The organism is Tepidimonas charontis, from assembly GCF_007556685.1.
Lineage (GTDB): Bacteria > Pseudomonadota > Gammaproteobacteria > Burkholderiales > Burkholderiaceae_C > Tepidimonas > Tepidimonas charontis.
The window spans coordinates 56,479-111,961 of the sequence record NZ_VJON01000002.1 but is presented as its reverse complement, the minus strand read 5'-3'; the positions used below and the strand labels follow the sequence as shown (position 1 = coordinate 111,961).

The 55,483-nt window shown below is 67.2% G+C and carries 52 protein-coding genes, 1 tRNA gene and 1 pseudogene (2 of these 54 running past the window's edge); 31 read left to right on the top strand and 23 right to left on the bottom strand.

The genetic code is table 11. The features are described 5' to 3' along the window. The 3 genes in view from Tchar_RS01315 to Tchar_RS01305 are tightly spaced (at most 48 nt apart) and all read right to left on the bottom strand, a layout consistent with a single transcriptional unit that may run on beyond the window. Positions 1–1,814 carry the 5' portion of a tetratricopeptide repeat protein gene (locus tag Tchar_RS01315; protein ID WP_161595425.1) on the bottom strand. Its footprint begins 190 nt before the window's first position, so 1,814 of the gene's 2,004 nt are visible here — the first part of the coding sequence; its start codon is at positions 1,812–1,814; its stop codon lies beyond the left edge, outside the window. A 48-nt stretch (positions 1,815–1,862) separates the two neighbouring features. Continuing rightward, on the bottom strand, positions 1,863–2,558 hold the full coding sequence (locus tag Tchar_RS01310; protein ID WP_144327289.1) for a glycosyltransferase: 696 nt from the start codon (positions 2,556–2,558) through the stop codon (positions 1,863–1,865). A 16-nt stretch (positions 2,559–2,574) separates the two neighbouring features. Further along, positions 2,575–3,102, bottom strand: coding sequence for a methyltransferase domain-containing protein (locus tag Tchar_RS01305; RefSeq protein WP_144327288.1), 528 nt, complete (start codon positions 3,100–3,102; stop codon positions 2,575–2,577). Between the two features lie 1,162 nt (positions 3,103–4,264). Here Tchar_RS01305 and Tchar_RS01300 point away from each other — a divergent pair. From Tchar_RS01300 to Tchar_RS01275, 6 genes are all read left to right on the top strand, one after another. Next, positions 4,265–5,545 carry an HD-GYP domain-containing protein gene (locus tag Tchar_RS01300; protein WP_144327287.1) on the top strand — a complete coding sequence of 427 codons (1,281 nt, stop codon included), beginning with the start codon at positions 4,265–4,267 and terminating at the stop codon, positions 5,543–5,545. Then, positions 5,542–6,018, top strand: coding sequence for a dihydroneopterin triphosphate diphosphatase (gene nudB / locus Tchar_RS01295; protein ID WP_144327286.1), 477 nt, complete (start codon positions 5,542–5,544; stop codon positions 6,016–6,018). Before Tchar_RS01300 ends, nudB begins: the two co-directional genes overlap by 4 nt. Next, positions 6,015–6,761: an endonuclease/exonuclease/phosphatase family protein gene (locus tag Tchar_RS01290; RefSeq protein ID WP_144327285.1), complete on the top strand. Its 747-nt coding sequence runs from the start codon at positions 6,015–6,017 to the stop codon at positions 6,759–6,761. Before nudB ends, Tchar_RS01290 begins: the two co-directional genes overlap by 4 nt. After that, positions 6,749–8,065 (top strand): cardiolipin synthase ClsB, encoded by a 1,317-nt coding sequence (clsB, locus tag Tchar_RS01285; protein WP_328592023.1) that lies wholly within the window; start codon positions 6,749–6,751, stop codon positions 8,063–8,065. Before Tchar_RS01290 ends, clsB begins: the two co-directional genes overlap by 13 nt. A gap of 100 nt (positions 8,066–8,165) precedes the next feature. After that, positions 8,166–8,873: a GTP cyclohydrolase I gene (folE, locus tag Tchar_RS01280; RefSeq protein ID WP_144327284.1), complete on the top strand. Its 708-nt coding sequence runs from the start codon at positions 8,166–8,168 to the stop codon at positions 8,871–8,873. A 12-nt stretch (positions 8,874–8,885) separates the two neighbouring features. After that, positions 8,886–9,311 carry a BLUF domain-containing protein gene (locus Tchar_RS01275; protein WP_144327283.1) on the top strand — a complete coding sequence of 142 codons (426 nt, stop codon included), beginning with the start codon at positions 8,886–8,888 and terminating at the stop codon, positions 9,309–9,311. On the opposite strand, the gene Tchar_RS01270 is transcribed toward Tchar_RS01275, so the two are convergent. The 3 genes from Tchar_RS01270 to gpmA all read right to left on the bottom strand — a co-directional run bounded on the left by Tchar_RS01270 (position 9,255) and on the right by gpmA (position 12,362). Further along, complete coding sequence (locus Tchar_RS01270) at positions 9,255–10,058, bottom strand: HesA/MoeB/ThiF family protein (RefSeq protein WP_144327282.1); 804 nt, start codon at positions 10,056–10,058, stop codon at positions 9,255–9,257. The two genes, Tchar_RS01275 and Tchar_RS01270, sit on opposite strands and share 57 nt — an antisense overlap. A gap of 19 nt (positions 10,059–10,077) precedes the next feature. After that, entirely contained in the window at positions 10,078–11,544 is a 1,467-nt protein-coding gene (locus Tchar_RS01265) for a S41 family peptidase (RefSeq protein WP_144327281.1), read from the bottom strand. A gap of 74 nt (positions 11,545–11,618) precedes the next feature. Further along, positions 11,619–12,362 carry a 2,3-diphosphoglycerate-dependent phosphoglycerate mutase gene (gene gpmA / locus Tchar_RS01260; protein WP_144327280.1) on the bottom strand — a complete coding sequence of 248 codons (744 nt, stop codon included), beginning with the start codon at positions 12,360–12,362 and terminating at the stop codon, positions 11,619–11,621. A gap of 160 nt (positions 12,363–12,522) precedes the next feature. On the opposite strand from gpmA, the gene Tchar_RS01255 reads away from it, so the two are divergent. From Tchar_RS01255 to Tchar_RS01240, 4 genes are all read left to right on the top strand, one after another. After that, a complete protein-coding gene (locus tag Tchar_RS01255; protein ID WP_144327279.1) occupies positions 12,523–12,933 on the top strand; it encodes a rhodanese-like domain-containing protein in 411 nt (136 codons plus the stop codon). 4 nt (positions 12,934–12,937) lie between these two features. Next, positions 12,938–13,198, top strand: a complete 261-nt coding sequence (grxC, locus tag Tchar_RS01250; RefSeq protein ID WP_144327278.1) for a glutaredoxin 3 — start codon at positions 12,938–12,940, stop codon at positions 13,196–13,198. Between the two features lie 253 nt (positions 13,199–13,451). Beyond that, positions 13,452–13,922: a protein-export chaperone SecB gene (gene secB, locus Tchar_RS01245; protein ID WP_144327277.1), complete on the top strand. Its 471-nt coding sequence runs from the start codon at positions 13,452–13,454 to the stop codon at positions 13,920–13,922. Between the two features lie 41 nt (positions 13,923–13,963). After that, on the top strand, positions 13,964–14,995 hold the full coding sequence (locus tag Tchar_RS01240) for an NAD(P)H-dependent glycerol-3-phosphate dehydrogenase (protein WP_144327276.1): 1,032 nt from the start codon (positions 13,964–13,966) through the stop codon (positions 14,993–14,995). 108 nt (positions 14,996–15,103) lie between these two features. Here Tchar_RS01240 and panC read toward each other — a convergent pair whose 3' ends face one another. Continuing rightward, the gene (gene panC / locus Tchar_RS01235; protein WP_144327275.1) at positions 15,104–15,955 is read right to left on the bottom strand and encodes a pantoate--beta-alanine ligase; all 852 of its coding nucleotides are present in this window, start codon (positions 15,953–15,955) and stop codon (positions 15,104–15,106) included. Between the two features lie 225 nt (positions 15,956–16,180). Further along, positions 16,181–17,056, bottom strand: a complete 876-nt coding sequence (panB, locus tag Tchar_RS01225) for a 3-methyl-2-oxobutanoate hydroxymethyltransferase (protein ID WP_144327273.1) — start codon at positions 17,054–17,056, stop codon at positions 16,181–16,183. Positions 17,057–17,247: 191 nt separating this feature from the next. On the opposite strand from panB, the gene nadC reads away from it, so the two are divergent. From nadC to aceA, 5 genes are all read left to right on the top strand, one after another. Further along, entirely contained in the window at positions 17,248–18,135 is an 888-nt protein-coding gene (nadC, locus tag Tchar_RS01220) for a carboxylating nicotinate-nucleotide diphosphorylase (RefSeq protein WP_144327338.1), read from the top strand. Positions 18,136–18,297: 162 nt separating this feature from the next. Beyond that, complete coding sequence (gene nadA, locus Tchar_RS01215; protein WP_144327272.1) at positions 18,298–19,395, top strand: quinolinate synthase NadA; 1,098 nt, start codon at positions 18,298–18,300, stop codon at positions 19,393–19,395. Between the two features lie 375 nt (positions 19,396–19,770). Next, positions 19,771–20,409: a hypothetical protein gene (locus Tchar_RS01210; protein WP_144327271.1), complete on the top strand. Its 639-nt coding sequence runs from the start codon at positions 19,771–19,773 to the stop codon at positions 20,407–20,409. Positions 20,410–20,566: 157 nt separating this feature from the next. Then, on the top strand, positions 20,567–20,764 hold the full coding sequence (locus Tchar_RS01205) for a hypothetical protein (protein ID WP_144327270.1): 198 nt from the start codon (positions 20,567–20,569) through the stop codon (positions 20,762–20,764). A gap of 202 nt (positions 20,765–20,966) precedes the next feature. Further along, complete coding sequence (aceA, locus tag Tchar_RS01200) at positions 20,967–22,286, top strand: isocitrate lyase (protein ID WP_144327269.1); 1,320 nt, start codon at positions 20,967–20,969, stop codon at positions 22,284–22,286. Between the two features lie 181 nt (positions 22,287–22,467). Here the strand turns inward: aceA and Tchar_RS01195 are convergent, their stop codons facing one another. Beyond that, positions 22,468–23,046, bottom strand: coding sequence for a malonic semialdehyde reductase (locus tag Tchar_RS01195; RefSeq protein ID WP_144327268.1), 579 nt, complete (start codon positions 23,044–23,046; stop codon positions 22,468–22,470). A 576-nt stretch (positions 23,047–23,622) separates the two neighbouring features. Between Tchar_RS01195 and thrS the strand changes: the two genes are divergently transcribed. From thrS to Tchar_RS01160, 7 genes are all read left to right on the top strand, one after another. Further along, a complete protein-coding gene (thrS, locus tag Tchar_RS01190) occupies positions 23,623–25,548 on the top strand; it encodes a threonine--tRNA ligase (protein ID WP_144327267.1) in 1,926 nt (641 codons plus the stop codon). A 15-nt stretch (positions 25,549–25,563) separates the two neighbouring features. After that, entirely contained in the window at positions 25,564–26,175 is a 612-nt protein-coding gene (gene infC / locus Tchar_RS01185; RefSeq protein WP_144327266.1) for a translation initiation factor IF-3, read from the top strand. Positions 26,176–26,495: 320 nt separating this feature from the next. Further along, positions 26,496–26,699, top strand: a complete 204-nt coding sequence (gene rpmI / locus Tchar_RS01180) for a 50S ribosomal protein L35 (RefSeq protein WP_043700569.1) — start codon at positions 26,496–26,498, stop codon at positions 26,697–26,699. A gap of 32 nt (positions 26,700–26,731) precedes the next feature. Then, a complete protein-coding gene (gene rplT, locus Tchar_RS01175) occupies positions 26,732–27,109 on the top strand; it encodes a 50S ribosomal protein L20 (RefSeq protein ID WP_144327265.1) in 378 nt (125 codons plus the stop codon). A 127-nt stretch (positions 27,110–27,236) separates the two neighbouring features. Beyond that, on the top strand, positions 27,237–28,307 hold the full coding sequence (pheS, locus tag Tchar_RS01170; protein ID WP_144327264.1) for a phenylalanine--tRNA ligase subunit alpha: 1,071 nt from the start codon (positions 27,237–27,239) through the stop codon (positions 28,305–28,307). Between the two features lie 101 nt (positions 28,308–28,408). Continuing rightward, a complete protein-coding gene (pheT, locus tag Tchar_RS01165) occupies positions 28,409–30,829 on the top strand; it encodes a phenylalanine--tRNA ligase subunit beta (protein WP_144327263.1) in 2,421 nt (806 codons plus the stop codon). Positions 30,830–30,863: 34 nt separating this feature from the next. Beyond that, positions 30,864–31,223, top strand: a complete 360-nt coding sequence (locus Tchar_RS01160; RefSeq protein ID WP_144327262.1) for an integration host factor subunit alpha — start codon at positions 30,864–30,866, stop codon at positions 31,221–31,223. On the opposite strand, the gene Tchar_RS01155 is transcribed toward Tchar_RS01160, so the two are convergent. Continuing rightward, entirely contained in the window at positions 31,150–32,073 is a 924-nt protein-coding gene (locus Tchar_RS01155; protein ID WP_144327261.1) for a DMT family transporter, read from the bottom strand. The two genes, Tchar_RS01160 and Tchar_RS01155, sit on opposite strands and share 74 nt — an antisense overlap. A 150-nt stretch (positions 32,074–32,223) precedes the next feature. Here Tchar_RS01155 and Tchar_RS01150 point away from each other — a divergent pair, with 150 nt between their 5' ends. The 3 genes from Tchar_RS01150 to Tchar_RS01140 are packed head-to-tail and all read left to right on the top strand — an operon-like array spanning position 32,224 to position 36,205. Then, entirely contained in the window at positions 32,224–33,636 is a 1,413-nt protein-coding gene (locus tag Tchar_RS01150; protein ID WP_144327260.1) for a phosphomannomutase/phosphoglucomutase, read from the top strand. Then, entirely contained in the window at positions 33,636–34,781 is a 1,146-nt protein-coding gene (locus Tchar_RS01145) for a glycosyltransferase family 4 protein (protein ID WP_144327259.1), read from the top strand. Before Tchar_RS01150 ends, Tchar_RS01145 begins: the two co-directional genes overlap by 1 nt. Positions 34,782–34,786: 5 nt before the next feature. After that, positions 34,787–36,205, top strand: coding sequence for a 3-deoxy-D-manno-octulosonic acid transferase (locus tag Tchar_RS01140; protein ID WP_236640081.1), 1,419 nt, complete (start codon positions 34,787–34,789; stop codon positions 36,203–36,205). On the opposite strand, the gene Tchar_RS01135 is transcribed toward Tchar_RS01140, so the two are convergent. From Tchar_RS01135 to Tchar_RS01115, 5 genes are all read right to left on the bottom strand, one after another. Beyond that, the gene (locus Tchar_RS01135) at positions 36,180–37,451 is read right to left on the bottom strand and encodes a TolC family outer membrane protein (RefSeq protein ID WP_144327258.1); all 1,272 of its coding nucleotides are present in this window, start codon (positions 37,449–37,451) and stop codon (positions 36,180–36,182) included. The two genes, Tchar_RS01140 and Tchar_RS01135, sit on opposite strands and share 26 nt — an antisense overlap. A 177-nt stretch (positions 37,452–37,628) precedes the next feature. Continuing rightward, entirely contained in the window at positions 37,629–37,979 is a 351-nt protein-coding gene (locus Tchar_RS01130) for a rhodanese-like domain-containing protein (RefSeq protein ID WP_144327257.1), read from the bottom strand. 18 nt (positions 37,980–37,997) lie between these two features. Beyond that, positions 37,998–38,690, bottom strand: a complete 693-nt coding sequence (locus tag Tchar_RS01125) for a protein-L-isoaspartate O-methyltransferase family protein (protein WP_144327256.1) — start codon at positions 38,688–38,690, stop codon at positions 37,998–38,000. Between the two features lie 63 nt (positions 38,691–38,753). Further along, on the bottom strand, positions 38,754–41,420 hold the full coding sequence (mutS, locus tag Tchar_RS01120) for a DNA mismatch repair protein MutS (RefSeq protein WP_236640080.1): 2,667 nt from the start codon (positions 41,418–41,420) through the stop codon (positions 38,754–38,756). A gap of 37 nt (positions 41,421–41,457) precedes the next feature. Next, complete coding sequence (locus Tchar_RS01115; protein WP_144327255.1) at positions 41,458–42,402, bottom strand: inositol monophosphatase family protein; 945 nt, start codon at positions 42,400–42,402, stop codon at positions 41,458–41,460. Between the two features lie 71 nt (positions 42,403–42,473). Here Tchar_RS01115 and Tchar_RS01110 point away from each other — a divergent pair, with 71 nt between their 5' ends. Both Tchar_RS01110 and cysE read left to right on the top strand, forming a co-directional pair. Next, positions 42,474–43,304 carry an RNA methyltransferase gene (locus tag Tchar_RS01110; RefSeq protein WP_144327254.1) on the top strand — a complete coding sequence of 277 codons (831 nt, stop codon included), beginning with the start codon at positions 42,474–42,476 and terminating at the stop codon, positions 43,302–43,304. A 138-nt stretch (positions 43,305–43,442) separates the two neighbouring features. Next, entirely contained in the window at positions 43,443–44,213 is a 771-nt protein-coding gene (gene cysE, locus Tchar_RS01105) for a serine O-acetyltransferase (protein ID WP_144327253.1), read from the top strand. A gap of 143 nt (positions 44,214–44,356) precedes the next feature. On the opposite strand, the gene mog is transcribed toward cysE, so the two are convergent. Together mog and yjgA are read right to left on the bottom strand one after the other, a co-directional pair. Next, positions 44,357–44,971 carry a molybdopterin adenylyltransferase gene (gene mog, locus Tchar_RS01100; RefSeq protein WP_144327252.1) on the bottom strand — a complete coding sequence of 205 codons (615 nt, stop codon included), beginning with the start codon at positions 44,969–44,971 and terminating at the stop codon, positions 44,357–44,359. A gap of 13 nt (positions 44,972–44,984) precedes the next feature. Continuing rightward, positions 44,985–45,659: a ribosome biogenesis factor YjgA gene (gene yjgA / locus Tchar_RS01095; protein ID WP_144327251.1), complete on the bottom strand. Its 675-nt coding sequence runs from the start codon at positions 45,657–45,659 to the stop codon at positions 44,985–44,987. A gap of 22 nt (positions 45,660–45,681) precedes the next feature. Between yjgA and pmbA the strand changes: the two genes are divergently transcribed. After that, positions 45,682–47,097 carry a metalloprotease PmbA gene (gene pmbA / locus Tchar_RS01090; protein ID WP_236640088.1) on the top strand — a complete coding sequence of 472 codons (1,416 nt, stop codon included), beginning with the start codon at positions 45,682–45,684 and terminating at the stop codon, positions 47,095–47,097. A gap of 78 nt (positions 47,098–47,175) precedes the next feature. Continuing rightward, positions 47,176–49,953, top strand: a complete 2,778-nt coding sequence (acnA, locus tag Tchar_RS01085) for an aconitate hydratase AcnA (protein ID WP_144327249.1) — start codon at positions 47,176–47,178, stop codon at positions 49,951–49,953. 219 nt (positions 49,954–50,172) lie between these two features. On the opposite strand, the gene Tchar_RS01080 is transcribed toward acnA, so the two are convergent. The 5 genes from Tchar_RS01080 to aroE form a co-directional block, all read right to left on the bottom strand. Further along, positions 50,173–50,249 (bottom strand) — tRNA-Pro (locus Tchar_RS01080). 91 nt (positions 50,250–50,340) lie between these two features. After that, complete coding sequence (locus tag Tchar_RS01075; protein ID WP_144327248.1) at positions 50,341–50,847, bottom strand: MerR family transcriptional regulator; 507 nt, start codon at positions 50,845–50,847, stop codon at positions 50,341–50,343. A 128-nt stretch (positions 50,848–50,975) separates the two neighbouring features. Further along, positions 50,976–51,683: a glutathione S-transferase family protein gene (locus Tchar_RS01070; RefSeq protein ID WP_144327247.1), complete on the bottom strand. Its 708-nt coding sequence runs from the start codon at positions 51,681–51,683 to the stop codon at positions 50,976–50,978. A 108-nt stretch (positions 51,684–51,791) separates the two neighbouring features. Beyond that, positions 51,792–52,748 carry a transaldolase gene (gene tal, locus Tchar_RS01065; RefSeq protein WP_144327246.1) on the bottom strand — a complete coding sequence of 319 codons (957 nt, stop codon included), beginning with the start codon at positions 52,746–52,748 and terminating at the stop codon, positions 51,792–51,794. Between the two features lie 32 nt (positions 52,749–52,780). Further along, entirely contained in the window at positions 52,781–53,617 is an 837-nt protein-coding gene (gene aroE, locus Tchar_RS01060) for a shikimate dehydrogenase (protein WP_144327245.1), read from the bottom strand. A gap of 187 nt (positions 53,618–53,804) precedes the next feature. Between aroE and Tchar_RS01055 the strand changes: the two are divergent. After that, positions 53,805–54,570 (top strand): annotated as a pseudogene (locus Tchar_RS01055) (DODA-type extradiol aromatic ring-opening family dioxygenase). A gap of 28 nt (positions 54,571–54,598) precedes the next feature. On the opposite strand, the gene Tchar_RS01050 reads toward Tchar_RS01055, so the two are convergent. Next, complete coding sequence (locus tag Tchar_RS01050) at positions 54,599–54,901, bottom strand: hypothetical protein (protein WP_144327244.1); 303 nt, start codon at positions 54,899–54,901, stop codon at positions 54,599–54,601. Between the two features lie 134 nt (positions 54,902–55,035). Between Tchar_RS01050 and Tchar_RS01045 the strand changes: the two genes are divergently transcribed. After that, positions 55,036–55,483: the 5' portion of a trimeric intracellular cation channel family protein gene (locus Tchar_RS01045; protein ID WP_144327243.1), read on the top strand. Its footprint extends 188 nt past the window's final position; the window shows 448 of its 636 coding nt (coding positions 1–448); its start codon is at positions 55,036–55,038; its stop codon lies beyond the right edge, outside the window.

Below are 55,483 nucleotides of genomic sequence, written 5' to 3'. Positions count from 1 at the left end.
ACATTCGCATTGCTGACCGCATAGTAGTGATCGAGCTGCGCCAACAAGCCCAGCATGGCCTCCAGATCGTCGTTGAAACAGGCAGCGTCCAAAACCCGCCGTCCGACGGCGGCCGCCAGGCGTTCGATTTCACCGGGGAGCGGGTTGCGTTGCAGCGAGACAACCGTGGCCCCCTCAGGTATCCAGCGCGCGAGCGCCTCGATCGGTATGATTTTATTTAGGGTGCGTACGCGCTGAAACTCTGCACTGCGCAACAAACTGGTTCCGCCATGCCAGGTCACGCCCACGTAGGGGGGCGGCCCGAACGCCGCCAAGATGAGGTGGGCCGCGTCGCGATGACGCGGCAACGCTTCGATCGGAACCGGGTCCTCCGGGCCCTGCGCTTGAAGTAAAAACGGCAAGTCACCGATGTTGATGGCGGCGTCGAACAGCGTGGGCGGCGGCCAGTCGGTCCAGACTTTTTCAAACCATCCGATTCGCTGCATCAAGGGCGCGATTTTGCTGGTGGTGGCGTAATGCAAATGTGCACCTCTCTGTGCCAGCTGCGGGACGAAGCGCAAAAAAAACCATTCATCGCCGATGCCTTGATCCTGGGTGACCAATATCGTATCCCCGTACATCTGATCGGGCAGGCGCGTGGCATAGGCCAAGCAGTTGGGGGCAGCGGTTACATCGACCCGTGACGGGCGCTGCTGATAGAGTTGAAAGCCTTCGCGCCAGTTGGCGCTGCCAAGAAGGACGAACGCCGCGTTGAATAAAGTCTGTGGGTGGACTTTGGGTTTCTGTAGCAGTTCGAGGAGCAGCGTCAAGAAACGGTCGATGTCTCCCAACTCGGCGCTGACGCTGCCCAGCCAGAGGAAAGCGTGTTGATCTTCGGGTGCGCGCTGCGCCGCTTCCAGCAGCAAGCGCTGCGCGGTATCAAGATCCCCTGTGTCATAATGCCAGATCGCCCAATTGATGCGAATGTCTGCGCTCTCAGGATCGAGGTCAAGGGCGCGCCGATAGGAGGTATGTGCCTGCTCCCATTTTTTTTGCCGGTGCTGGATTTGGGCAACGACGTGCCAATAGACAGAAGGCAAAGACGCTGCGCCCTCAAAGCGCTGCAACAGGCGCGCGCTGCGTTGTAATTCATCTTGGTCCCCATCCATTAAGAGGGCGGCCAAATTGATGTTCGCTTCCAGATGGTCGGGAACATCTCGAATGAGCGCTTCCCACTCGGTGCGTGCCCGCTCGACCTGGCCGAGTCGTTTGTAAACGAGTGCCAGATTGTTGCGTGCATTGGCATGCCGAGGATCCACCTGTAAACACTTCTGCAAGGGCGCCAAGGCGTCCGACCAGCGCTTCAGATAGATGTACGCCACCGCGAGCGCGAACTGCCAGGCAGCGTCTCGTTCAGACTCGGGTACGTGTTGCAAGTGATCGAGCGTCCGCGCGGGATCATTGTGGGCAAGCGCCAATTCGGCTGCCGCTAAATGGCCGAGCGCGTTTTGGGGATCACACTGCAGCGCCCGCTCGGCGCAGGCGTGTGCCTGCGCCGCATCGCCAAGTTTACGCCAAAGCTGGCTGGCCCGTGCCCACGCCGGCGCGCTGCCGCGTGCCGACAAGAGCGGCATCGCTTTCTGCGCATACGTATGCGCGCGCGCAAAATCCCCTTGCTCAGATGCCACCAGGCCTAAGCCGATGTAGGGCAGCGGGTGGCGAGGAGACCTCTGTGTACTGACGGTCAACCAACGTCGTGCATCGCTCCATCGTTGTTCGGCGAGGGCGCGTAAACCCTGCTGGAGCGGATCGTTCAACGTGCTTTGCTTTCGCATACCCTTCGAATCTGCGGCAGGTTGGCCCCGGTGTTTCATCGCTGGTGCTCATTTTTTTTGATTGTGGCGCTGCTCGACATGATTGGCGCGAGCGTGCTCCTCGCGCCACTCGTCGGCGAATTCGCAATCGCGATACTCATGAAAGTAGGGGCCGCCGATGGTGAAATGGACATTGCGCGCCTGCGGATTGGGGGGATCGTAGCCAACCAGGTGATTCCAGTCGGCCGGGAGCGAGCCGATCAGACTGTCGTTGCCAAGCCAGCGGAATTGATGCAAATCGAGTCCGGACGCCGTATTGACGTACTCGGGCGTCAAGGCGCGACACATTGGGTTGTTGAACAGCATCACGCTGCTCCAGTTTTTCTTTGCATACCGGGTTTGCGTGGCGCCGAGAAATTTCACCGTCTCGCGTGGGTGGTGATCGTGCTGAACGCACATGACGGCGTATCTGTCATCGCGCAACGCCCATAACTGGGTTATATCGTCGCGTACCAGCATGTCGCAGTCCATGAATAATGACCAGCCCTGATATTCGCTTAGGTACGGTACGAGAAATCGAGAAAACGAGAAATCGGTGCTCTGCAGGGGGTCGCGTGGCCGCCAATAGATGTGGGTCAAATTTGGCAGGGCGAGTGGGGTGATCTGCAGCGGTGTGGTGGCATGCCGCATGATGCTGTGCACCAGTGTGTGCCAAGCCACGGACTCGCGTGGATCAAAGCCGATGAAAATGCGGATTGGCTCCATTTAGGTATTCCTTCAGTTACTTTAGCAGGGGCGTGACGATGACCCAGAAGCCGCTGTCCGTGCGTTGAAAACGTTGAAGTTCGAATCTTTCCATCAGTTGGGATAGCCACCACCTGGGAGGCATTTGTATCAAATGGGCATTGCGCCCGTCGGGTAATGTTTTCGCCGCAGGTCCAGTATGTATCGTGAAAAAGCCAACGCGCAGTACAAGGCTTTTCAAGTGATTTAGGACACTATCCAGGCGATCGGGTTCTATATGCTCTAAAACGTCAATGCATGCAACCATCTCGTCCGGTGGGGGCAAATGTGACCACTCTGGGATGGCGGGGTCGTAAAAGGTATATCTGATTGGATGTTTTGGATTGATATGCTGCGCCAAGCGTCCCTTGCCCGCGCCATAGTCGAGTAATGATTTGACCGATAAGGTGTTAATGATTTCGGTGACCAGTGGAGCAAAGGCGACCGACGCAACGCCGTAGTTTGGATTTTGGTGAAGCAGTTGTTGCTGTTGCCGATATTCATCGGAAATCAGTGCGTTTTCCATAGCCGTCCTTGGTCGCGATCGCGCTGGGTTGGGGCCATTGTAACGTAGTTGGCAGATGTGTAAGACCGAAAGAGCCTGGCGTTATGGCCGTTGATCGATCTCTTGCTCGCGGGCGTGTGCGCTCGCGCTGCCGTTCATCGTTGCGAGCGGCAACAGAAGGTGCGCAGCAGGCGACCAAAGGCGGGGTGCCGTCGGGTCAGTGGCGTCATTGCGCGAGCATAGCCAAGGAACCATCTTTAGGCAACCCGTACGGCCGACGACCCGTTCGGCGGGCCGTCCGCGTGCCCAGCGACGATTCGGCGTACGGCAGCGATGTGGTCGGCTGTTCGTCCGCTCAATTTGAGCATCGTCGTGGCTGGCACTGATTATCCGCGGCGAAATCCGCGTTCCGGCGTTCATCGCCACAGACGATCGTCTATCGCATGGTCTGCCCGCCACGTCGGCGCTGGCGACCAGGGGGCCGTAGCGCCTCTGACGAGGAAGAATCGGGTCGGTCGGCCGCAGAGGTGCAGCCGCATGTGCGCGTTGCCGACGCCAACGGCAGCCTGCCATCATGGCTGCCGGTGGTGATCTTCGGTGGGGCGGCGAGCGCCACCCGTCGCTGCTGAGGAGGCAGCGTGGCGCGATCGCCCGCGAGGGGGTGCGCCGGCACGGCCAGACCGAGATCGCGCAGCGCTTGGCCGCGCTGCAGCCGGCCTCGCCACATGTTGGTTGCACGACGAACGTCCGATGCGGAATGGCCGCAGCCAGGCTGTGGCTTGACGTGAAAGCATGCCCCTGAGGTGCGGCCCACGCTGGCCGCAGGCGAGCAATTGGGTTGGGTGACACAGGCAGTGGGGCAACCAAGGACGTTTTCCAGGCGACAGCCACTTGGGCACAGCAGTGCTATGAGCGGCTGCCCCCATCGGCACGGGCAGGGCTGCGGCGGATCAGCGACCCGGCGCGGCGGCGCTGGAGTGCGGCGATGCCCGGTGTGGGCAGCATCGTACAGCGCCAGTGGTGAGCCTGGGTGTCGAACCTGATCGGACGGCGCGCCGCACTCCGACCCCTCCTTCGTTTGAAACGGTATTCGCTTTCATCGTCACGCTCGCAGGACGAAGAGGCGCAGACGTGCAGCGGATCCCAAACATCGATGCCGCCCGATCCTTAGAATCTCGGGCTGATGTCTTCGGATACCCGCCCCCCCGTCGCTTTGCCGACCCACCAGCTGCGCGTGGGCATGACGCTGCCGTTTACGCTGCAGGACGAAGACGGGCAGGTACTGTTGGCCAAGGGGTTGCGCATCGAGAACGAAAAACAGCTCGAGCTGCTGCGCCAGCGCAAGCGCGTGTTCGTGCCGTTCGAGGAGTCGGAGCTGGCCGTCAAGGTGTTGATGACGGGCTTGCTCGAGCTCGACCGCCGTGGCGCTGCGTTGAAAGACCTGGACCGCTACGTGACGCTGGACGAGTCTGGGCCGGGTGCGGGCGAGCCGTTGCGCGGCAGCATGCCCGAGCAGTGTGCCGAGGTGGCGGCGCGGTTGCGGCGGCTGCTGGTGGCATTGGCGCAACGGGCGCTGGCACCGCCGGACGCTGCGGTGCGGCTGGAGCAGCTGTGGCGCGATTTGCAGCAATGGGCGGCTGCGCGCGTGGCGCAGGAAGCGGCCACACTGGTATTGACCTACCGCGCCTGCAGCAGCCCAGCGGAGTACAGCGTACTGCATGCGCTGCAGTGCGCCGTACTGGCGCAGCGCGTAGCGCCGCTGCTGGCGCTGCCGGCGGGCGAAGTGCGGCCGCTGGTGCTGGCATGCGCCACGATGAATGTGGCGATGGTGCAGTTGCAGGATGCACTGGCCCAGCAGACGCAACCGGTGTCGCCTGCGCAGCGGGCGCAAATCGATGCCCACGCCGCCGAGAGCGAGCGGTTGCTGCGCGCTGCCGGGGTGACCGACGAAGCCTGGTTGCAGGCGGTGCGCTGGCACCACGCGCGGCCGCCGGCCAGCGTGCTCTCGGCCTTGCCCACCGGCTGGCGGCTGGCCAGCATCGTGCAGGCGCTGGACCGCTACACCGCGGCGATGAGCCCGCGCGCCAGCCGTCCAGGGCGGTCGGCGAAGGATGCCGCGCGCACCGTGCTTGCCCGCAATGTCTTGGGTGCCCAAGACCCAGTGGGGCTGGCGTTGGTGCAATTGCTCGGGCTGTACCCGCCGGGTACCTTCGTGCGCTTGCAAGCGGGCGAGCTGGCGCTGGTGCTGCGCCCGGGGCAGAAGGCGGCCACGCCGGTGGCGGCGGTGGTGGTCAACCGCATGGGCGAGCCGTTGGGTGCGCCGAAACTGGTGGACTGCGCCCGTCCCGAATATGTGGTGGCGGAGGCGGTGCCCGGCTCGGCGGTGAAGGCGCGCATCGATTTGGAGGAGATGGTGCAACGGCTGGCGTACTCGCGTGCCCCCGGCTCGGGCCTGCTGCAATGAGCGTCCTAGCGCCCTACAAGATGCCTCAATCGGTGCTGGTGGTCATCCATACTCCGGCGCTGGATGTGCTGCTGCTGGAGCGCGCCGACGCCCCTGGCTTTTGGCAGTCGGTCACGGGCGCCAAGCAGACCCCCGATGAGTCGTGGGAGCACACCGCGGTGCGCGAGGTGGCGGAGGAAACCGGCATCGACGCGCGTGCCGGCGGCTGCGTCTTGTCCGACTGGGGGCTGGAGAATGTCTATGAAATCTACCCGCGCTGGCGCCACCGCTACGCGCCCGGCGTGACGCACAACACCGAGCACGTCTTTGGCCTGTGCGTGCCAGCCGGCACGCCGGTGCGCCTGGCACCGCGCGAGCACATTGCTTACCAGTGGCTGCCGTGGCGCGAGGCCGTACAGCGCTGTTTTTCGCCTTCCAATGCCGAAGCGATCGCGTGGTTGCCGCGCTTGGGGTGTGACGGGGGAACCGGATGACGACCCTGCGCGTGGCGACCTACAACATCCACAAAGGGGTGCAGGGGCTGGGGCCGCTGAAGCGGCTGGAGCTGCACAACCTGGCGCGCGCGGTGGCCGCCTTACAGGCCGATGTGGTGTGTCTGCAAGAGGTGCGCGGCTGGCACCGGCGGCTGCAGCGGCGTTTTCAGCAGTGGCCGGCTGGAGATCAGGCGCAGGCCCTGGCGCCGCCGGGCTTCGAGGTGGCTTACCACGCCAACGCCTTGACGCGCGACGGCGAGCACGGCAACGCCGTGTTGAGCCGCTGGCCGATCGTGGCGCAGACGCAGCACGATGTCTCGGACCACGGCTTCGAGCAGCGCGGTTTGCTGCACGTCACACTGGCGCCGTCGGGAGCGGGGGCGCCGCCGACGCTGCACGTGATCGTGCTGCATCTCGGGCTGATTCACGCCAGCCGGCAACGCCAGGTGCAGGCGTTGTCACGCTACCTCGCGCAGGCGGTGCCGGCTGAAGCGGCGCTGGTGGTGGCGGGCGACTTCAACGACTGGGGTGAGCGCCTGCACGAGCCGATGGCAGCGCTGGGGCTGCACACGGCGCCGCGCGCGCGCGTACCCACCTATCCTGCACGGTGGCCGTTGCTGCCGCTGGACCGCGTCTATGTGCGCGGCCTGGCGCTGCGCGCCCTGTGGGCGCCGCACGGGGGGCACTGGCCACGCTGGTCCGATCATCTGCCGTTGGTGGCGGAGCTGGCATGGCAGCCATGAGGGAGGCTGACGACTGGCCGCTGCCGGCGGCGGCGAACGCTGGGGCGGGTGTTTTGCGCCCGGGGCACCGACTGCGCCTGCTCGAAGGCGGGCGGGCGCTGTTTGCCGCGATGGTGCAGGCCATCGACCGCGCGTGCCACTTCGTCCATGTGGAGACGTATATTTTCGTCTTTGCCAACCAGGCGCTGCGTGTGGCCGAGGCGCTGGAGCGCGCCGCGCGCCGCGGTGTAGAGGTGCGTTTGGTGGTGGATGCCGTGGGCACCCCCGAGGTGCCTGCCGAGTGGCAGGTGCGCTTCGCCGCCGCCGGGGTACAGTGGCGCCATTATGCGCCGCTGGGGCGGCTGGGCCTGTTGATTCCCAGCCGCTGGCGTCGCTTGCACCGCAAACTGTGCGTGGTCGACGGGGTGGTGGGGTACTGCGGGGGTATCAACCTCATCGATGACTGCGACGACGTGGTGCTGGGGCGGTTGGCGACGCCGCGGCTGGACTATGCAGTGGAGGTCAGCGGCCCGCTGCTGGCCGAAATGCAGGCGACGATGGAGCGGCTGTGGTGGCGGCTGACGGCGGTGCAGCGCGCGCAGTCGCGTGCCTTCGGCGCGGCGTGGCAGGCGTGGCAGGCGGCGCGTGCGCGGCGCGATCCGGGGCTGCGGCGCTGGTGGCGGGCCTGGCTGCGCGCGCGTGGTGCGCACCGTCCCGAGGAGGGGACGGCGGACACGGCTGTGGTGGTCGGAGCACGCGCGGCAGTGCTGTGGCGCGACAACGTGCGTCATCGGCACGATATCGAGCACGCCTATTTACGTGCCATCGCGCGTGCCCGGCGCGAGGTGGTGATTGCCAACGCCTATTTCATTCCGGGGCGGCGACTGCGGCAGGCGCTGGCGCAGGCCGCCGCGCGCGGGGTGCGTGTGCGGCTGCTGGTGCAAGGCAAATACGAGCGCTTTTTGCAATACCACGCGCCGCGCGCGGTGCATGTCTGGCTGTTGCGCCGCGGGGTGGAAATTCGCGTCTATGCGCCCAGCTCGCTGCACGCCAAGGTGGCCGTGGTGGACGAAAACTGGGCCACGGTGGGTTCCACCAATTTGGACCCGATCAGCCTGTTGCTGGCACGCGAAGCCAATATCGTCACCACCGACCGGCGCTTTGCGCGCCAGTTGCGCGCGCGGCTGGATCACCTGCTGCGTGAAGCCGGTACACCGCTGGCGCTCGACGCCTTTCAGCAGCGGCCCTGGCACGAGCGCCTGCGTGACTGGGCAGCGTTTGCCGTGATGCGCGCCGTGTTGTTCTTGACCGGGCACCGCTACTGAGCCGGCGCGCATCGCGGGCCCCTTGCCCGCAACGTTTGCGGGTGTTCACACGGCGATGGTACGATGGGCCATGCTGATGCCAACCCATGACGTCTCTGCTATGGCCGCTGACTCTGTGCCCGATGAGGGCGTACCCGTGTCCGTGCGCATCCGCGAACGGATCAAAGCGGCGCGCAAGCGCTTCCACGCCAACGACAACATCGCCGAATTCATCCGCCCGGGCGAGCTGGAGCAGTTGCTCGACGAGGTCACGGAGAAAATGCAGGCGGTGCTGGATGCGATGGTGATCGACACCGCCAACGACCACAACACCGAAGATACCGCGCGGCGGGTGGCCAAGATGTATCTGAAGGAGGTGTTCGCGGGCCGCTACGTCCCGGCGCCCACGATCACCGAATTCCCCAACGCCGAGCATCTCAATGAACTGATGATCGTCGGTCCCATCACGGTGCGCAGCGCCTGCAGCCACCACCTGTGCCCGGTGATCGGTAAAGTCTGGATCGGCGTCATGCCCAACGAGCACACCAACGTCATCGGCTTGAGCAAGTATGCGCGCTTGGCGGAGTGGGTGATGGGTCGTCCGCAAATCCAGGAGGAAGCGGTGGTGCAGTTGGCCGACTTGATCCAGGAAAGGACCCAGCCCGACGGGCTGGCGATCGTGATGGAGGCCACCCACTACTGCATGGCGTGGCGCGGCGTCAAAGACATGGACAGCCGCATGATCAATTCGGTGATGCGTGGGGTGTTTTTGAAAGACGCCAACCTGCGACGCGAATTTTTGTCCTTGATCCCACGCCAGGGGCAGTGAGGGGGGGTGACGATGCTGGTGCGTCTACTCTACGTCAGCCGGGCGCGCGCGGGCAACACCGCGCAAGATATCGAGGACATTCTGACCTCGGCGCGCCACCACAACCTGCACAACGGCATCACCGGCATACTCTGTTATGGCGGCGGGGTGTACCTGCAAGCCATCGAGGGCGGGCGCAGTGCCGTCAACCGGCTGTATCGGCAAATCATCGAAGACCCGCGCCACACCGACGTCGAGTTGCTACTCTACGAGGAAATCAGCGAGCGGCGCTTTGGCGGCTGGACCATGGGGCAGGTCAATCTGAGCAAGCTCAACACCTCGATCGTGCTGAAATATTCCGAGCGCCCGGAGTTCGACCCCTACAGCGTCTCGGGCAAGGTGTCATTGGCCCTGCTGGAGGAGTTGATGGCCACCGCTAGCATCATCGGGCGCGCTTGAGCGCGCGCCGCACACCGGGCAGTCGCACTGGCGAGCAAACGCCACTTCACTGAAGGCCAGGGCGCGCCCGTCGAGCATCAGCAGCCGCCCCACCAGCCGCGAGCCAAGACCGACGATGAGCTTGATGGCTTCGGCCGCCTGCATGGTGCCGATGATGCCCACCAGCGGCGCAAACACGCCCATGGTGGCGCAGCGCACTTCCTCCGGCGCGTGGGCCGGCGGAAACAGACACGCGTAGCAGGGCGACTGCGGCTGACGCGGGTCGTACACCGATAGTTGGCCGTCGAAGCGGATGGCAGCCCCCGACACCAGCGGCACGCGGTGGCGGACGCTGGCGCGGTTGATGGCGTGGCGGGTGGCGAAGTTGTCGGTGCAGTCGATGACCACGTCGGCGCCGGGCAGCAGCGCATTCAGCAAGGCGTCGTCGGCCCGTTGCAGCACCGGCGTGACCCGTACTTCGGGATTGATGGCGCGCATGGCGACCTGGGCCGACAACGCCTTGGGCAAGCCGACGCGTGCCAGATCGTGCGCGATTTGCCGCTGCAGATTGGTGGCGTCCACGGCGTCGTGATCGACCAGCGTGATGCGTCCCACACCGGCGCTGGCCAAGTACAGCGCCACGGGCGACCCCAGACCGCCGGCCCCCACCACCACGGCATGGGCCGCCAGCAGTCGCTCCTGGCCCTCGACGCCGATGTCGTCCAGCAGAATGTGGCGCGAGTAGCGCAGCAGCTGCTCGTCGGTCATGGGGCAGGCGGTAACGCTTTCAGTTGTTGCTCTTGGCCGGGCGCTCGCTGGCGGTTTTGCTGGCCACCACCGGCAGGCCCTTGAGCCGATTGAGCGCTTGCTGCAGCTGCCAGTCTTTCTCGGAACCGAACTCGGGCAGCAGCCGCGCATTGGGGTTTTTGCGTTGCTCTTCTTCCAGCCGCTGACGGGCGGCCTCGCGCTCGCGCTCGCGCTGGCGCTGGCGTTCGGCTTCCTTCTCGGCTTCGGTGGGCTCGCGGCTGCCGTTGCCGAGGTGTTTTTCCAGGTCGGCCTCGCGCGTGCGCAGTGCGGCGAACAAATTGCCTTCGGGGGTTTCGTCCACCCAGACATCGGGCACGATACCCTTGGCCTGGATCGAGCGGCCGCTGGGGGTGTAGTAGCGCGCCGTGGTCAGCTTGATGGCGGTATCCGGCCCCAGCGGGCGCACCGTCTGCACCGAGCCCTTGCCAAAGGTTTGGCTGCCCATGATGGTGGCACGCTGGTGATCTTGTAGGGCACCGGCGACGATTTCGCTGGCCGAGGCCGACCCTTCGTTGACCAGCACCACCAGCGGAATGCGCTTGAGCAGCCCGTTGGTCTGCACGGTCAGGCGCGCAATCGGGTCGCTGGCGGCGCGACGCAGATAGTCGCGCGGCGTGGCGCGATAGGTGGCTTTGCTCTCGGGCAGTTGGCCGTTGGTGGTGACCACCACGGCCTCGTCGGGCAGGAAGGCCGCCGACAGGCCGACGGCGGCGTCGAGCAGTCCGCCGGGGTCGTTGCGCAGGTCCAGCACCAAGCCCTTCAGTTGCGGCTCGGCGCGCACGATTTCTTCGATCTTGCGCGCGAAGTCCTCCAGCGTGCGCTCTTGGAACTGGGATACGCGCACCCAGGCGTAGCCGGGTTCGACCACCTTGGCGCGCACGCTGACGGTTTTGATTTCCTGCCGCGTGATGGTGACGGGGAAGGTGCGGTTTTCGTCGCGACGAAAGACCGTCAGGGTGACCTTGGTGTTGGGCTCGCCACGCATGCGCTTGACGGCGTCGTTGATGGTCAAGCCCTTGACCGGGGTGTCGTCGATTTTGGTGATGAGGTCGCCCGCCTTCAGGCCGGCGCGAAAGGCGGGCGAGTCCTCGATGGGCGAGACGACCTTGACCAGACCGTCCTCCATCGTGATTTCGATGCCGACCCCCACGAAACGCCCCGAGGTGCCCTCGCGGAATTCCTTGAAGCTCTTCTTGTCGAAGTACTGCGAGTGCGGATCCAGCGACGACACCATGCCCGAGATGGCGTCGGTGATGAGCTTTTTCTCGTCGACCGGCTCGACGTAGTCCGTCTTGATGATGCCGAAGACGGCAGCGAGCTGCTGCAACTCTTCCAACGGCAAGGGCGCCAACGTGGCGCGCGCCGTGGCTTGCAACTGAAGGGTCGTCAGTGCACCGGCCAGCGCGCCAACGGCAAGCCACCCAGCGATCTTGAGTTTTTGCCCCATGGCCTGTATTCCTTGCTCCGCGTCGCACTATACATGTCAGACCCCGAGCGTGCAGCCGGGGTTCCGCATATCCCTCACGCCTTGCCTTGGCGCGCCACCGCCGCGGCGGCGGCCTCGGCGGCTGCCGCATCCCCCAGGTAGTAGCGGCGCAGCGGACGCAGCTCGTCGTCGAATTCGTACACCAGCGGGATGCCATTGGGAATGTTCAGATGCACGATGTCGGCGTCGGAAATACCGTCCAGGTGCTTGATGAGCGCGCGAATCGAATTGCCATGGGCGGCGATGAGCACGCGCTGGCCGCGCCGCATGGCCGGCGCGATGGCCTCGTTCCAGCACGGCAACACGCGCGCCACGGTGTCCTTCAGGCACTCCGTCAGCGGAATGTGCGCAGGATCCAGAGCCGCGTAGCGGCGGTCGTGACGCTCGCTGCGCGGGTCGTTGGGGTCGAGCGCAGGCGGCGGGATGTCGTAGCTGCGTCGCCAGATCAGCACCTGCTCTTCGCCGTACTGCTTGGCCATGTCCGCCTTGTTGAGGCCCTGCAGGGCGCCGTAGTGGCGTTCGTTCAGGCGCCAGTCTTTGATCACCGGCAGCCAGACGCGGTCCATTTCGTCCAGCACGTACCACAGCGTGTGGATGGCACGCTTGAGCACGCTGGTGAAGCACAGATCGAAGTCCCAGCCCTCGGCCTTGAGCAGCCGGCCGGCCGACATGGCCTGCGACACGCCGGTGGGGGTGAGGTCGACGTCGGTCCAGCCGGTGAAGCGGTTTTCGAGGTTCCAGGTCGATTCGCCGTGACGGATGAGGACGAGTTTGTGCATGGGGGTGGGGGGTGAGTCAAGGAATCGAGAGCGAGGCAGATCGCCGAGATCGAAGCAGGCCACCATTCTAGAATACCGGGTCGATGGCAAGCGGCGAAGCGTGGGTCTTGCACGCCGTCTCGTCGCGGCCAATCTTTCTTGTCACCTCAAGGGCTTGCGTGTGGATTTCATCCTGGAAAATTGGGTGCTGATCGCGGTGGCGGTCGGCTCGGGGTTGATGCTGTTGTGGCCCGCCGTCACCGGCGGCGCGGGGGCTGGCAGCGTTTCGCCCACCGACGCGGTGCAGCTGATCAACCGCGACAAGGCGGTGGTGATCGACGTCTGTTCGCCACAGGAATACGCCGCCGGGCATGTGAGCGGCGCGCGCAACATTCCGCTCGACCAGCTCGAGCAGCAGCTGCCGCAGGCGGTCAAAAACAAGGCGTTGCCGGTGGTCATGGTGTGCGCGTCGGGCGTGCGCTCGCGCCGCGCGGTGGCCATTGCCCGCAAACTCGGCTACGAAAAGGCGGTGTCGTTGGCAGGCGGCTTGGCGGCATGGCGTGCCGCCAGTTTGCCCGTGCAAAAAGGTTGAATCCATGGCTCATGTGATCATCTACAGCAGTGATTTCTGCCCCTACTGCCACCGCGCCAAGGCACTGCTGCGCGCACGCGGCGTCACCGACTGGGAGGAAATCAAGGTCGACGGCCGGCCGGACATACGTGCGGCGATGGCGCAGCGGGTAGGGCGCACCAGCGTGCCGCAGATCTTCATCAACGGCCAGCACGTCGGCGGCTGTGACGATTTGCACGCGCTGGACGCGCGCGGTGGCCTGGAGCCGCTGCTGCGCGCGGCGTAAAGCGAAGCGCTGGCGCGCCGCCGTGCCGCGCCAGCGCTTGGGCCGGCGGCAAGGGGGCGCCGCAGCCGTCGATGCCGCCGCGCACGCCGCGCGGTGGCTGGCGTTGTGGTCTTGGGGCGCGTCGCCCGCGCGAGCCATCCCAGGCGCCCTTCCCCACCCACTGGTCCGAGGCTGCCATAATCCGCGAGCGCCGCAACACGCGCTGCGTGCGTGCTGCGCGGCTCAACATTCTGTTTTGGTTCAACGTTTCATCATGTCCGACACCCAAGCCACCCCCGTCTTCAACATTCAGCGCGTCTATCTCAAAGAGGCGTCGTTGGAGCAGCCCAACTCACCGGCCATCTTTTTGGAGCAGACCCAGCCCAGCGTCGACATCCAGCTGGGGGTGGAAGCGCAGGCGTTGGCCGAGGGGGTGTATGAAATCGCGGTCGCGGCCACCGTACACACCAAAATCGGTGAGCGCACGGTCTTTCTGGTGGAATGCAAGCAGGCGGGTATTTTCGAGATCCGCCACATTCCGCAGGAGCTGTTGCAGCAGATTTTGGGCATTCAGTGCCCGCAAATCGTCTACCCCTATCTGCGTGGCAACGTCGCTGACCTCATCCAGCGCGCCGGCTTTCCGCCGGTGCACCTGGCCGAAATCAATTTCCAGGCCATGTACGAGCAGCAGTTGGCGCAGCAACAGCAGGCAGCCGCTGACGGCGGCAACGGCGCCGCTGCCTGAGGCGCCGCGCGCACGGCTGGAGACAACAGCGCGGCCGTCGCATGGCGAGGGAGCCGGTCATCTTCATCGGCGCGGGGGCCTGGGGCACTGCCCTGGCCATTGCCGCCGCGCAGCGCCAGCCGGTGCTGCTGTGGGCGCGTGACGCCGCCCAGGCGGCCCAAATGCAGGCGCAGCGGGTCAATGCCCGTTATTTGCCCGCTGCCCCGTGGCCGCCCGCGCTGCGGGCAGCTGGTGGCGATGTGGCGGCGCTGCAGGACGCGCTCGTCCACGCCGAGCTGGTGGTGGTGGCCACACCGATGGCCGCTCTGCGTCCCTGGTTGGTCTGGCTGGGACAGGCGCTGCCCGCGGCGCGGCGCACACACGTGCCCGTGGCGTGGTTGTGCAAGGGCTTCGAGCGTGCGCAAACGGCGTCGGGCGTCGGCTTGTTGGGCCATGAGGTGGCCGCCGAGGTGGCGCCCCACTTGGCGGTAGGGGTGCTCAGTGGCCCCAGCTTCGCGCAAGAGGTAGCGGCTGGTTTGCCGACGGCACTGGTGGCCGCCAGCCGCAGCCCAGTCGTCCGCCAAGCCCTGGTGGCGGCGTGGCACGGGCCGGCGCTGCGCCTGTACGCCAACGACGACGTGGTGGGCGTGGAGGTGGGCGGCGCGGTGAAAAATGTGATGGCGATTGCCACCGGCTTGTGCGACGGCCTGGCGCTGGGGCACAACGCACGCGCGGCCTTGATCACGCGCGGACTGGCCGAGATGACGCGGCTGGGCGTGGCGCTGGGCGCACGTGCCGAGACCTTCATGGGCTTGTCGGGTTTGGGCGATTTGGTGCTGACCGCCACCGGCGACCTGAGCCGCAACCGCCAAGTGGGTTTGATGCTGGCGCGTGGGCTGACCCTGGCGCAAGCGGTGGCCTCGCTGGGCCACGTGGCCGAAGGCGTGTACAGTGCGCGCACCGTTGCCCAGCGCGCGCGCGTGCTGGGCGTGCGTATGCCCATCACCGATGCGGTGGTGGCGCTGCTGGACGGCACACTGCAGCCACGCGAGGCGCTGGCACACCTGATGGCGCGTGATCCGGTGGCGGAGTGAGCGCAGCGGCTGGGGCACACCGGCCCGCGGTGGGCCAGATGGGGCCGCGGGTGGCGTGTGGCGCCACCGTGGGGTCGTCGCCGTCGCCCGCGCGCGCTGGGGGCGTCGTCAGAATTCCCAGTTGTCGATGAGGCGGGTGCGTCCCAGCCGTGCCGCGCCCAAGGCCACCAGTTGGCCGGCTTGCAGCTCGTGCGGCTCGGGCGGCAGCAGGTCGGTGCGGCGGCGCACGGTCAGGTAGTCGGGTTGCCAACCGCGCGCGGCCAGCGTCTGCATGGCGTGTTGCTCCAACGCCGCCACATTGTGTTCGCCAGCCAGCACGCCAGCGGCCAGCGTGCGCAGGGCTTGCACCAGTTGCGGCGCTTCGGCGCGCTCCGCCGGCGTCAGGTAGCCGTTGCGCGAGCTCAGCGCCAGCCCGTCGGGCGCTCGCGCGATGTCCACACCGTGGATCGTCACCGGCAGCGCGAATTGCTGCACCATGTGGCGAATCACCATCAGCTGCTGATAATCCTTCTTTCCGAAGACGGCGTGCCGCTCGCCCTTGGCTTGGGCGAAGACGCACTGAAACAACTTCATCACCACGGTGCAGACGCCGGTGAAAAAACCGGGTCGAAAGTGCCCCTCGAGCATGTCGGCCAGCGCCGGGGGAGGCTGTACCTTGAAGGTTTGCGGTTGCGGATAGAGCTCGCCTTCGTCAGGCGCAAAGACGATGTCGCAGCCGATCGCCTGCAGCCTCTCGCAGTCGGCCTGCAGCGTGCGGGGGTAGGTGTCGAAATCCTCGTGCGGTAGAAACTGCAGCCGGTTGACGAAGATGCTGGTGACGGTGACGTCGCCGAGCGTACGCGCCTGTTGCACCAGCGCCAGATGGCCATCGTGCAGGTTACCCATGGTGGGCACGAACGCCGGTCGGTCGTACGGGGCGAGGGCGGCGCGCAGCGCCGCGATGGTGCGGATGACTTGCATGGCAGTGAGACGTTGGCTGGGTGGATGGGTGGCAGGACGGTTGGGTCGTAGCTGATGTGATGACCGCATCACGGAGGCGGGCCGGCGTGCGGTGGCGCTGCGCATGGCCGGGGCGCGGCACCCCCGAATGCCGACGGAGAGCGGGCCAGTCCGGCGGCATGCGGGACCGGGCGCACACCATCGCGCCTGCCCCACCAAGGACGAGCCGCCGCCGCGCGCCCGTTCTCACCAGGCATGGACGGCGTTGTCCGGGAAGCGCCCCTCTTTGACGGCGCGTACATAGGCGCTCATGGCGTCGAGCACGCCGCTGGCGCCGTGCATGAAGTTGTGCGCAAAGCGCGGGGTGCGTCCCAGGTGGATGCCCAGCATATCGTGCATCACCAGCACCTGACCGGCGGTGCCGTTGCCCGAGCCGATGCCGATGGTGTGGCAGCGGGGAAGCTGTTGCGTGATCTCGGCGGCCAGCGCTGCGGGCACCATTTCCAGCACCAGCATGGTGGCGCCGGCATCTTGCAGGGCCAACGCGTCGCGCCGCAGCTGTTGCGCTTGCGCGTCGCTGCGGCCTTGTACGCGGTAGCCGCCCAGCGCGTGTACGGTCTGCGGGGTCAACCCTAAGTGCGCACACACCGGGATGCCGCGCTCCACCAGGAAGCGCACCGTCTCAATAGTCCAGCCACCGCCTTCGAGTTTGACCATGTGCGCGCCGGCCTGCAGCAGGGCGGCGGCGCTGCGTACGGCTTGCTCGCGCGACTCTTGGTAGCTGCCGAAAGGCAGATCGCCGATGACCCACACCGTGCCCTGCACGCGGCGCACGCCGCGCACCACGCATTCGGTGTGGTAGCACATTTCTTGCAGCGTCACGCCCACGGTGCTGGGGCGGCCTTGACACACCATGCCCAGCGAATCGCCCACCAGCAGACAGTCGACGCCGGCCTGGTCTGCCACAGCGGCAAAGGTGGCGTCATAAGCGGTGAGCATGACGATTTTTTCTCCGCGCTCGCGCATCTCCTGCAAGCGTGGCAGGCTGACTGGTTTGCGCGGCGGCAGGGGGGCGGCGGCGGGCAGGGTGCCGTAGGGGGTACCGGGGGTGGTCTCGCTCATGGTCACGAAGCTCCGTGGGCGCAAGTCTAGTCGATGTGCCGCGCGGGCAGCGCCCCGGGCGGCCGTGGGCTGCGGCGACGCACGGCACCGTGCCCGAGAGATCCGTGACGCCGTGAGCCGTGGGACAATTGAAGGGTGCGGCGCGCCAGGCGCGCTGGTTGTCCGTCGTCCTCGTTGTCGCTGTCGATTCGATGAGCCGCCCCGATCCCCTTGCCCTGCAGCCGCCCTTGCCCGATATCGAAGCCCAGGCCGCCGCCGATGTGGCGCGGGCGCTGGCGGAAGACGTGGGGCCGGCCGATGTGACGGCAGCCCTGGTCGATCCCGACGTGCGGCTGCGCGCCCGCGTGATCGCCCGCGAGCCCGCGGTGGTGTGCGGCGCACCGTGGGTGCGGGCGGCCGTGGCCGCGTTCGACCCCCGCGCCGAATGGGATTGGCGCGTGCGCGACGGCGAGCGCGTCGAGGCCGGTGCCGTGGTGTTCGAGGTGGTGGCCAACGCCCGTGCGCTGTTGACGGCCGAGCGCACGGCGCTCAATTTTTTGCAGACGCTGTCGGCCGTGGCGACGCAAACGGCGCGCTACGTGGCGGCGGTGGCGGGCACGCGCGCGCGCATCTGCGATACCCGCAAAACCCTGCCTGGGCTGCGGGTGGCGCAAAAATATGCAGTGCGCATGGGTGGCGGCTTGAACCATCGCATGGGGTTGTACGACGCCGTGCTGATCAAGGAAAACCACATTGCGGCCGCGGGCGGCGTGCGCGCGGTGTTGCAGCGTGCCTGGGCCGCAGCCCCGCAGGCGCTGTACGTGCAGATCGAGGTCGAGACGCTGGCGCAACTGCAGGAAGCCCTGGATGCCGGCGCGCGCGTCATTTTGCTGGACAATATGGACTTGCCGACGCTGCGCGCGGCGGTACGCCTCAACGACGCCCATCCCGATGGCGGGGCGGTCTTGGAGATCTCCGGTGGTGTCACCTTGCAGACCGTGCGCGCCCTGGCCGAAACCGGGGTGGACCGCATCTCCGTCGGGGCGCTGACCAAAAATATCCAAGCGATCGACCTGTCGATGCGCTTGCTGCCCAGCTAGACGATGCGGTGGCGGGCGCACCAGCCGCTCGGCAGGTGCCCCCATGGGCGGAGTGACCGGCGCGCGCCCCGCGCCCGTTTCGATGCACTGTTGGTGCAACATATCGATGGTGGCAATGAGATCCGGCGGTTGCGTGGTGGGGCACAGACGAAGGACACAGCCATGAGCACGATCATCGAAATCGACGTCGAGCAGCCCGCATGCACCACGCGCCACGCGTGGGCACGGGTGCCGCAGGAGCCGTCTGCGGCCGAGCGCACCGCGCTGAAAGAGCGCATTCGCACCCTGCTGCGCGAGCGCGACGCGGTGATGGTGTCGCACTACTACGTGCATCCCGACCTGCAAGATCTGGCCGAAGAAACCGGCGGAATCGTCAGCGATTCACTGGAGATGGCGCGCTTCGGGCGCGATCATCCGGCGCGCACGCTCATCGTCTCGGGGGTGCGCTTCATGGGCGAGACGGCCAAGATCCTGTCGCCGGAGAAAACCATCCTGATGCCCGACCTGGACGCGACCTGCTCGCTCGACCTGGGCTGCCCGGCAGGCGATTTCGCCGACTTTCGCGCCCAGCACCCCGACCGTACGGTGGTCGTGTACGCCAACACGAGTGCCGCGGTCAAGGCACAGGCCGACTGGGTCGTGACCTCCAGCTGTGCGTTGGACATCGTGCGCGCCCTGCACGCGGCAGGCCACAAAATCCTGTGGGCGCCGGACAAGCATCTGGGGTCCTACATTCAGCGCGAGACGGGGGCGGATATGGTGCTGTGGCGTGGCTCGTGCGTGGTGCACGATGAATTCAAAGCCTTCGAGTTGGAGCAGCTGCGCCGCGACCACCCGGGGGCCAAGGTGCTGGTGCACCCCGAAAGCCCGGCCGCGGTGGTGGCGCAGGCCGACGTCGTCGGCTCCACGTCACAGATACTGAAAGCCGCGGCGGAGCTCGACGCCGAACTGTTCATCGTCGCTACCGACAACGGCATGCTGCACAAGCTGCGTACCCTCAACCCGGGCAAGCGCTTCATCGAAGCGCCCACCGCCGGCAACAGCGCGACCTGCAAGAGCTGCGCCCACTGCCCCTGGATGGCGATGAACAGCCTGCGTGGCGTGCTGGAGGTGCTGGAGACAGGGCTCAACGAAATCCACGTCGATCCAGCGCTGATCGAACGCGCGCGCCTGCCCATCGACCGCATGCTGGCGTTTACTGCCGCGCGCAAAGCCGGGCAGCCGGTGGGTGCTCTGGTGCCTGGCATCGGGGCGGCCTGACCCCCGCTGGCGGCCTTGGGCGGCTCGTCGCCCCGGGGCCGGCGCCAACCATGTGCCGAGCCGTGCATGCCGAACTCGGTCGCCGGCATGGCGCTCTCGCGATTGCCCCCGATGGCCGGACGAACGAACGGCAGGCGGCGGCGCGGGCGTGCACCCGTGTGTCGGTGCCCTGCGCCAAACGCTATCAGAGCGAATATCCCTTCCACCGGCAGGGTGATATCGGTGAGTCGCCTGGGAGCATGGCCGCTTTCTGACAATCGACGGTGTGTGCATCACGCGGACGGACGAATGGCGCGCAAAACCCGCGCGAAGCCGACGCGCCCCCCTTGTGCGACTTGCTGGGAATGAACCTCGTGCGGGGTTGGAGGTGTGGCGATGGCAGTGTTCTTGCATCGACGGGTCTGGGCCATGGCGCTGGCCACGCTCGCCACCGTGGCAGCTGGGCGGCCGCTGGAGTTCGACGACATCGCGCGCGAGGGCGAGTTGCGCCTGCTGGCCGAGCGCCCCGATCCCGAAGCCTACGCCTATCGGGCCGAAACCTGGGTGGATGAAGAGAGTTTGCGCACCGGCGTGGTGCGCGTGCACACCTGCCACGTCCGGCTCGACCCGAATCAGCGTGTGGTCGTCCTGTTCAGCCGCGAGCGGGTGCAGTCGATCCGAATCACCGAGTCCGAGGGCATCGAACAGGCCACGGTCGAGGGTCCACGTGTCGAATTGGCCGGCGTGCAGCGCGGCGCGCGCCTGTGTGTGGAGCTGCGCTCGCGCGCCCTGGACCCCGTGGGTGAGGGGCGCTGGCGCTTGCACGCTGGTCCGCTGATGCGGCGCTACCTGGACGGCTATTTGCCGATGCAGGCCGACTTGACCCTACACTGGCCTGCCGGGCTGCTGCGCGTGGCTGCGGTGGAGCCGCAACCGCAGCCCGGGGTGCAGCTGCGGGTGCAGGACGATGGCGCTTCGCTGCACCTGATCTTTGCGGGCCGGCTGGCGGCGCGCTGGGAGTTGGAGCGGCCCTGATGGCCACCCCATCGTCCCCGGATGGGCGATGAAACGGGGCCCGCGCCGGTAGCGCTCGGTCGTGCGCCTGCGTCAGGGCTGGCGTCCGTGACGTCAATGGCGTCAAGCGTGCTGCCGGTGCCGGTCAGGCCGGTGGCGCGCGTATGACGCGGTCGACATGGCCATCGTGGTGATGCGACTCGACGCAGACGTGGCGGCCGTGTTGTCGCCGTCGCGTCCCGTCATGGGCGTGGTCGGACCACGCGCCATTTTTTGCGATGTGAAATCAGGCTGCGTATCGAAGAAGGGGCGCACATTCGACGTCGAGACTTCGCTGCTTTATCCTGGTATATCTTTTTGCATAATGAAATCATGACTATAAGTCGTTGACGAAAAAGAACATAAAAAATGTCTTGTATAAGACATAAGACTGCTTCTATGTCTTATATAAGACTTATACTGGAGCCAACGCCGAGCGCCACGCCGACGTCAGAGCGTCCCCTCTGGGGGTCTGCCGACAGGGTGCGGGGTGCAGCGGGCGGTGGTTCGGTTTCGTTTCACTTCCGGAGAGCATGACCATGTCGCAAGCATTGACCCGTGAGCAGCAAATCGCTGCCTTGGAAAAAGATTGGGCGGAAAACCCGCGCTGGAAAGGCATCAAGCGCGGCTACACCGCGGCGGACGTCGTTCGTCTGCGCGGCTCGCTGCAGATCGAGCACACCCTGGCCAAGCGCGGTGCCGAAAAGCTCTGGCGCCTGATCAACGGTGAAGCCAAGAAGGGCTACGTCAACGCGTTTGGTGCCGTGACTGCCGGCCAGGCCATGCAGCAGGCCAAGGCCGGGCTGGAGGCGGTGTACCTGTCGGGTTGGCAGGTGGCGGCCGACGCCAACACCTCCGAGACCATGTACCCGGACCAGTCGCTCTATGCGTACGATTCGGTTCCGACCATGGTGCGCCGCATCAACAACACCTTCAAGCGCGCCGATGAGATCCAGTGGAGCCGTGGCATCGGCCCCGGCGACGCCGGCTACATCGACTACTTCCTGCCGATCGTGGCGGACGCCGAGGCCGGCTTTGGCGGTGTGCTCAACGCCTTCGAGCTGATGAAGAATATGATTGCCGCCGGCGCGGCGGGCGTGCACTTCGAGGACCAACTGGCTGCGGTGAAGAAGTGCGGCCACATGGGCGGTAAGGTGCTGGTGCCGACGCAAGAAGCGATCGAGAAGCTGATCGCCGCGCGTTTCGCCGCCGATGTCATGGGTGTGCCCACCATCGTGCTGGCGCGCACCGACGCCGAAGCGGCCAACCTGCTGACCTCCGACCATGACGCCAACGACCGCCCGTTCCTGACCGGCGAGCGCACGCAGGAAGGCTTCTTCCGCGTGAAAAACGGTTTGGAGCAGGCCATCAGCCGCGGCGTCGCCTACGCGCCCTATGCCGACCTGGTGTGGTGCGAGACCGGCACGCCCGACCTGGGCTTTGCGCGTGAGTTCGCCCAGGCCATCCACGCCAAATACCCGGGCAAACTGCTGGCGTACAACTGCTCGCCCTCGTTCAACTGGAAGAAGAACCTCGACGACAAGACCATCGCCGAGTTCCAGGACAAGCTCTCGGAGATGGGCTACAAGTACCAGTTCATCACGCTGGCGGGCATCCACATCAACTGGTACAACACCTTCATGTTCGCCTATCACTACGCGCGCGGCGAGGGCATGAAGCACTACGTCAACATGGTGCAGGAGCCTGAGTTCAAGGCGCGCGAGCTGGGCTATACCTTCGTGTCGCACCAGCAAGAGGTGGGCGCAGGCTACTTCGACGACGTCACCACCGTCATCCAGGGCGGTCAGTCCAACGTCAAGGCGCTGGCCGGCTCGACCGAAGAAGAGCAGTTCCACTGATCGCCAGGCCATGTCGGGGCGGCGCCACGGCCGCCCCACTGGGCCGCTGCCCGCGTGTCCCGTTGGGGGGCCGCGGGCTTTTTGTCATCTGTGCTGAAGCGGCGGGTGGCGTCTGCGCTGCCGCAACGGACGGTCAACCGCCCCCGTTGCCAGGCGCCAGCTGGTCGGCGGAGGTGGCGCCTTAGACGATGCGGCAGGCCTCGTCGAACGGCAGGCGCGGCCCGCGCGGATGCAGGCCCGCTGGGTCACCAACGCCCAGATTGCACAGAAAATTGGTGCGCACCGTGGTGCCGGCCCAAAAGGCGGCGTCCACCGCTGCCGCGTCGAAGCCGCTCATCGGCCCGCAGTCCAGCCCCAGGGCGCGCGCGGCCATGATGAAATAGCCGCCCTGCAAGCTGCTGTTGCGCAGCGCTGTGGCGGCAATGACCTCGGGCTGACCCTCGAACCAGCTGCGCGCCTGCGGGTTGTGCGGAAAGAGCTGCGGCAGCCGCTCGTAAAACGCCATGTCCATGCCGATGATGGCGGTCACGGGGGCAGCGGCCGTCTGGTCGCGGTTGCCTTCCATCAGGCAGGGCAGCAGGCGCGCCTTGGCCTCGGCGCTCTTGACGAATAGGATGCGCGCCGGGCTGCAATTGGCCGACGTCGGTCCCCACTTCATCAGGTCATACAGCTGCCGTAAGGTCTCGTCGGCGACGGGGTGCGGCTGCCAGGCGTGGTGGGTGCGGGCGTGGTCAAACAGTCGTTCGGTGCTGATCTGCATGGTGGTGATGACAGTGTCACAGAGGAAGAGGTGACGGGTTCGGGCCATAGGGATGCTGCGCCGGTGCCATCCGGCGACGCCGGCCTGCCGCCTCCGTTGCCCAGGCTGCCATTGTGCCGCGCCGTGTGGGGCCAAGCGTGACGCGGTAGCGAGCACGGTGTATTTTGGCCAGAGCCCGGGACGCACCCATGCGGCGAGGCACGAGCGGTGGTCCGCACGGTGTCGCCATTTCGGGCAGGCGGCGTGCTCCACCCGCCGGGGCCAAGGCGCCATGGGTAAGGGCACGATCAGGTCCCATCGTCAAAGGGCCCCGCCGCTCCCAGGCCGCATGGGCGGGGACGCCGGGTGCAAGAGGGTTCTGTGCGAAAATGGCTGGCTGGAATACCGGGCTTTGACGCTTGTGGCGGAGCTCGGTCATCGAATCTGATGTCACACAGCTCGGACGGCCATGACACCGCGAACGTCAACCGGAGGCGACGGCACCCGATGAGGGGGCTGGCAGCCGTGCACGCCGGGTATTGTCCTGTAGCGCGGCTCCCGAGCCGCGTTTTTGTTGTATTCGAGAACCGATTGACTATGATCCAGATTACCCTGCCCGACGGCGCCCAACGCAGCTTCGAGGCGCCCGTGACGGTGGCTGACGTGGCCGCTGCCATTGGCCCCGGCTTGGCCAAGGCGGCGGTGGCCGGCAAGGTGCAGCTCGATGGCGACGCCGCGCCGCGCCTGGTGGATACCAGCTTTCGCATTGAGCGCAATGCGCGTGTGTGGATTTTGACGCCCAAGGATCCGGAAGGGTTGGAAGTGGTGCGCCACTCCACCGCTCACCTGCTGGCCTACGCCGTCAAGACGTTGTATCCGGATGCGCAGGTCACGATCGGTCCGGTGATCGAGGACGGCTTTTATTACGACTTTGCCTACAAACGCCCGTTCACACCCGACGATTTGGCAGCGATCGAGAAAAAGATGGCCGAGCTGGCCGCCAAGGACGAGCCCGTGGTGCGCCGGGTGCTGCCGCGCGCCGAGGCCGTGGCTTACTTTCAAAGCTTGGGCGAGCACTACAAGGCCGAGATCGTCGCCAGCATCCCCGAGGGCGAGGAGGTGAGCCTGTACCGTGAAGGGGCGTTCGAGGACTTGTGCCGCGGCCCGCACGTGCCATCCACCGGCAAGCTCAAACATTTCAAGCTGATGAAGGTGGCCGGCGCCTACTGGCGCGGCGACCATCGCAACGAGCAGCTGCAGCGCATCTACGGCACCGCCTGGGCCAGCAAGGAGGACCTGCAGGCCTATCTGCACCGGCTGGAGGAGGCCGAGCGCCGCGACCACCGCAAGCTCGGCAAAGAGCTGGATCTGTTCCATCTGGACGAGCACGCCCCGGGCCTGGTGTTTTGGCACCCCAAGGGCTGGACGCTGTGGCAGCAAGTCGAGCAGTACATGCGTCAGGTGTACCGCGACAACGGCTACCTGGAGGTCAAGGGTCCGCAGATTCTGGACAAGGCGCTGTGGGAAAAAACCGGGCATTGGGACAAGTACCGGGAGAATATGTTCATCACCGAATCGGAAAAGCGCGACTATGCGCTCAAACCGATGAACTGCCCGGGCCACATCCTGATCTTCAAGCAGGGCGTCAAGAGCTACCGCGACTTGCCGCTGCGCTACGGTGAATTTGGCCAGTGCCACCGCAACGAGCCCTCGGGCGGCTTGCACGGCATCATGCGCGTGCGTGGCTTCACGCAGGACGATGGCCACATTTTCTGCACCGAAGACCAGATCCTGTCCGAGTGCGGCGCCTTTACCGAGCTACTCAAGCGTGTCTACGCCGATTTCGGCTTCACCGAGATCCTCTACAAGGTCTCGACCCGGCCAGCTGCGCGCATCGGCTCCGATGCGCTGTGGGACAAGGCCGAAGCGGCGCTGATGGAGAGCCTGCGCGCCTCGGGCTGCGCCTTCGTCATCGCCCCGGGCGAAGGCGCGTTCTACGGGCCCAAAATCGAGTACACCCTCAAAGACGCCATCGGCCGCGAATGGCAGTGCGGCACCATTCAGGTGGACTTCAACCTGGCCGAGCGCTTGGACGCCGAATACGTGGCCGAAGACGGCAGCCGGCGCCGCCCGGTTATCCTACACCGGGCCATCGTCGGTAGTCTGGAGCGCTTCATCGGCATCCTGATCGAGCAGTACGCCGGCGCCTTGCCCGTGTGGCTGGCGCCGGTGCATGTGGCGGTGCTCAACATTACCGACGCCCAGGCCGACTACTGTGGCGAAATTGCCAACACGTTGCGCGATCAAGGCATTCGCGTGACGCTGGATCTTGGCAGCGAAAAGATCACCTATAAAATTCGCCAACAGGCGATGCAGAAGGTGCCCTATATCCTTGTCGTTGGCGACAAGGAAAAGGCGTCCCGGACGGTGGCCGTGCGCGCGCGCGGCAACCAGGATCTGGGCGCCATGCCGCTGGCGGACTTCGTGCAGCGCCTGCGTTCGGACATCGCGTCCAGGCATTGATAAAGGAATTCGACCATCGCTACCTCTCGTCCCAGTAACTTCCGTGACCGTCGCCAGCGCGAAGAGCGCGCACATCGGCTCAACCGCGAAATCACCGCGCCCGAAGTGCGTCTGACGGGGCCCGACGGCCAACAAATCGGTATCGTCTCGCTGCAAGAGGCGCTACGCATGGCCGGTGACCTCGACGTCGATCTCGTCGAGATCGCGCCGATGGCCAACCCACCGGTGTGTCGCCTCATCGATTACGGCAAGTTCAAGTACGCCGAGCAGAAGAAGGCGGCCGAGGCCAAGGCCAAGCAGAAGGTCATCGAGGTCAAGGAAGTCAAGTTTCGCCCGGCCACCGACGAAGGCGACTACCAGGTCAAGATGCGCAACATCCGCCGCTTCCTGGATGACGGCGACAAGTGCAAGGTGACCTTGCGTTTCCGCGGGCGCGAGATCACGCACCAGGAGCTGGGCTTGGCCTTGTTGGAGCGCATCCGCACCGAGTTGGGTGACAGCATCGTCGTCGAACAATTCCCCAAGCTGGAGGGGCGGCAGATGGTGATGATGGTCGCTCCGGCGCGCAAGAAGGGTGGCGGGGGCGCAGCGCCCAAGGCAGATGGCGCGGCGGTGGCCACCTCCTGAAGCAGCTGTCTTGGGCTGGGATTCCCGGGAGCCGTTGCTGCCGCCGCCACCGTCTCGCGGCAGCGGCCGGTGCCGCGGTGGCAGGTGACTTCGCATTGACGTACACGCGCTGGTTGGTGCGGTCGTTCGGCGCGCCTTGGGGGCATGGCCTTGTGGCTCCTGCGGTGAGCGGGCTATAATAGAGAGCTTATCGCACGTGGGTGCGGTAAGACGCGCGGCGCGCTTGGTGCGCGCGCCCACACAAGTGGCTCGGGGCCGACAAGCCCCCGGCAGCGCTGCTGGGGCGCCTCGCGAGCACGAATCAGAAGGAAGCCCTCGTCATGCCCAAGATGAAGACCAAGAGCAGCGCGAAGAAGCGCTTTCGCGTGCGTCCCGGCGGGACGGTCAAGCGCGGTCAGGCGTTCAAGCGCCATATCCTGACCAAAAAGACCACCAAGAACAAGCGCCAGCTGCGTGGCCCGGCCAACGTGCATGAGCGCGATTTGGGGCACATCGCTCAGATGATGCCGTTCGCCGGCCTGTGATCGGCGCCACCGCAACGTTTCAGGAGTAGAACATGCCTCGCGTCAAACGTGGTGTCACCGCGCGCGCCCGTCACAAGAAAGTGCTGGCCCTGGCCAAGGGCTTCCGTGGTCGTCGCAAGAACGTCTTCCGTGTCGCCAAGCAGGCGGTAATGAAGGCGCAGCAATACGCCTATCGTGACCGCCGCGCCCGCAAGCGCGTTTTCCGGCAGCTTTGGATTGCCCGTATCAATGCCGGTGTGCGCGAGCTGGGACTGACCTACAGCCAGTTCGCCAACGGCCTGCGCAAGGCGGCCATCGAAATCGACCGCAAGGTGCTGGCCGATTTGGCGGTCAATGACAAGGCGGCGTTTGCGGCCATTGTCGAGCGCGTCAAGCCCCACCTGCAGGTGCAGGGCGCCGCGGCCGCCTGATGCGTGCAGGCGCTCGAACCACCGCGGTGGGCGCTTGCATCTTCACACCCGGGCCAGCCGCCACGCGCGCTGGCCCGTTGTGTTTTTGGCGCGACATTCCCCGCCGGGCGGGGCAAGGGATCAACCCATGAACGACCTCGACATCCTCGTGCAGGCGGCGCGTGAGCGTTTCGCCGAGGCGCAAACCCCCCAGGAGCTGGAAAACGCCAAGGCGCGTTTTTTGGGCAAAAGCGGCGCGCTGACCGAGCGCATAAAGGCGCTGGGCACGCTGGAGCCCGAGGCGCGCAAGGCGCAGGGGGCGGCCATCAACAGCGCCAAGCAGGCCATCGAAGTGGCCTTGCAGGCGCGTCGTGCCGAGCTGGCCGAAGCCGAGTTGCAGCGCCAATTGCAGGCCGAAGCGCTGGATGTGACCTTGCCGGGGCGCAGCCAGGGGCTGGGTGGGCTGCACCCGGTCAGCCGCACGCTCGAGCGCATCGAAGCCATCTTTGCGTCGATGGGGTTCGAGGTCGCCGACGGCCCGGAGATCGAAACCGACTGGTTCAACTTCACCGCCCTCAACACGCCGGCCGATCATCCGGCGCGTTCGATGCACGACACGTTCTACGTCGAGGGCGGCAGTGTGCAGGCGCCCTACCTGCTGCGCACCCACACCAGCCCGATGCAGATTCGGCACGCGTTGCAGCACGTCAAGCGCGCGCGCTCCGCGGCCGGTGTCGGCAGCGAGGGTTTGTTTGCCGGCGACATGCCCGAGATTCGCGTCATCGCGCCCGGGCGTACCTACCGTGTGGACAGCGACGCCACGCACTCGCCGATGTTTCACCAGTGCGAAGGCTTGTGGATCGGGCGCAACGTCAGCTTCAAGGATCTGAAGGTGGTGTTTACGGCATTTTGCCGTGCCTTCTTCGAAAACGACGCGCTGCAGCTGCGCTTTCGCCCGAGTTACTTCCCGTTCACCGAGCCCAGCGCCGAGATCGACATCCAATTCAGCAGTGGGCCGTTGGCCGGGCGCTGGCTGGAGGTGGCCGGCTCGGGGCAAGTCCACCCCAACGTGGTGCGCAACATGGGCCTGGATCCCGAGCACTACATCGGCTTTGCATTCGGCATCGGGCCCGATCGGCTGACCATGCTGCGCTACGGAGTCAATGACCTGCGCCTGTTTTTCGAGGGAGACCTGCGCTTTTTGTCGCAGTTTCGCTGACCGCGCCCGCACCGCCCCGCCGCGTCGGCCCTGCGGCCGCTGGCGCGGGCGCGCCGGCACCGATTACACCGCCGTTTTCGCCACGCACGCCGAGAGCTGCCATGCAATTTCCCGAATCCTGGTTGCGCGCCTTTTGTAACCCCGCGCTCGACGCCGAACAGATCGCCGAGCGGCTGACGATGGCCGGTTTGGAGGTGGAGTCGCTCGAACCGGTGGCGCCGCCCTTCACCGGTGTCGTCGTCGGCGCCATCCTCAGCGCCGAGCCGCATCCCAACGCCGATCGGCTGCGGGTGTGTCAGGTCGATGTCGGCCGCGGCGAGCCTCTGTCCATCGTGTGTGGCGCGCCCAACGCGCGCGCCGGCATCCGTGTGCCCTGCGCGCTGGTGGGCGCGGTGCTGCCGCCGGGGCCCGACGGTCGACCCCTGACGATTCGGGTCGGCACGCTGCGCGGCGTGAACAGCCACGGGATGTTGTGTTCGGCGCGCGAGCTGGGCTTGTCGGATGACCATGGCGGGTTGCTGGAGTTGGCCGCCGACGCGCCCGTGGGGCGCGATCTGCGCGAGGTCCTGGCCTTGGACGACCGCATCTTCACCCTCAAGCTCACGCCCAATCTGGCGCATTGCTTGAGCGTTTACGGTGTGGCGCGCGAGCTGGCGGCGCTGACCGGCGCGCCACTGCTGTCCCCGGCGATTGCGCCCGTGCCGGCGCGGCATCAGGCGCGGTTGCCGGTCGCGATCCAGGCACCGGACCTGTGCGGGCGCTTCAGTGGGCGCATCATCCGCGGCATCGACCCCAGCGCCAAGACGCCGGCGTGGATGGTGCAGCGCCTGGCGCGCTGCGGCCAACGCAGTATTTCCGCCTTGGTCGACATCTCCAACTATGTGATGTTCGAACTCGGGCGGCCGTCGCACATCTTCGATTTGGACAAGATCCGCGGCGGTTTGCAGGTGCGCTGGGGCCGCGCGGGCGAGACCCTGACACTGCTCAATGGGCAGACGGTGACGCTGGACGAGACCGTGGGCGTCATCGCCGATGACCAGGGGGTGGAGTCGCTGGCCGGCATCATGGGGGGGCAAGCCACCGCCGTGTCCGACGACACCCGCAACGTCTATGTGGAGGCGGCGTTCTGGTGGCCGCGCGCCATCGCGGGGCGGGCGCGGCGCTTCAATTTCAGCACCGATGCCGCCCACCGCTTCGAGCGCGGGGTCGATCCCAGTACCACGCGTGAGCACATCGAGCGCATCACCCAACTGATTCTGGACATTTGCGGCGGCGAGCCGGGCCCGATCGACGACCAGGTGATCAACCTGCCGCCAGCGCAGCCGGTGACGCTGCGCGTGGCCCGCGCCGCCAAGGTGATTGGCTTGCCGCTGACGCAGGCCGAATGCGCCGAGCCGCTGCGTCGCCTGGGTCTGGCGGTGCAAGAAGGCGAGGGCACGCTGACCGTGACGCCGCCGCCACATCGCTTCGACCTGCAAATCGAGGAAGATCTGATCGAGGAGGTGGCGCGCGTCATCGGGTACGACCGCTTGCCCGAGACGCCGCCGATGGCCCCCGTGGTGCCGTGCGTGCGCCCCGAGGCGCAGCGCAGCACGCATACACTGCGCCGTTTGCTGGCCGCGTTGGGCTACCAGGAAACCATCAATTTCAGCTTCGTCGAAGAGCGCTGGGAGCGTGATTACGCGGGCAACCCCGACCCGATTCGGTTGCTCAACCCGATTGCCAGCCACCTAAGCGTGATGCGCTCCAGTTTGATGGGCAGTCTGTTGGCGGTCTTGCGCCACAACGTCGATCGCAAGGCGCCGCGCGTGCGGGTGTTCGAGATCGGCCGGGTGTTTCGCCGTGATGCCACCGTGCCCGACAGCGACACCACGGTGGCAGGCATCGCGCAGCCGCGCCATGTGGCCGGCTTGGCATGGGGCGATGTGGCGCCGCTGCAGTGGGGTGTGGCGGCGCGTGCGGTCGATTTTTACGACGTCAAGGGCGACGTGGAGACGTTGCTGGCGCCGCGCCGGCCACGTTTCGAGCCAGCCGAGCACCCGGCGCTGCACCCTGGGCGCAGCGCGCGCGTGTGGCTGGATGATCGCGCGATCGGCTGGGTGGGCGAGCTGCACCCCCGTTGGCGGCAAGCCGAAGGGTGGACGCAGGCGCCGGTGCTGTTCGAGCTGGAGCTGGAAGCCGTGCTCGCGCAGCCCCTGCCGCAGGCGCGGCCGCTGCCGCGCCACCAGCCGGTGCAGCGCGACTTAGCCGTCGTCGTGCCCGAAGCCATCACCCACGCGGCGCTGATGGCGGCCATCGACGGCGTACGCCACCCGTGGCTGCGGGAGGCGGTGCTGTTCGACGTCTACCGTCCGAAGGCCGGTGCGCCGGCGAGCGGCTTGGCCGCCGGCGAAAAGAGCTTGGCCGTGCGCTTGACCCTGGAGCGCGACGACGCCAATCTGACCGAAGCCGACATCGAAGGCGTGGTGCGCGCGGTGCTGGAGCGGTTGCAGCAGCAGTTGGGCGCTCGGCTGCGCACCTGACGCACCACGGCGGGCTCCTGCTACGATTGCGCCCATGGCCACGAGCACACGCCACCCCACCGAAGCCGCCGCCGATGAAGCGGCGGCCACCTTGACCAAAGCCGAGCTGGCCCAGCGGCTGCACGAGCGCATCGGCTTCAACAAGACCGAGTCCAAAGATATCGTCGATGCGTTCTTTGCCATCATCGCCGAGCGCTTGATCGATGGCGAAGCGGTGCGTATCGCCGGGTTCGGTCAATTTCAGGTACGCAACAAGTCCCCCCGACCGGGGCGCAACCCGCGCACCGGCGAGCTGGTGCCGATTGCGGCGCGCCGCGTCGTCACCTTCCACGCCAGCCCGAAGCTGAAGGAAGCGTTGCAAGGCGACGCAGAGGCCAGCGCCCCGGATCGATGATTCCGGTGGCCAGGCCCACGCCGAGCATGATGATCGCTCCGCACCCCACCATCCAAGGGGTGATCGCTTCTCCCAGCAGTGCTGCGCCGTAGCCGAGCGCGAAGACCGGAATCAGAAAGGTCACCGTGAGCGTTTTGGCGGGACCGGCGGCCTCGATGAGGCGAAAGTACAACAGATAAGCCAACGCGGTGCACAGCACCCCGGCGGCCGCTACGGCGGCCCACGCCGACGGGCTCACCGGTTGAGTGGGCCAGGTCAGCAGCGTCGGCACCGCCAGGCCGAGCGTGGCCCCCAGCAGGCTGCCGGTGGTGGTGGCCAGCGGCGCAATACCCATCAGGTATTTTTTGGTGTAGCTGGCGGCAATGGCATACAACACCGTGGCGCCCAGGCAGGCCAGCACCGCCCAGCCCGTGCCTCCGGGACGAAAGCTGGCCTTATTCCACGATAGCAGCGCCACGCCGACGAAGCCCAGCGCCAGCCCCAGCGCGCGCCAGCGGCCGGGCCGCTCGCCCAGCCACAGCCAAGCCACCAGGGCGCCAAACAGGGGCACCGTGGCGTTGAGAATCGCCGTCAGCCCGGTGCTGATGGACAGCACCGCGTAGGCGAACAGACCGAAGGGGATGCCGGCGTTGAGCAGGCCGACGAACAAGATGCGTGCGGCGTGGGCGCGAAACGCTCGCCAGTGGCCGCTGAGCGCCAGCAGCGGCAGCAAGACCGCCGCCGCCACTGCCACGCGCACGCCCGCAGTGGCCACCGGCCCCAGCTCGAGCGCAGCCTGCCGCATGAACAAAAACGACGCCCCCCACAGGGACGCCAGAAAGATGAACTCCGCCGCAAGACGTGGCGACATCGTATGAGACCTCTGTCATTCCAACCCAAAGCATCCGCTGCGCGCCCACCACGCTGCTTGCAAGCGGCCTCCCGACAAGGCGGCACATCATAGCCGCCTTCTACAATGCGGGGTTGTCGCCCATTAACACCAACGTGTTGCCGCGTCACCATGCAAATCGATGCTGTGTCCACCGCTTTCCCGTCCCACGCCTTCAAGGCCTATGACATCCGCGGTGTCGTGCCCGACGTGCTCGACGAGGCGTTTGCGCGCGCCCTGGGGATGGCGTTCGGGCAGCGCGCCCGTGCTTTGGGTGAGACCGTGGTGGCGGTGGGTCGCGACGGACGCCTGAGCAGTCCGGCGCTGGCCGCGGCGCTGATCGACGGTTTGACACGCGCCGGGGTGGACGTGCTCGACCTCGGTATGGTCACGACGCCGATGCTGTACTACGCTGCAGCCACCCATTGCCGCAGCGGCATCCAGGTCACCGGCAGCCACAACCCCAAAGACCACAATGGCTTCAAGATGGTGTTAGGTGGGCGCGCGATCTACGGCGACGAGATCCAGGCGCTGCGCGCCGCCATGCAGGCCAGCGCCACGGAAGTGATCGATGCGCCAGCACGTGGCAGCGTGCGCACGCTCGACATCCAAGCCGAATATATCGCCCGCATCGTCGGTGACGTGCGACTCCAGCGGCCGCTCAAACTCGTCATCGACTGCGGCAACGGCGTCACTGGCGCGTCGGCCCCGGCGCTGTTTCGCGTCCTTGGTTGTGAGGTCACCGTGCTCTACGGCGAAGTCGATGGCACATTTCCCAACCACCATCCCGACCCCTCCAAGCCGGAAAACCTGCGCGATCTCATCGCGGCGGTGCAACGCAGCGGCGCCGACGTAGGCTTTGCCTTCGATGGCGACGGCGACCGCCTGGGGGTGGTGACGCCCAGCGGCCAAACCATTTACCCCGATCGGCAGCTGATGTTGTTCGCCGCCGATGTGCTGGCGCGCGTGCCGGGTGGCACCGTCGTCTTCGATGTCAAATGCAGCCAGCGGCTGGCGCCGGCCATTCGCGCCGCCGGCGGCGTGCCGCTGATGTACCGTACCGGCCACTCGTTGGTCAAGGCCAAGATGCGCGAAGTGGGGGCGCCGCTGGGCGGGGAGATGAGCGGCCACATCTTTTTCCAGGAGCGCTGGTACGGCTTCGACGACGGCAGCTACGCAGGGGCACGGCTGCTGGAAATCCTCAGTCGCCATGCCAACCCCGGCGGGGTGTTGGAAGCGTTGCCCAGCAGTTGCGCCACGCCCGAGCTCAATGTTGCCTGCGCCGAAGGCGAGCCGCACCGTGTGGTGGCCGAGCTGCAGCGCCTGGCACACTTCGCCCCGCCTGCTCAGGTCCACACCGTCGATGGCGTGCGCGTCGATTGGCCCGACGGCTTCGGTTTGATTCGTGCCTCCAACACCACGCCGGTGCTGGTGTTGCGCTTCGAGGGGCACACGCCGCAGGCGCTGGCGCGCATCGAAGCCGAGATGCTGGCCCTGCTGCACCAGGTCAAACCCGACGCCACCGTCGAGGCGGGAGCGCACTGATGGCCCACTCACCGTTGGCCGTCAGCGCGCCCGCACCAGCGTCATCCGTGCCCGGGGAAGGCCGCACCGATGGGCCCCCGGGCGCCGCGTTGACACCCGATCCTGACCCCGAGGTCATCGTCTTCAACCTCAAGCGCCGCTACACGGGGGTGTCGGCCACGGTCAACGCGCTGGTGCCGATTCAGGCGCGGCAGTGGCGGCTGGCCTACTGTGGCACCCCGCTGCCGCACGGCATGCCCGGCATGACGCTGCGGCAAGCCATCGCGCTGTCGCGGCGGCCACCGGCGGGGCGGCCGTTTCGCATCTGGCACGTGCGGCGTGATCACGAGATGGCCGCCGGCCTGTGGGCGCGCGATGTGCTGCGTTTACCAATACGGCTGGTGTTCACTTCGGCGGCACAGCACCGCCATGGCTGGTTTCCACGCTGGCTGATCAGCCGCATGGATGCGGTCATCGCCACCACACCGAAGGCGGCGCAGTTCGTGCCCAACACCTGGGCCGTGGTGCCGCACGGCATCGACCTGCAGCGCTTTACACCGCCACCCGACAAGGCCCAGGCGTGGGCCGATAGCGGTCTGCCGGGGCGCTGGGGGGTGGGGGTGTTTGGGCGCGTGCGGCCCGACAAGGGCACCGATGTCTTCGTGGACGCCATGATCGCCGCGCTGCCCCACCTGCCAGATGTCACGGCGGTGATCGCTGGTCTGGCGCAACCCCAGCACCAGGCGTACCAGCGGGCGCTGCAGGCGCGCATCGAGGCGGCGGGCCTGAGCGAACGCATCCGTTTTTTGGGCGAAGTACCGGCCGCCGAGGTGCATCGCTGGTACCAGCGCTGTCTGGTTTGCGTGGCATGCCCGCGCTACGAGCCGTTTGGTCTGACGCCCTTCGAGGCGGCGGCTGCGGGCTGTGCCGTGATCTGTTCACGCACCGGGGCGTTCGAACAACTGGTGCAGCCTGGCATCAACGGCGCTTTGGTGGACCCCGGTGACGCGGCGGGCCTGGCGCAGGCGCTGCGACATGTGCTGGCCGATTCGCGGGCAGCGCTGCGCATGGGGCAGGCCGCGCGTGCGCATGTGACGGCGCATTTTTCGCTGCAACAGGAGGCGGCTGGCATCGCGGCGGTGTATCAACGGCTGTTTGCCTCGTGAATGCGGTGACCCTGCCTGTCGATGCCGCTCTGCGTTGGCCCGAACGCGCCGCCTTGGCGCTGTATGGGGCGGTGACCACGGCCTTGCAACCCGCGCTGCGCGTGAAGCTGGCGTTGCGCGCGCGTGCCGAGCCCGGCTACGGCGAGGCCATCGCACAGCGCTTTGGCCATTACGCCGATGAGCCGTCATCCGGCTGGTTGTGGGTGCACGCGGTGTCGCTGGGCGAGACGCGCGCGGCCGCCTTGTGGGTGCAGCGGCTGCGCCAGCGCTGGCCCGAAGTGCGGGTGCTGTGGACGCATGGAACCGCCACCGGCCGCGCCGAAGGGCAGCGCCACCTGCGCCCGGGCGATGCCCAGGCCTGGCTGCCGTGGGACGCGCCGGGACCCGTGGCGCGCTTTTTGGCCCATTTCCAACCACGGGTTGGGGTGTTGATGGAAACCGAGGTCTGGCCGGTGTTGACGGCTGCCTGCGCCGGCGCCGGGATGCCGCTGTTGCTGGTCAACGCGCGTTGCAATGAACGCATGGCGCGGCGGGCGCAACGGCTGGCCTGGTTGGCGCGGCCCGCCTACCGGCGTTTGTACGGGGTGTGGGCGCAGACCGCCGAGGATGCCGACCGGCTGCAGACGCTCGCCGCCCCGGTGCTGCCGCCGCGGGGCGGCGTCATGGGCAATGTCAAGTTCGACATACCCTGGCACCCCCATCCGTGGGAGCAGGGGCGCGCATGGCGCGCCGCCTGGCGCGCGCAGACCGCCACACCTCAGGCACCGGATGGCCGTCCCATTTTGCTGCTGGCCAGCAGCCGCGAGGGCGAGGAAGCGGCCTGGAGCGCCGCTTGGCGGCGGCAGGTGCGGCAGAGGGCGGCGACCGCTGCGCCGCTGTGGCTGGTGGTGCCGCGTCACCCGCAGCGCTTCGACGCCGTCGAGGCGGCGCTGCGCCAGCAGGGCTGGCGTGTGGTGCGGCGCTCGACGCTGGGCCCGCTGCAGGCTGCGCCGCACTGGCCATCGGCCTTCCGAGAGGCCGATGTGTTGCTCGGTGACAGCCTGGGCGAGATGCCGTGGTATTACGCGCTGGCCGACGTCGCCCTGCTGGGCGGCAGCTTCGGTCCGCACGGAGGCCAAAATCTGATCGAGGCGGCCGCGTGCGAGTGCCCGGTGGTGGTGGGGCCGCACACGTTCAACTTTGCTTTTGCCGCCGATGCCGCCATCGAGGCCGGGGCGGCGCGGCGCGCCACCGATATGGACGATGCCGTGGCGCAGGCGTGGGCGTGGCTGCAGGCACCGCAGGCGCGCAGCGCCGCCCAGCGGGCCGGTGCCGCGCTGTTGGCTGCCCACGGCGGCGCCGCCGAGCGCTGTGCCGCCGTGGTGGGGCAGGTATGGGCGAGACGCGCCGCCCGCGCGCTCAACGCGGCTGCAGCAGGGCGTTGACCGGCTGCACGTCGTCGCTCTTGAGTACGCCGGCGGCCTGGCGCAGCCGCAGATGGCCCACCAGCACGTCGTAGCGCGCCTTGGCCAGCTGGGCTTTGGTCTGGTACAACTGGCTCTGGGCGTTGAGCACGTCGATGTTGATGCGCACCCCCACCTGGTAGCCCAGCTGGTTGGCCTCCAGCGCGCTTTGGCTGGACGCTTCAGCGGCCTGCAGCGCGCGCACCTGACCCAAGCCGGACTGCAGGCCCAGATAGGCCGCCCGCGTGGCTTGCGCCACTTGCCGCTGGGCGCCTTCGAGGTCGTTGCGCGCCTTGTCTTGCAGCGCCACGGTTTCTTTGATGCGGTTGTCCAGCGCCCCGCCGGTGTACAGCGGTAGGTTGAACTGCACGCCAACGCTGGCGACGGTGTTGCGCAGATACGGGAAGGGCGGTTGCTGACTGGGGGAACGGCCCCATTGCAGTTGCGCCACCGCGTCCACCGTAGGCCCCTTGGCAGCCTCGGCCTTGCGCACTTCCAGTTGTGCGATGTCCAGCGCGGCTTGCGCCCCGCGCACTGCGGGGTGCTGTTGCAAGGCGCGCTGCACCCAAGTCTCCAGCGGTTCGTCAGTGGGCGCGGGCAGCGTTGCGGCTTCCTTCAACGGCCAGGGGTCGGTTCCGCTGCGCCCGACCAACTGGTCCAGCGCCAGCCGCTTGACGCGCAGATCGTTTTCGCTGGCGATTTCCTGCGCCACCACCAAGTCGAAGCGGGCCTGCGCCTCACGCGTGTCGGTGATGGTGGCGGTGCCGACCTCGAAGTTGCGCTTGGCCGCCGCCAGCTGCTGCTCGACGGCAGCTTTTTGCGCGCGCACGAAGGCCAGCGTATCCCGTGCCGCTAGCACGTCGAAGTACGCCTGTGCGACGCGCACGATCAGGTCTTGTTCGGCCGCCTCCAACTGGGCTTGGGCGGCCTGCAGCGCCCGCTCGGCCTGCTCGACTTCGAACCGATTGCCGGGGCGGTAGAGGGGATGCGAGGCGCCCAGCTTGACGCTTTGGTTGTTGAAGGTGTCGTCCAGCGCGTTGAGTGAGCTGTCACGGCGGTTGAGGAACGCCTCGGCCGACAGCCCGACGCTGGGCAAGACGCGCGCCCGCGCTTGCTCGGCGCGGGCACGACTGGCCTCGAACTGGGCCTTGGCGGCCTGCCAACTGGCGTCATAGCCGCGCGCGGCCTCCAGCAGCGTCTGCAGGCTTTGTGCCTGGGCGCTGCTCATGGGGGTCAGCCAAACGCCCGCCGCGGCAGCGGCAGCGCAAACGGCGCGCGACCAGGCGGACGGGGCGAATAAGGAGTGGGCGGAGCGCTTCATCAAACGTCTTTCTCTGAGTTTGATACATGTGGGAGTATATTGCGGTCCGCGTCGTCGTGCACGCGCTCGTGTGCGTGCCCCGGTTCAGTACTGTGGCACGCTCGGGTCCACCTCCATGGCCCAGGCGTGGATGCCGCCGGCGATGTTGACGACGTCTTCGAAACCCTGGCGTTGCAGGTAGTACGCCACCTGGGCGCTGCGTCCGCCGTGGTGGCATAAGCAGGCGATGGGGCGTTCGCGTGGCAGTTCGGCCAAGCGCAGCGGGATGGTGGCCATCGGCACGTGGCGCAATTCGAAGCCATCGGGGCGGATCGAGGCGGTTTGCACTTCCCACGGCTCGCGCACGTCGAGCACGATCGGTTCGACCTCGGGGTGCGTGGCGCGGCACTGGCGCAACCAGTCGGCCAACTGGGCGGGGCGGATGTGGGCAACCATGGCGGAATACGCCTACGTTCAGAAGCGAAAGTCGCTGGGTTGGGGGAAGTTGCGCAAGCGCGGGATCACGATGTCCCACGGCTGCTCGCTGTGAAAGCCCGTCTCGCTGCCACGGGTCACGAGTGTGGCGCGCATGATGGGTTCCTCGCCCACCACCGCAAACAAGCGCCCGCCGACGCGCAGCAGCTCCAACAAATCGGTGGGGATTTCGGCCACCGAGCCCCCCAGCACGATCGCGTCGTATGGCGCCTCGGACACACACGGGGCGAAGCGCCCGGCGGCGGCGTCGGCCGTCTTGACCTGGACGTTGTCGACGCCGGCGCGGGCCAGGTTGGTGCGCGCCATGTCGGCCAGGCGGGGGTTGATTTCGATCGACAGCACCTGCCGACCCAGGCGCGCCAGCAGGGCAGCCAGGTAGCCGGAGCCGGTGCCGATGTGCAGGATATTGTCGGTTGGCCGAAGCTGCAGATCCTGGACGATGCGCGCTTCCACCTTGGGTGCCAGCATCGACTCGCCTTCGACGGCCGGGTGCGACAGCGGGATCTCCAGATCGGACAGCGCCAACGCTCGGTAGGCTTCGGGTACGAAGTCTTCGCGCCGCAGCTCCCCCAGCAGCGCCAGCACGCGGGCGTCGAGCACCTCCCAGGGGCGGATTTGCTGCTCGATCATGTTGAAGCGGGCTTTGTCGAAGTCGAAGGCCGTCGCAGTCATGGCAAGTACACTCCGGGGAGTATGTTGGGTCGCGTCGAGTTCATTCTACCAGTCGCGTGGTCCTCACCCCTCCTGCAACATCCGGTGCAGGCGGTACAGGGCGTCGAGTGCCTCGCGCGGGCTGAGCGCGTCCGGGTCCAATTCGGCCAGGGCCTGCAGCGCGGGGTGCCGATCGAGGGCCGCCTCGGCGGCGTCGGCAGCGGCAGCGGTCGGCGCTGGGGTCTCGAACAGATCGAACTGGCGTTGCAGGCGGGCACTTTCGGCCTCCAGCTGGGCCAGGGTGTGGCGGGCTTGCTGCACCACCGCCGCCGGCACGCCGGCCAGGCGCGCCACTTGCACGCCGTAGCTACGGCTGGCCGGGCCGGGCTCGATCTGATGCAAAAAGACGATGTCGCGCCCCTTGCCCTCCACCGCGCTGACGTGGACGTTGACGGCGCCCGGGTGGCGCGCGGGAAAGTCGGTCAGCTCGAAGTAGTGGGTGGCAAACAGAGTGAAGGCGCGCACGCGGTCGTGCAGATGCGCCGCGATGGCTGCCGCCAGTGCCAACCCGTCGTAGGTCGAGGTGCCGCGGCCGATTTCATCCATCAGCACCAGGCTGTGCGCGCTGGCGTGGTGCAGAATGTGGGCCGCCTCGGTCATCTCCAGCATGAAGGTGGATTGGGCATTGGCCAGATCGTCCGCAGCGCCGATGCGGGTGTGGATGGCGTCGATCGGCCCCAGGCGGCAGCTGGCGGCCGGCACGTAGCTGCCGATGCTGGCCAGCAGCACGATCAGGGCTACCTGTCGCATGTAGGTGGACTTGCCGCCCATGTTGGGGCCGGTGATGATTTGCATGCGCGTGCGCGCATCCAGCTCCGTATCGTTGGGGATGAAGGGGCCGGCGCCGGTTTCCTGCAGCCGTGCCTCCACCACCGGGTGGCGGCCCTGGCGGATTTCGATGCATGGCTCGGGGACGAACTGCGGCGCGCACCACTGCAGGGTCAACGAGCGCTCGGCCAGCGCCGCCAGCACATCCAGGGTGGCCAGCGCGCGCGCCAACGTGCTCAGCGCACCCACATGGGGCTGCAGATCGTCCAGTAGACGCTCGTACAGCCACTTCTCGCGCGCCAGGGCGCGCTCATGGGCGCTCAACACCTTGTCTTCGAACGCTTTGAGCTCTGGCGTGATGAAGCGCTCGGCGTTTTTCAGGGTTTGGCGGCGGCGGTAGTCGTCGGGTACCTTGTCCAGCTGCCCCTGCGTGACTTCGATGTAGAAACCGTGGACTTTGTTGTATTGCACGCGCAGATTGGCGATCCCGGTGCGTGCGCGCTCGCGCGCTTCCAGTTCGAGCAAGAACGCGTCGGCGTTGGCTTGCAGTGCGCGCAGCTCGTCCAGTTCGGCGTCGTAGCCGTGGTTGATGACGCCGCCGTCACGCACCAGGGCGGCTGGCTCGGGCAGCAGCGCGCGCTGCAGCAGGTCGGCCACCGCCAGCGGCGGGTGCAGATCGGTCGCCAGCGCCTGCAGCAGCGTGCTGTCGCCACCGGCGGCGAGTTCGGCGACGCTGGCGGCCAGCGCTTGGGCGCGTTGCAAGGTCTGCGCCAGGCCCGCCAGCTCGCGCGGCCGCACCTGGCGCAGCGCAATGCGGGCGGTCAGTCGCTCCACGTCGCTCATCCCGCGCAAGCGCTGACGCAGCGGCTCCACGCCCTGGGCCCGCAGCACCGCCAGCGCCGCCAGCCGTTGCTGCGCCGGTGTGCGGTCACGCGGGGGCTCCAGCAGCCAGCGCCGCAGCAGCCGGCTGCCCATGCCCGTGGCGCAGGTGTCCAGCAGGGACAGCAGCGTTGGCGCCGGTTCGCCGCGCAGGGTCTGTGTCAGCTCCAGATTGCGGCGCGTGGTGGCCGGCAGGTCGATGGTGTCGTTGGGACGCACCACGCGCAGCGCGCGCAGATGGCCGAGCTGCTGACCTTGCGTGTGCTCGGCATAGTCGAGTAGCGCAGCGGCGGCGGCATGCGCCGCTGGCAGGCTCTGCGCGTCCCAGGCCGCCAGGCTGGCGGCGTGCAGTTGCGCGCACAGTTTGCGCTCACCCAGCGCAGCGTCGAATACCCAAGCCGGGCGCACCGTCAGCGCGGCGGTGCCGCCGCCTGTGGGCGCCAGCCACGCGCGCAGCTCGGCCTCGGCGGCTGGCGCCAGACCGCCGCCGTAAAGTACCTCGTCAGGCGCGATGCGCTGCAGCCAGCCGCGCAGCTGCGGCCAGTCGCACTCGGCCAGATACACCGTGCCTTCGGTGACCGCGCACCACGCCAGGCCACAGTGCCGGCGCGCGCCCACATGCAGCGCCAGCAGGACGGCGTCCCGTTTGTCGGCCAGCAGTTCGGCATCGGTGAGGGTGCCCGGGGTGACGATGCGCACCACCTGTCGCTCCACCGGCCCCTTGGCGCTGGCCACTTCCCCCACTTGTTCGCAAATCGCCACCGACTCGCCCAGCCGGATGAGGCGCGCCAGATAGCTTTCGACGGCGTGCACCGGCACGCCCGCCATGACCACGGGGGATCCGGCGGACTGCCCACGCGTGGTCAGCGTGATGTCGAGCAAACGCGCCGCTTTGTGCGCGTCGTCGTAGAACAGCTCGTAGAAATCCCCCATGCGATAGAAGACCAGCGTGTGCGGGTGCTGCGCCTTGATGCGCAGCCACTGCTGGATCATGGGGGTGTGTGCCTCCAGCGGCGCCGCCGGGGTGCCTGTCGGCACGGGCATCGGTGTGCCTGTGGCCGTCGTCATGTGCCCACTGCCGTCACCAAGGCGCGTCAGCCGCGCTGGGACGACCTCCGGCGGCCGGTGTCGCCGGGGTGTCCGGTGCGGGCGCTGCTGCCGTACTGGATGCGGTTTCGTCGGACGCCGGTGCTGCGTCGGCGCGCGCGTTGGCGGCGCCGAACTGGCTGTAGCGCTGAAGCACGCCCACCAATTGACCGTAGATGCGCGGATTGGCGGCGACGCATTCCTTGCGTTCCAGAAAATCGGCTTCGCCAGTGAAATTACCGATCAGACCGCCGGCTTCCGTCACCAGCAACGCCCCGGCCGCCACATCCCAGGGGCTCAGGCCCAGCTCGAAAAAACCGTCCGTGAAGCCTGCGGCCACGTAGGCCAAGTCCAGCGCCGCCGAGCCCGGGCGGCGCACGCCGGCCACGCGCGGCATCACGTCGCCCAGCATTTGCAGGTAGCGCTGAAAGGCGTCACCCGGCCGAAACGGAAAGCCGGTGCTGAGCAAGCACTCGCGCAGCTGGGTGCGTTTGGCCACCCGAATGCGGCGGTCGTTGAGGTAGGCGCCGCGTCCCTTGCTGGCGGTGAAGAGGTCGTTGCGCGTCGGGTCGTAGACGACCGCCTGCTCCAAGCGCCCCTCCACCATCAGCGCGATGCTGACGCAGTACACCGGAAAGCCGTGGATGAAGTTGGTGGTGCCGTCGAGCGGATCGATAATCCACGTATACGCGCGCCCCTTGCCCTTGCCCTCCCGCCGGCCGGACTCCTCGGCCCAGATGCCATGCTCGGGATAGGCGCTGCGCAGTGTGTCGATGATGGCCGCTTCGGCCGCATGGTCGACCTCGGTGACGAAATCGTTGAGCTGCTTGGCAGCCACGCGTACCGTGTCCAAATCGAGCGACGCGCGGTTGATGAGGGCGCCGGCGGCGCGGGCGGCCTTGACGGCCACGTTGAGCATGGGGTGGAGGTGAGCGGTCATGGATTGTGGGCAAGAGCGACGCGGGCCGCGCGATGGCGGCGAAAATAGCGCGATTCTACCGGTACCCTGTCATGCCGCCAAATCGTGATTGCGAGGAACAGAGCGCGTCGCCGTCGGTATCGACGGCGGCTGTGCGGCCTGTCGCACCGACGCGCTTCGTGCTGATCGAGCCCAGCCATGCCGGCAATGTGGGTGCGGTGGCGCGCGCGCTCAAAGTCATGGGCTTTGACGACTGGGCGCTGGTGCGGCCGCGCTGGCCCGATGTGTTGCAGCGGCCCGAGGCGCTGGAGCGTGCCAGTGGCGCCGTCGATGTGTTGCAGCGTGCGCGCATCGTGGACTCGTTGGAAGAAGCCCTGCACGGCATCAGCCATCTGTGCGCCACCGCCATGACGGCGCGCGATTTTGGGCCTCCCACGGCGGCGCCCCGTCCCTATCTGGAGGCGCTGGCGCCCCGAGCGCACGAAGGTACCAGCGGCGGGGTGGCATTTTTGTTTGGGTCGGAGCGCTACGGTATGGCCAACGAGGACGTCTGGCGCTGCCATGTGTGTTTGCGCATTCCGACCGCACCGGCCTATGGATCGTTGAATTTGGCGGCGGCGGTGCAGCTCATCGCCTACGAGTGGCGCCTGGCGTTGGGTGGCTTCGACACCGCCGCCGACGATGCAGCGCCGAAGCGGGCGCCGCGCGATCCGCCGGCGGATGCCCCCGCGCTGTCCGGGCTGCTGGCGCATTGGCGCGAGGCGTTGCAGACGATCGGGTTCTTGGACCCGGCGGCACCGAAAAAGCTGATACCACGGCTGCGCCGGTTGCTGTTGCGCGCTCAGCCCACCGCATCCGAAGTCCACATCCTGCGCGGGGTGGCGCGCGCCGTCATCGACGCCGCGCAAGGGCGCAAGCGCTAGACTTGTGCGCCGGGTCGGTGACGATCACATGAGCGCCAGGTGTTGGTCGAGGTGTGACGTCGGGCGGTGCGGCGGCACGGCTGCGCTGTCGCGGTTGTCTTGGATCAGAGATATTTTTGTCGGAGTTGAACCATCATCGTGCTGCGCCGCTTGAAAGCCGACATCGACGCCATCCTGGAGCGGGACCCGGCCGCGCGTTCGCGCTGGGAAGTGCTGACCTGTTACCCGGGGCTGCATGCCATTTGGCTGCACCGGCTGGCGCACGCGTGTTGGCGCGCGGGCTGGAAGTGGCTGGGGCGCTGGATCTCGCACTGGAACCGCTGGCTCACCGGTATCGAAATCCACCCCGGCGCGCGCATCGGCGAGCGCGTCTTCATCGACCACGGCATGGGGGTGGTGATCGGCGAGACGGCCGAAGTGGGCGATGAGTGCACCATTTACCACGGTGTCACGCTCGGCGGCACCTCGCTGTACAAAGGCAGCAAACGCCACCCCACCTTGGGGCGCGGCGTGATCGTGGGTGCGGGGGCGAAGGTATTGGGCGGATTTACGGTGGGCGATGGGGCCAAGATCGGCAGCAACGCGGTGGTGACCAAGCCAGTGCCAGCCGGGGCCACGGCGGTCGGCAACCCGGCGCGCATCATCGTGGCCGATGCCGACGAAAAACGCGAAGCCGCTGCGGCGCGCATGGGCTTTTCGGCCTATGGCGTGACGCAAAACGACGACCCGCTCAGTCAGGCGCTGCGTGGGCTGATCGACAACGCCGCGGCGCACGAGCACCAGATCGCGCTGCTGTGGCAGGCGCTGGAGAAATTGGCGTGTGCGCAGCGCGGTGACTGCGTACCAGCCGACGCAGCCAAAACCGAACATTTCGAGGCCGATAGGCTCAATCAACTGCTGGGCAAGTAGCGGCCTCGGAGCAGCAGAAGCGGGGCTTTGCGGCGTGGTCCGCCGCGGCCGCCTATTGGTCGTGCTGCCTTTGCCGTTGCCGCGCCGGTGGCGTGCCGCCATGTCGTGCATCGACCGGCGGCAAATCCGATGACAGTGCGTATTCAAGCATGGGCCGGACGCTGGGCCGACTTGGGACGAAACGCCGCGCAGACCGTCTCATCCGTTTCGAGATACGGCCCCCCGATCAGGTCGATGCAGTACGGCACCGCGGCAAAGATGCCATGAACCACGGGGCGGCCATCGGCGTCTTTGAGGCCCTCCAGCGTCTCGGCGATCGATTTGGGCTGGCCCGGCAGGTTGATGATCAAGCTGCGTCCCCGAATCACCGCCACTTGTCGCGACAGGATGGCGGTGGGCACGAAACGCAGGCTGATCTGGCGCATCTGCTCACCAAAGCCCGGCATTTCCTTGTCGGCCACCGCCAACGTGGCCTCGGGGGTGACGTCGCGCGGCGCCGGGCCGGTGCCGCCCGTGGTCAGCACCAGCGCGCAGCCGCATTGGTCGGTGAGCTCGATCAAGGTGGCGCTGATGCGTTCGCGCTCGTCGGGGATGAGGCGCTCGACGAAGGTGATCGGATTTTTGAGCGCGCGGCCAAGCCAGTCACGCAGCGCGGGCAGTCCTTTGTCTTCGTAGACGCCGCTGCTGGCGCGGTCGCTGATCGAGACGATACCGATGGTGACGGGGTCGTAGGTGGAAGCTGGATTCAATGGATTCATGGCGGTGCGCAGATCAATCGGAAGCGGTGGGGTCGGCGTCGGGGTGGATGGCGTGACGGTCGGGCGCTGCCGCAGCGCGCGCATCCAGCACGAAGCGCACGTGCCGAAACAGCTCGCGATAGGCGCGGCCCTGCCGCACCGGCGCGTCGTCGCCGCTGGCCGCAGCACGCGCCTGGGCATCTTTGCGCGCCTGCCGTATCAGGGTGCGCAGATGCTGCCAGTCGGCGTCGGGCTCGATCTCGCGCCAGTCCTGCAACGCCTCTTCGTTGGCCAGCAGGCGCTCGCGCCACTGCTCGGCCTCGTGCAAGCGCTGTGTCTCAACGGCGCTGCCCTGGTGTTGTTGCGCAATGGCTGCCTCGATGGCGGGCAGCAGCGCGTCGTCGAGCTGGCGCATCAGTTTGCCGACGTACTGCAGCTGGCGCCGCCGGCCCTCGAAGTCGTCGATACGTTTGGCCTCGGCGATGGCCTGCACCAACGCGTCCGGCAGCGCCAACTGCTGCAGCAGCTGGGCCTTGAGCGTGAGCAGCTGCTCACCCACCTGCTGCCGATGGGCGCTGCGCTTTTTCAAATCGGTTTTGCTGAACTCGGCGTCCCACTTGGCGGCGCGCTTGAGCTCGTGGTCTTCGGCGCTGCCGTAGGCAACGAAATGACCGCGAACGAAATACCCTTTGGCAGGCTTGCGTGGCATGGCCGCTATCATAGCCAGCCACATGAGTACGCAACGCAGCTCCTCTGGTCGCACGCGCCCGGCCGCCGCCGATGGCTTTCAGTTCACGCGCGAACAGTTTCAAGAATTGGCCGACACCGCGCTACGGCACGCCCGCGCCCTGGGCGTGGCCGATGCCGCGGTCGAGGTTTCCGAAGGCGCCGGCTTGCATGTTTCGGTGCGCTGCGGTGCACTGGAAAACGTCGAGCGCAACCGCGACAAGTCACTGGCCGTGACGGTATTTTTGGGGCAGCGTCGCGGTCACGCCTCGACGTCCGACTTTTCCCCGCAGGCCATCCAACGCACGGTGCAGGCGGCGTACGACATCGCGCGCCACACCGCCGACGATCCGGCGGCTGGTCTGCCCGATGAGATCGACGTGGCCAATCAGTACCCCGATCTGGCGCTGTTCCACCCCTGGCCGATCACGCCTGAGCAGGCGATGGAGCTGGCGCTGCGCTGCGAGGCGGCAGCGTTTGCGGTCAGTCCGCGCATCACCAACAGCGAGGGGGCGGCGGTCAGCGCCCACCAGTCGCACTTCTGGGCCGAGCACATGCGCGGCGGCGAACGCGGCCGCCAGGGGATTTTCGCCGGCGGCTACGCCAGCTCGCGCCACAGCCTGTCGGTGTCGCCCATCGCCGGCAAGGGCGACGCCATGCAGCGTGACTACTGGTACAGTAGCCAGCGCAACCCAGCCGAACTGGCCAGCCCCGAGGCGGTGGGGCGTTACGCGGCCGAGCGCGCCCTGGCTCGCTTGCACCCGCGCAAGCTCTCCACCACCGAGTGCCCGGTGCTGTTCGAAGCCCCGCTGGCCGCTGGCCTGCTGGGAGCCTTCGTGCAAGCGGTCAGCGGCGGCGCACTGTACCGGCGCACCACCTTTTTGCCCGACAGTCTCGGCTGGCAGGTGTTCGCCGATCACATCGATATTCTGGAAGATCCGCACATCTTGGGCGCCAAGGGCAGTGCGCCGTTCGACGACGAGGGCGTGCGCACGGTCGCGCGCGCCGTGGTCAGTGGCGGCTGCGTCAAGGGTTATTTTTTGAGCACGTACTCGGCGCGGAAACTGGGGTTGCGCACGACCGGGAATGCGGGCGGGTCACACAATCTTCTGATGACCAGCCGCCGCACCCAGGCCGGCGATGATCTGCCGGCCATGCTGCGCAAACTGGGCCGCGGCCTGTTCGTCACCGAACTGATGGGGCAGGGCGTCAACCCGGTCACCGGCGACTACTCGCGCGGCGCCGCCGGTTTCTGGGTCGAGGATGGGGCCATTGCCTACCCCGTGCAGGAAATTACGATTGCGGGTAACCTCAAGGAGATGTTTCGCGGTATCGTCGCCATCGGCGCCGATGCCTACAACCTGGGCGCAAAGACGGTGGGGTCGGTGCTGATCGACTGCATGAAGGTGGCGGGTAGCTGAGCGCGCGGCCTTGCGTGGGGCTGCGGGCATGGGTGCCAACCACGAGGGAGCACACACATTAAGCCGGAGTCCACCCCGATGACACAGAGCCATCCGTTTGCCGACCTTTGCCGCTCGCTGGCCCTGCCAGCGGGTGAGTCGGTGCGTTACTGGTCGCTGCCGGCGCTGGCCCAGCGGCCCGGTTTCGAGCGCAGTGCGCGTCTGCCGGTGTCGTTGCGCATCGTGCTGGAGGCGCTGCTGCGCCACTGTGACGGCCAGCGCGTGGAGCCGCGCCACGTCCAGGCGCTGGCGAACTGGCAGCCCAACGGCGCCCGCACCGAGGAGATTCCGTTCGTCGTCGCGCGCGTCGTGCTGCAGGATTTCACCGGCGTGCCGCTGCTGTGCGACTTGGCGGCGATGCGCAGCACCGCCGCCGCACTCGGCAAGCCGCCGACCGCCATCGAGCCGCTGGTGCCGGTGGACCTGGTGGTGGATCATTCGGTGCAGATCGACACCTTTGGCAGTCCGCTGGCGCTACAGCGCAATATGGAGCTGGAGTTCGCGCGCAACCGCGAGCGCTATCAGTTCCTGAAGTGGGGCATGCAGGCCTTCGAGACCTTCCGGGTCGTGCCGCCAGGCAGCGGCATCGTGCACCAAGTCAACCTCGAATACCTGTTCCGGGGCGTGCGCACGCGGGCGCTGCCCGATGGCACGCGCGAGCTGTTTCCCGATACGTTGGTGGGCACCGACAGCCACACGACCATGATCAATGGCGTGGGGGTGGTTGGCTGGGGGGTTGGTGGCATCGAAGCCGAGGCGGCGATGCTGGGGCAGCCGGTGTACTTTCTCACGCCCGACGTCGTGGGCGTGGAATTGACGGGGCGGCTGCCAGAGGGGGTGACCGCCACCGACCTCGTGCTCACCCTGACCGAGATGCTGCGGCGGGCCAAGGTGGTGGGCAAGTTCGTCGAGTTCTTTGGTGACGGGGCGGCCACACTGTCGGTGCCAGACCGCGCCACCATCGCTAATATGGCGCCGGAGTACGGCGCCACGATGGGGTTTTTCCCGGTCGATGCGCAAACCGTGCGTTATCTGGAGGGCACGGGTCGCACGCGCGCGGAGATCGATGCGTTCGTGGCCTACTTCCAGGCGCAGGGACTGTTTGGCATGCCGCGCGCCGGCGCCATCGACTACAGCCAGGTGCTGCGGCTGGATCTGTCCACCATCGAACCGTCGGTGGCGGGTCCGAAACGCCCGCAGGACCGCATTGCGCTGGCGCAGCTCAAAGAGCGTTTTGCCACCCTGTTGACGCAGCCGGTGGCGGACAACGGCTTCAACATCGCCGCCAGTGAACGCGACAAGCGCGTGCCGGTGCGTATCGATTTGGCCGCGGCCGGACGGCTGGACGAGCGCGGTCAGCCCCTGGCGCAGCAAGTCGAGGCGACCCTTGGACACGGCGACGTCGTGATCGCCGCCATCACCTCGTGCACCAACACCAGCAACCCCGCCGTGCTGATCGCCGCCGGCCTGCTGGCGCGCAAAGCCGTCGAGCGTGGACTGCGCGTGGCACCCCACATCAAGACCTCGTTGGCCCCTGGCTCGCGCGTCGTCACCGATTATTTGCAGCGCGCCGGGCTGCTGGAGCCGCTGCAGCAGCTGGGTTTTGCCGTGGCCGGCTATGGCTGCACCACCTGTATCGGCAACGCTGGTGACTTGGCGGCCGAGCTCAACGAGGCGATCCAACGCGAGGACCTGATGGTGGCGGCGGTGCTGTCGGGCAATCGCAACTTCGAAGCGCGCATCCACCCCCGGGTGCGGGCCAATTTTTTGGCGTCGCCGCCGCTGGTGGTGGCGTTCGCATTGGCTGGGCGCGTCACCATCGATTTTGCGCGCGAGCCCATCGGCATCGACGCCGCGGGCCAAGCCGTCTACCTGAAGGACCTTTGGCCGAGCAGCGCCGAGATTCACGCTGCACTGCCGTATGCGCTCGATCCGCTGACGTTCGAGCGGGTCTATCGCGATGTCGGCGCGGACAACGAGCTGTGGCAGCAGGTGCCCAGCGCGGCGGGCGAGGTGTATGACTGGCCGCCGTCCACGTATATCGCGCGGCCGCCGTTCTTCGATGGTTTTGCCATGACGCCCACGCCGCCGGTGCCGATCCAGGGTGCGAAGGCGTTGTTGTTGTTGGGTGACTCGGTCACCACTGACCATATTTCCCCGGCGGGCTCGATTTCGGCGCAATCCCCGGCCGGGCAGTGGCTGCTGGCGCACGGTGTGCCCAAGACGGCCTTCAACAGCTACGGCGCGCGGCGCGGGCACCACGAGGTGATGATCCGCGGTACCTTTGCCAATGTACGGCTGAAGAATCTGATGATTCCGCCGCGCGCCGACGGCAGCCGCGTGGAGGGCGGCTACACCCTGTGTGATGGACAGGTGACGACCGTTTTCGAGGCAGCGCAGCGCTACCAGCAAGCGGGTGTGCCAACCCTGGTGTTCGCCGGCGAAGAGTACGGCACGGGCAGCTCGCGCGACTGGGCCGCCAAGGGCACCGCGCTGCTCGGGGTGCGGGCGGTCGTTGCCCGCAGTTTCGAGCGCATCCACCGCGCCAATCTGGTGGGCATGGGGGTGCTGCCGCTGCAGTTTACCGGCAGCGATTCGTGGCAGAGCCTAGCGATCGACGGCAGCGAAACCTTTGCCGTCGAAGGCATGGAATCCATCGGCCCCCAGCAGCGGTTGACGCTGGTCATTCGTCGCGCTGACGGTCGGGTGGAGCGGGTGCCGGTGCTCAGCCGTATCGATACGGCGATCGAGGTGGCCTACTACCAGCACGGCGGTATCTTGCCGTACGTACTGCGGCAGATCGTGGCGCAGGCGTGACCGCCGTACGCGGGCATTGGGTGGCGGCGCCCCTCCAGCCGTCTACCCAACCGGGGCGCCGCTGACGCACTGTACGGGGCCGTTGCGGCGTCGCTGCCGTCCGAGCCGCTGCAGTGCGTGATCTGGCAAACCGCTGGCGCGGCAATGGTGCGCCGAGAGCGTCGCGCGGGCAGCAATGAAAAAGGCTCACGGGGTGACCCCGTGAGCCTTTGTCGTATATGGTCGGCGTGGCGGGATTCGAACTCGCGACCCCTTGCACCCCATGCAAGTGCGCTACCAGGCTGCGCTACACGCCGAGGAGCCGAATTATACGGCTTTTCTGCTGGGCTGAACCGGGGTGTGTGTCTGCGCCGACCGGCACGGTGGGGGTGCGCCTTCCCCCTTGCGCTAAACACCCACACGCGGGGGCAGGGTATCCAGCAGGGCGCGAATGGTTCGCAATTCCGCCAGCAGGGCAGCCCGATCCAGGGGCGCGGCGGTGTCGTCGTGCGAGGCGGCTGACGTGATGGCGGCGGTTGCCGCCGAGGGTACGCTGTCCGGCGGCTGCGTCGGCGGCTCGTCGTCGAGCTCGTCGGCGACGTCCGCAACAGAGCCGGTCAGGGGGCTGCCGCGGCGCAGTTGACGGTCTTGTTGGACCAGTTCGGCCAAGCGGTTGCGTGCGCCGTGAATGGTGAAGCCCTGCTCATACAGCAGCTCGCGGATGCGCCGGATCATCAGCACCTCGTGGTGCTGGTAGTAGCGGCGGTTACCGCGTCGCTTCATGGGGCGCAATTGGGTGAACTCCTGTTCCCAGTAGCGCAGCACGTGTGGTTTGACGCCGCAGAGTTCGCTCACCTCACCGATGGTGAAATAACGCTTCGGGGGGATGGGGGGCAGGGTCTCGGAGCCAGACATGGGAGCATTCGCGGGTACGGCAGCCAAAGCGCACACTTTAGCGCAGTTCGAACGCCGCCGGTGTCGAGGATGCCGCCGAATAGCGGTCGAACCCGTGGGCCCGGCGCTGCCCGGGGCCCGCTGCCGCTTCAAGCCATGGTCATGATTTCCGGGCCACCTTTGGCCAGCGCGCGCTGGTAGGCAGGGCGGCTGCGGTAGCGTTGACGCCACGCGGCGGTGGCCGGTAAGCGCTTGGGCAGATCCGCTGCCCCGAGGGCGAACGCGGCTTCGATGGCAAAGCTCATTTGGATGTCGGCCAAGGCGAGCCGTTGGCCCGTGAGCCAGGGGCGGCCGTCACTCAGGGTCTGCTCCACCAGCGCCAAGGCGCTGTCGATATTCGGTTGCACGAAGCGCTGCAATACCTGCTGGCAGATGGCGCGCGCGATGGGGCGAGCGAAAAAGGGCATGCGCTGGCGCGGGATAGCGACGAAGACCAACTGCATCACCACCCAGTTCATCAGCGAGCCTTCGGCAAAGTGCAACCAGAAGCGGTTGTCGCGGTGTGCGGCGCTGCCCACGGGCGGCAGCAGGCCGGCCAGCTCGCCGTCGGTTGCCGCAGGAAAGGTCTCCACCAGGTATTCCAGGATGGCTCCCGATTCCGCCACCGTCACGTCGCCGTGGGTGATGACGGGCGCTTTGCCCAGCGGATGAACCGCTTTGAGTTCGGGAGGCGCCAGGCGCGTGCGGGGGTCGCGCCGGTACAGGCGCAACTCGTAGGGCACACCCAGCTCCTCCAGCAGCCACAGCACGCGCTGGGAGCGCGAATGTTCCAAATGGTGGACGATCAAGGCACTCATGTGCGGACTCCTTCGTTGGACACCGGGCGTTGCCGCGCTGCTGTGTCAAGGGCGGTCAGCCGCCCAGCGCCGTGCACCGGCCGTTGCCGTGGGGCGGCGCCGGCGACCTCAGCGCCCGGCCAGCAGGGCATCCAGCCGGCGCGCATCGGCACAGAACAGACGAATGCCCTCGGCCAGCTTTTCGGTGGCCATGGCGTCTTCGTTGAGCGCGAAGCGAAAGGCCGCTTCGTCGCCGCTGCGATAGTGCTGTTCGGGCAGATCGGCCGCTGCCGCTGCTTCGGCCACCAACCGGCGCGGCACCGCGCCTTCGGTGGCGGCCAGATGACCGAGCAGCTCCGGGCTGATGGTGAGCAGATCGCAGCCGGCCAAAGCCAGAATCTGCCCCGTGTGCCGAAAGCTCGCCCCCATCACCTCGGTGGCGATGCCGTGGCGCTTATAGTACATCCAGATGCGGGTGACCGATTGCACACCGGGGTCGTTCGTACCGGCCATGGCCGCCTCGTCCCATTGGGCCCCGGCACGCGCTTTGTGCCAATCGTAAATGCGGCCGACGAAGGGCGAGATCAGGCGCACGCCGGCGTCGGCGCAGGCCACCGCTTGGCAAAACGCGAACAGCAGCGTCAGATTGGTGTGAATGCCCTCGCGCTCCAGTGCCTCGGCAGCACGGATACCTTCCCAAGTGGCGGCGATTTTGATGAGGACGCGCTTACGCGGCACGCCTTCGGCCTCGTACAGAGCGATGAGGCGGCGCGCCCGAGCCACTGTGCCGGCGGTATCGAAGCTCAGCCGCGCATCCACTTCGGTGGAGATGCGCCCAGGCACGATGCGCAGTATCTCGGTGCCGAAGCGCACCAGCAGGCGGTCCACCACTTCGTCCAGCGCCCGGTGGCGGTGGTGTGCCAGGACGTCGTCGAGTAGCGGCGCATACTCGGGCTTGAGTGCGGACTTCAGAATCAGCGATGGATTGGTGGTGGCGTCGCGCGGCTGGTACTGCGCGATCTGCAAAAAGTCGCCGGTGTCGGCCACCACGGTGGTGTGATGTTTGAGCGATTCGAGCTGGTTCATGAGGGGTGGGTGAAGCGCGGCCCGTGACGGGTTTAGATCAGGGGGGTGCGCAGCTGCGCGATGACGTCGGCGGTGGCGGGGCGCACGCCGCGCCACCAGGCGAAGCTGTCGGCGGCTTGTTCCACCAGCATGCCCACACCATCGGCCAAGCGGGCGGCGCCGCCCACGCGCGCCTGCTGCAGAAACGGCGTCAAGCCTTTGCCGTAGACCATATCGTAGGCCAGCGCGCCCGCTGCGAACACGGTTGGGGGCAGCGGCAGCGCCTGCGCGTCCAAACTGGCGGCGGTGGCGTTGATCACCACGTCGAAGGCGCCGGCGCGGACCAACTCGTCCAGACCGCTGCCGAGCAGTTCACGCTCGCCCAGCCCCAGCGCGTGAAAGGCCTGCACCAGCGCGTGCGCTTTGTCGGCGCTGCGGTTTGCCACCCACAGCAGGGCTGGGCCTGCGGCCAGCAGCGGCTGCAGCACGCCGCGCGCCGCCCCGCCCGCTCCCAGCAGCAGCACGCGGCGCGCGCGCAGGTCCACACCCAGGTTGTGGGTGAGGTCGCGCACCAGCCCCACGCCGTCGAAGTTGTCGGCGCGGCAGCGGCCATCGGTGTCGAAGGCCAGGGCGTTGGCCGCACCGGCGATGCGCGCGCGCTCGCTGACGACATCGGCGTAGGCGCAGGCCTGCAGCTTGAACGGCACGGTGACGTTGACGCCACGGCCGCCTTGGGCGCGAAACGCATCGACCGTGGGGGCAAAGCCATCCAGCGGCGCTTCGATGGCCGTGTAGGTCAGCGCCTGCCCGGTGGCCTGGGCAAACAGGGTGTGGATGCGGGGCGATTGGCTGTGGCCGATGGGGTGGCCGATCACGGCGTAGCGGTCCATGACCGCATTGTCACCGATGTCGAGGTGGTCTTTCTGCTGGGGGCTGGGCTGCGCCGGTTTAAAAGCGATCGTCAAAGCCTTTGACGGGCGGTAGCGCTGGCGTTCGCTAGCATGGCTGTTGTTCTGGCATTGCCTGGAGGGGTCCGTGTCAACCTTGCCTGTTTTGTTCGTGTCCCACGGTTCGCCGATGATGGCGCTGGAGCCGGGCGCTGCCGGTGCCGCCCTGCAGCAGTGGGGGCAGTCGCTGGCCGTGCGCGACGACCTGCGCGCCGTGGTGGTGATGTCGCCGCACTGGATGGATGCCGTGGCTGCCGTGGGCAGTCACCCCATGCCGCCCACGTGGCACGACTTCAGCGGGTTTCCACCGGCGCTGTACCGCCTGCAGTACCCGGCGCCGGGCGAGCCGGCGTTGGCGCGCACGGTCGCCGAGCGCCTGCGCGGCCGGGATCGCCACCGCCGAGGACACGCAGCGCCCGCGCGACCACGGTGTATGGTCGCCGCTGCGTTTTCTGCTGCCGCAGGCGCGCTGGCCGGTGGTGCAGGTGGCCCTGCCGTCCAATGCCGACCCCGCCGAGGTGTATGCTATCGGTGTGGCGCTGGCCGATCTACGGCAGGCCGGGGTGCTGCTCGTGGGCTCGGGCAGCCTGACGCACAACCTGATGGAGTTCTTTGGCGGCCGGCCGGCCATCGATGCGCCCGCCGATCCTTACGTGCAAGCCTTTTCGGCGTGGGTGTGGGAGGCGCTGCAGGCAGGCGATCTGCCATCGCTGCTGGACTACCGTGCCCGAGCGCCGCAGGCGATGCGCGCCCACCCGACCGACGAGCATCTATTGCCGCTGTTCTTTGCCCTGGGGGCCGCACGTTGGCCGGATGCCGGGCCGGCACCCGTGCAGGCCATCACGCGCGAGACGCAGTATCGCTACCTGTCGATGGACAGCTACGCCATCGGCTGAGTTCGCCTGGGTGGCGGCCGATTCGCGGTTAGGATACCCACTTGGTGGCGTCGTCGGTGCCGGGTGGTTCGTCGTCCTCGATCAGTGCGTCGCGCAGGGCCAGCAGTTCCATCATCACGTCGAACGGAAAGCCGCGGCGGCCGCCGCGCTGGTCATGCAGCAGGTCGTCGAAGCGCTCACGCAAGGCCTGGGGATCGTGTCGGACGGCGGCCAAGGCGTTGGCCAAGCGGGGAAACTGTGTGGTCAGCGCTTGCGGGTAATTCAGGCCCGGTACGGCACGCAGCCACGCATCGGTGTCCGGCAACAGGGATGGCGTATCGATATCGGCCATGGCCGAGCCATTATGCGCGTGCCGCCGCGCCCGCGCAAGTTCGTGTATGCGGTACGCCAGTGCCGCGCTGGTCGCTCGATATGTGCGTTTCATCGCGCGCGCATCGGGTGCGCTCATCGAGCGAGAGATTGGAGATGAATCTATCGACCCTCCTCATCACCATCGAAGTCGGTGGCACCGTCGCCTTTGCCATGTCCGGCCTGATCGAAGCCATGCGCAAGCGCATGGATGTGGTGGGCGTGGTGTCGGTGGCATTCGTCAGCGCCTTTGGCGGCGGCACGGTGCGTGATGTTCTACTCGACCGGCGCCCGCTGTTCTGGACCGAGCACGAGGCGTATGTATGGTTGGTGTTGGCGATGGGGTTGACCGCGCCGCTGTGGCTGTCGATGGCGATGCGCGAGGCGGGGGCACGCCTGATGATCGTGGCGGATGCGCTCGGGCTTGGTCTGTTTGCTGTCTCGGGCACGAGTCTTGCGCTGTCGGCGGGCATGTCGCCGTTGGTGGGTGTGCTGATGGGGGTGACGACGGCGATCGTGGGTGGGGTGGCGCGCGATGTCCTGTGCAATGAGGTGCCGCAGGTGT

What these genes read in the sequence shown, in the direction of transcription:
- gpmA (WP_144327280.1), bottom strand. Translation starts at nt 12,362, where the DNA reads ATGCACAAACTCGTCCTCATCCGTCACGGCGAATCGACCTGGAACCTC.
- pheS (WP_144327264.1), top strand. Translation starts at nt 27,237, where the DNA reads ATGAACGACCTCGACATCCTCGTGCAGGCGGCGCGTGAGCGTTTCGCC.
- Tchar_RS01275 (WP_144327283.1), top strand. Translation starts at nt 8,886, where the DNA reads ATGCTGGTGCGTCTACTCTACGTCAGCCGGGCGCGCGCGGGCAACACC.
- Tchar_RS01195 (WP_144327268.1), bottom strand. Translation starts at nt 23,046, where the DNA reads ATGCAGATCAGCACCGAACGACTGTTTGACCACGCCCGCACCCACCAC.
- aroE (WP_144327245.1), bottom strand. Translation starts at nt 53,617, where the DNA reads ATGGACCGCTACGCCGTGATCGGCCACCCCATCGGCCACAGCCAATCG.
- panB (WP_144327273.1), bottom strand. Translation starts at nt 17,056, where the DNA reads ATGAGCGAGACCACCCCCGGTACCCCCTACGGCACCCTGCCCGCCGCC.
- Tchar_RS01155 (WP_144327261.1), bottom strand. Translation starts at nt 32,073, where the DNA reads ATGTCGCCACGTCTTGCGGCGGAGTTCATCTTTCTGGCGTCCCTGTGG.
- rplT (WP_144327265.1), top strand. Translation starts at nt 26,732, where the DNA reads ATGCCTCGCGTCAAACGTGGTGTCACCGCGCGCGCCCGTCACAAGAAA.
- nudB (WP_144327286.1), top strand. Translation starts at nt 5,542, where the DNA reads ATGAGCGTCCTAGCGCCCTACAAGATGCCTCAATCGGTGCTGGTGGTC.
- grxC (WP_144327278.1), top strand. Translation starts at nt 12,938, where the DNA reads ATGGCTCATGTGATCATCTACAGCAGTGATTTCTGCCCCTACTGCCAC.
- Tchar_RS01070 (WP_144327247.1), bottom strand. Translation starts at nt 51,683, where the DNA reads ATGAGTGCCTTGATCGTCCACCATTTGGAACATTCGCGCTCCCAGCGC.
- Tchar_RS01300 (WP_144327287.1), top strand. Translation starts at nt 4,265, where the DNA reads ATGTCTTCGGATACCCGCCCCCCCGTCGCTTTGCCGACCCACCAGCTG.
- Tchar_RS01310 (WP_144327289.1), bottom strand. Translation starts at nt 2,558, where the DNA reads ATGGAGCCAATCCGCATTTTCATCGGCTTTGATCCACGCGAGTCCGTG.
- panC (WP_144327275.1), bottom strand. Translation starts at nt 15,955, where the DNA reads ATGCAAGTCATCCGCACCATCGCGGCGCTGCGCGCCGCCCTCGCCCCG.
- Tchar_RS01115 (WP_144327255.1), bottom strand. Translation starts at nt 42,402, where the DNA reads ATGACCGCTCACCTCCACCCCATGCTCAACGTGGCCGTCAAGGCCGCC.
- secB (WP_144327277.1), top strand. Translation starts at nt 13,452, where the DNA reads ATGTCCGACACCCAAGCCACCCCCGTCTTCAACATTCAGCGCGTCTAT.
- mutS (WP_236640080.1), bottom strand. Translation starts at nt 41,420, where the DNA reads ATGCCCGTGCCGACAGGCACCCCGGCGGCGCCGCTGGAGGCACACACC.
- Tchar_RS01270 (WP_144327282.1), bottom strand. Translation starts at nt 10,058, where the DNA reads ATGACCGACGAGCAGCTGCTGCGCTACTCGCGCCACATTCTGCTGGAC.
- clsB (WP_328592023.1), top strand. Translation starts at nt 6,749, where the DNA reads ATGGCAGCCATGAGGGAGGCTGACGACTGGCCGCTGCCGGCGGCGGCG.
- Tchar_RS01290 (WP_144327285.1), top strand. Translation starts at nt 6,015, where the DNA reads ATGACGACCCTGCGCGTGGCGACCTACAACATCCACAAAGGGGTGCAG.
- Tchar_RS01265 (WP_144327281.1), bottom strand. Translation starts at nt 11,544, where the DNA reads ATGGGGCAAAAACTCAAGATCGCTGGGTGGCTTGCCGTTGGCGCGCTG.
- Tchar_RS01145 (WP_144327259.1), top strand. Translation starts at nt 33,636, where the DNA reads ATGGCCCACTCACCGTTGGCCGTCAGCGCGCCCGCACCAGCGTCATCC.
- yjgA (WP_144327251.1), bottom strand. Translation starts at nt 45,659, where the DNA reads ATGCCACGCAAGCCTGCCAAAGGGTATTTCGTTCGCGGTCATTTCGTT.
- Tchar_RS01110 (WP_144327254.1), top strand. Translation starts at nt 42,474, where the DNA reads ATGCCGCCAAATCGTGATTGCGAGGAACAGAGCGCGTCGCCGTCGGTA.
- acnA (WP_144327249.1), top strand. Translation starts at nt 47,176, where the DNA reads ATGACACAGAGCCATCCGTTTGCCGACCTTTGCCGCTCGCTGGCCCTG.
- Tchar_RS01210 (WP_144327271.1), top strand. Translation starts at nt 19,771, where the DNA reads ATGGCAGTGTTCTTGCATCGACGGGTCTGGGCCATGGCGCTGGCCACG.
- mog (WP_144327252.1), bottom strand. Translation starts at nt 44,971, where the DNA reads ATGAATCCATTGAATCCAGCTTCCACCTACGACCCCGTCACCATCGGT.
- Tchar_RS01240 (WP_144327276.1), top strand. Translation starts at nt 13,964, where the DNA reads ATGGCGAGGGAGCCGGTCATCTTCATCGGCGCGGGGGCCTGGGGCACT.
- Tchar_RS01130 (WP_144327257.1), bottom strand. Translation starts at nt 37,979, where the DNA reads ATGGTTGCCCACATCCGCCCCGCCCAGTTGGCCGACTGGTTGCGCCAG.
- pheT (WP_144327263.1), top strand. Translation starts at nt 28,409, where the DNA reads ATGCAATTTCCCGAATCCTGGTTGCGCGCCTTTTGTAACCCCGCGCTC.
- Tchar_RS01160 (WP_144327262.1), top strand. Translation starts at nt 30,864, where the DNA reads ATGGCCACGAGCACACGCCACCCCACCGAAGCCGCCGCCGATGAAGCG.
- Tchar_RS01050 (WP_144327244.1), bottom strand. Translation starts at nt 54,901, where the DNA reads ATGGCCGATATCGATACGCCATCCCTGTTGCCGGACACCGATGCGTGG.
- thrS (WP_144327267.1), top strand. Translation starts at nt 23,623, where the DNA reads ATGATCCAGATTACCCTGCCCGACGGCGCCCAACGCAGCTTCGAGGCG.
- rpmI (WP_043700569.1), top strand. Translation starts at nt 26,496, where the DNA reads ATGCCCAAGATGAAGACCAAGAGCAGCGCGAAGAAGCGCTTTCGCGTG.
- tal (WP_144327246.1), bottom strand. Translation starts at nt 52,748, where the DNA reads ATGAACCAGCTCGAATCGCTCAAACATCACACCACCGTGGTGGCCGAC.
- folE (WP_144327284.1), top strand. Translation starts at nt 8,166, where the DNA reads ATGGCCGCTGACTCTGTGCCCGATGAGGGCGTACCCGTGTCCGTGCGC.
- nadC (WP_144327338.1), top strand. Translation starts at nt 17,248, where the DNA reads ATGAGCCGCCCCGATCCCCTTGCCCTGCAGCCGCCCTTGCCCGATATC.
- Tchar_RS01205 (WP_144327270.1), top strand. Translation starts at nt 20,567, where the DNA reads ATGGCCATCGTGGTGATGCGACTCGACGCAGACGTGGCGGCCGTGTTG.
- aceA (WP_144327269.1), top strand. Translation starts at nt 20,967, where the DNA reads ATGTCGCAAGCATTGACCCGTGAGCAGCAAATCGCTGCCTTGGAAAAA.
- Tchar_RS01075 (WP_144327248.1), bottom strand. Translation starts at nt 50,847, where the DNA reads ATGTCTGGCTCCGAGACCCTGCCCCCCATCCCCCCGAAGCGTTATTTC.
- Tchar_RS01125 (WP_144327256.1), bottom strand. Translation starts at nt 38,690, where the DNA reads ATGACTGCGACGGCCTTCGACTTCGACAAAGCCCGCTTCAACATGATC.
- Tchar_RS01135 (WP_144327258.1), bottom strand. Translation starts at nt 37,451, where the DNA reads ATGAGCAGCGCCCAGGCACAAAGCCTGCAGACGCTGCTGGAGGCCGCG.
- nadA (WP_144327272.1), top strand. Translation starts at nt 18,298, where the DNA reads ATGAGCACGATCATCGAAATCGACGTCGAGCAGCCCGCATGCACCACG.
- Tchar_RS01305 (WP_144327288.1), bottom strand. Translation starts at nt 3,102, where the DNA reads ATGGAAAACGCACTGATTTCCGATGAATATCGGCAACAGCAACAACTG.
- Tchar_RS01150 (WP_144327260.1), top strand. Translation starts at nt 32,224, where the DNA reads ATGCAAATCGATGCTGTGTCCACCGCTTTCCCGTCCCACGCCTTCAAG.
- pmbA (WP_236640088.1), top strand. Translation starts at nt 45,682, where the DNA reads ATGAGTACGCAACGCAGCTCCTCTGGTCGCACGCGCCCGGCCGCCGCC.